This window comes from Candidatus Caccoplasma merdavium (assembly GCA_018715595.1).
GTDB classification, from domain to species: domain Bacteria; phylum Bacteroidota; class Bacteroidia; order Bacteroidales; family UBA11471; genus Caccoplasma; species Caccoplasma merdavium.
Genome location: DVLI01000025.1, coordinates 1 through 57,671, shown reverse-complemented (window position 1 = coordinate 57,671; position 57,671 = coordinate 1). Strand labels below are relative to the sequence as shown.

The following is a 57,671-nucleotide window of genomic DNA, read 5'->3' as shown; positions in this document are numbered from 1 at the left end:
CGACCAAAAAGAATACAATATCAACTTCTATATCGATGAATACAGACTCGGGGAAAAAACCAACCGTATCGCCAATTTCAAAATAGGACGAAACCGGCAAGACCTGCCTGAAAAGGCCGATGAACGTGCTGCATTCATAAAGTCTCTTAACCTCGACATCTCAAAAAAGGCGAAATATTGGACACTAAATCAGATGAGCATATACGTTACACCGGAAAGCGATTCTACCGTGACCATCACCATGAGCTGTCCTCTTGGGTCGATTAACAAACAAGTAAAAATTGAGGCCCTCCCTCAAAACAAAAAACCCATATACGATTTTCGCACATTCGAAATTGCCCCGATAACGGAAAATACGCAAGAAATTCCTCTCATTATCTACAACTCTTACTTCTTCGATGAGAAGCACAACATGTCCCGCTCATGCTACGGAAACATTACCGCAGAAATGACAGAAGAGATTTTCGATAGACTCCCACACTATTATGTCATGGGAATTACGCTCAAAGAAATAGAAAAACAGCATAAGCGATAAAACAACGGGCTGCATCTTATGCAGCCCGTTGTTTATATCATTTCTCATGTCTATGGCAGGGAGGCACAATCCGTACTTTTGCACCTAACCGCTCAATACACGAGCGAAACATTGTCTATCCAGAAGCAGGTACCCACAGCACCTATAAAAGCGCCCTTGTCGCCCGAAGAGATGCGCAGCATCAGATGCGTGGGCTGTGCATCGGCGTCGGCCCAACCCACCACCTGTATGGGCACATTCTCGCCCCGGCTGTTGGTCGTGTAGCGGGGGCCGTCGGGCAAGACAAGTGCCATCTCGGGGGTGTAACAAGATTCCTGGCTGATGTCGCCGTAATAGATGGGTATGCGATAGCCGTTCTGCCACTCGGCAACAGACTCGGCAAACTTGTGGTAGGCCGTTCCCACCCGACGGGCATAGACATTGCCCTCCTCGTCTTCCCAGCGTTGTATGAGATAGAGGCTTATCTCGGCATTGTCCTTGCCTTCAATCTCCGACGAGCGGAGGCCGGTGGCCTTCACCAACTGGTCGGCCAACTGCAATTTATAGTCGAGTTGCAACGCTTTGGGTCGTTGAGTAAAAGGAATTCCCTGGTCGAGTTTCCCTTGCGGATTCTTGGCATTCTTCACGGGCTCTTTTACCGCACCCAGAAACACCGAACCGGTGGCGACCACCGTAATGTTCACCATACCGAGAGCCTTGCAGGTCTCCTTGCGCACTTCGAGCCGCGCACACCGGTTTCCCGGCTCTCGCTCCTCGGGAAAGACGGTAACGCTCACCTTGTCGATACCCACGGGGCTGGCCCACACGCTCGACCCGCCCCACGGGGAGTCGCTCGACTCCCGCACCCACGGCTCGGCGCCGGTGATGGTCTGCTCAGGGCCTAAGTGATATACCTCCTTGGTGGCACCGCCCAGCAGGGCCGACTCCTTGATGACGCGCGTCGTCCAGCGCTCCATATCACCGTAAGGAATCAACTCGACCCGCTCGGTCATCTCAGCGGGTGCCTGTGCCCACAAAACGAGGGGAAAACAAAATGCACCTATCAACAAACTCTTTTTTATCATATATTCCGATTGAATTTGCCGCAAAGATAACGAAAATACCCCAATAGAAACGCGCAGATATTCCCAAAGTTTTCTCAGAAACTTTTCCATTGTTCTTCTCTTGCCCCTGCAAGAAGTCCCGACACGCCCCGAAAGCGCCCTTTTGGTGTCGGGAAGCAGGTCACAAAAAAGATTCCGGGCGCGATTCTCGGCCAAAAATGTACTTTTCGATAAAAAATAACTACCTTTGTGCAGTTTTTAACAAAAACATTTTAACCTGACAATTATGAAAGCATTTGTATTTCCGGGACAAGGCGCCCAATTCGTAGGTATGGGCAAAGAGCTGTATGACAACAACAGCGAAGCCAAAGCCATGTTTGAGAAAGCCAACGAGATATTAGGCTTCCGCATCACCGACCTGATGTTTGCCGGTACCGACGAGGATCTGCGCCAAACCAAAGTGACGCAACCCGCCATCTTCCTGCACTCGGTGATTCTTGCCAAAACCATGGGCGACGCCTTCTGCCCCGAAATGGTAGCCGGCCACTCGCTCGGTGAATTTTCGGCACTTGTAGCTGCCGGTGCCCTCTCGTTCGAAGACGGTGTGCGCCTGGTTGCCGCCCGTGCCCGCGCCATGCAGAAAGCCTGCGAAGCCACGCCCTCGACGATGGCCGCCGTCTTGGCTCTCCCCGATGAGAAAATCGAAGAGATTTGCGCTTCGGTCACCGAAGGCGTTGTCGTTCCCGCCAACTATAACTGCCCGGGACAAGTCGTTATCTCGGGCGACGAAAAAGGCATCGACGCTGCTTGCGAAAAGATGCTCGCCGCCGGTGCCAAACGTGCTCTGAAACTGAAAGTGGGCGGGGCCTTCCACTCGCCCATCATGGAGCCGGCCCGTGCCGAACTGGCCGAAGCCATCGCCCACACCCAATTCTTCGAGCCGAAATGCCCCGTTTACCAAAACGTGAGCGCACAGGCTGTCACCGATCCCGCCGCCATCAAAGCCAACCTGATAGCCCAACTTACGGCTCCCGTTCGCTGGACACAATCGGTACTCAACATGATTGCCGACGGCGCCACCTCGTTTACCGAAGTAGGTCCCGGCAGCGTACTGCAAGGCCTCATCAAGAAAATCAACAAAGAGGTCGAAACGGCAGGTGTTCAGTAACTGGCACGCCCCACGGGCGATTCGGAAAAAACGACCCGTTATCTTTGTAAACCTTTATTCGACAAGCGACGTTCTTCATCGAACGTCGCTTTTTTTGTACCAGCCGACTCCCAATACCCCACGGCCTCGGCTGCGGAGCGGCACAAAGCCCCCGACACCGAAAGTGGAAATTCATCATACTGGTCACACTTCCAATCCGCCACGCATTGCCGGCGGGAGAAAAAAACGGCAGGCGGCAAAACCTACGTTCTGCCGCCTGCACCTGTCGTCGTTATAATCAATTACAAAATTACATTCCGAACGATAAGGGGGTAATCGACGAATAGATACCGCTGATCAATCCCACCAACAGCACGCCAAGCACGCAGAGCGAAATGCTGAGTTTCGAGGCGCCGTCGCTCTGGATAGTGGGTATCACGCAATCGTCCTGACGGATAAACATCGCCTTCACCACCAGCAGATAGTAGTAGAGAGAGATGATGGTATTGAGCAAGGCGATGAACACCAATACATAGAATCCCTCCTCGACGGCGGCATAGAAGATGAAGAACTTGCTGAAAAATCCGGCGAAGGGAGGAATACCGGCCAGCGAGAAAAGAGCCAGCATCATGGCCACGCTCAACTTGGGGTTGGTGCGGTAGAGACCGTTGTAATCGTCCATGCCGACCTTACCCGTCGCATTCTCGATAACAGAAATCACACCGAAGACGGCCAAGTTGGAGAAGACATACACCAGCACATAATAGATGAGCGAGGTCATGCCCACAGCCGAACCGGCAATGACACCCAACAGAATGTATCCGGCTTGCGAAATCGACGAGAAGGCCATGAAGCGTTTGAGGTTTTTCTGACGCACGGCAAAGAGGTTACCGATGGTAATCGTAATCACGATAAGTCCCCACAGAACCGGTTGCCACACGACAGCCACCGAAGAGAATACCTTGAAGAGAACCACCATCAAGGCAAAGGCCGCAGCCCCTTTTGAGATAACCGAGAGATAGGCGGTGATAGAGGTCGGAGCGCCCTGGTAAACATCGGCCGTCCAGAGGTGGAAGGGCACGATGGAAATTTTGAAGCCCATGCCGGCCAGGAAAAGCACGAGGCCCACATAGAGCAGCGGGGTACCCAGGAGTTGAGCCGCCATGTCGGTAAAATAGAGCGTACCCACGGCGCCGTAGATGAAGGAGATGCCCAACAGCATGAGCGACGAGGAAAAGAGCGCCACAAAGACATATTTGGCAGCCGCCTCGTAGGAGAGCTGGTGGTACTTCTCAATGGCCACCAAGGCCGTGAGGGGCAGCGATGCCATTTCGAGCCCGATGAAGAAGAGCAGGAAGTTGCCCGAGGAAATCATCAGGTACATACCCAGCAGGGTCATGAGCGTGAGGACGTAGAACTCACCCCGGCGCACCGCCATGTCGGGCGACTTGGCCCAGGCATTGGCCTGAATGAGTACCAGCAAGGTTCCTATATTGAGTACGATTTTCACGACGTTGATGACGGGCGATGTCTGGTACATACCGCCGAAGGCTTCCCCCGTCACGGGATTGAAAAAGAGGAAAGCCGTCTGGGCTGCCAGCAACAGGCAGGCCACCCACGAGAAAGCGCGGCGGCTCTTCTCCGTGCCGAATGTGTCGTAAAGGAAGAGGACAAGAATAATTGTCAAGAGCGACAACTCATCGCGCATCCACAGAAAGTTTGAAAAATCCATATACTTAGTTTCTGATTAGATATATTGCAAAATACGTTCACTGATCACACTCATGCTGTCGCTGATAAGATTGGCAATCCAACCCGGAGCCATACCGATGGCGGCTACACCCACGATGAGGGTGATAGCCGAAAGGCGTTCAAACCAAGCGGCATCGGTCAACTCACGATGGTGCTCGTTCTGCACTTTACCATAGAGCAACTTGCCGACCACCCGCAAAATATAGACGGCGGTAATCACAATAGAGGTGCAGGCTACGATGGTAAAGACGCGACGGAAAGTATCGTCCCACTGGAACGAACCGACAAAGACAGTCATCTCGGCCACGAAGCCGCTCAGTCCGGGAAGACCCAGTGAAGCAAGACCGGCAATCACATAGCAGGCCGAGAGGAAAGGCATGATTTTCATAAGCCCACCCATCTCGCGAATGTCACGGGTGTGGGTACGACCGTAAATCATACCGATGAGGGCAAAGAAGAGAGCCGTCATCAATCCGTGCGAGAGCATCTGCAACACGGCACCGGTCATGGCGGTGGTGTTCCACATGAGCAAGGCGAAGAGCACAAGACCGCAGTGGCTCACCGAAGAGTAGGCGTTGATGTATTTGAGGTCGGTCTGCACGCAAGCGCTGAATGCCCCATAGACAACACTGATACCGGTAAGAATCAAGAAAATCCACGACAGTTCGGTAGTAGCCCAAGGCATGAGGTACATGGCCACGCGGAAGCAGCCGTAACCTCCCAGTTTCATGAGCACACCGGCGTGCAACATCGACACGGCCGTAGGCGCCGAGGCGTGACCGTCGGGCGACCATGTGTGGAAGGGGAACATGGCTCCCAGCACGCCGAATCCCACAAATGTGAGCGGGAAGAGATAATATTGCATCTCGTGGGGTATGGCATTGTTACGGGCTATTTCGAGGATATTCATGGTCAGATTCCCATCGGCCGAAGAGTTGAAGTAGATGCCCAGGATACCCACCAGCAGAAGAGCCGAACCGCCCATGAGCATCAAGGTCAGCTTCATGGCCGAGTAGGTCTTGTTGCCGCTCCCCCACACACCGATGAGCAGGTACATGGGGATAAGGGCTATCTCATAGAACATGAACATCGTGAAGAGGTTGATGGAGATGAAGAACCCGAACACGCCAATCGAGAGGAGTATCAGCCACAAGAAAAATTCCTTGGGCAGCGGTTCGATTTTCCACGAAGCGAAAACCCCGGCAAAAACGATGATGGCCGAGAGCACCAGCATGGCAACCGACACCCCGTCGACACCCACCGTATAATGAATGCCCAGCGGCGCATACCACACGGTATCGGCGACAAAAAGCATCTCGGCCGTGTTACCGGCAGCACGTTCGCCCAAGAACATAAACAACAAGACGAAGGACAGAACCAGCTGCAACGACGAGCCGATGACGGCAACGGCGCGTATTTGTTTCATCTCTTTCGAGAGGGCCAGACCGGCCATCATCAAAAGAGGGATAAGCACGAATAAAGATAAAAAGTTCATAATATATTCAACTCGTTTTTTCTGTTTCCGATAGAGTTCATTAGAAGCAACACAATACAACGAATGCGATAATCATGGCGCCAAGCAGGAAGACAACGGCGTAAGACTGCAAGCGTCCCGACTGCAAGCCTCTGATGTGGTAAGAGGCCGACTGGGTGAGGGTCGCCATGAGATTCATCGTCCCGTCGACGACATGGCGGTCAAACCAGGCAATGGGCGTCGAGATATGGCGGAAGATGATTTTGTGGGTAATATACATATATACCTCATCGATGTAGAAGCGGTGATAAGCCCAGCGATGGAGAGCACTCATCGACTGAGCCATGCGAGCCGGCTTGTCATTGGGCTTCATATAGAGCCAGGTGGCCAAGGCGATTCCCACGATGGCAATACCGATGCTGGTACCGGCCACAGCCCAGTTGAGGTGAATGGTATAGGAAAGACCGCTGGCCGTCACAAAGTGGCCGAAGGGTATGAACCCGGCAAAGCAGGTAACCAAGGCCAAGAAAATGAGAGGTATCGACATCGTCTTGGGTGCCTCATGCGGCGTGTGCTCGTGGTGAGCCTCCTTGCCCCAGAAAATGTTGTAGTAAAGACGGAACATGTAGAAAGCCGTGAGACCGGCAACAAGCGACATCCACACGCCCCAGAACGTGCTCTTTTCAAAAGCGGCAGCCAAAATCTCGTCTTTGCTGAAAAAGCCCGAGAAGGGAGGAATACCGGCAATGGCCAAGCAGGCGATGAGGAAGGTAATGTGGGTTATCGGCATATATTTGCGCAAGCCGCCCATCTCCGACATCTCGTTGGAGTGCACAGCATGAATGATGGCACCGGCACCGAGGAAGAGAAGGGCCTTGAACATGGCGTGGGTAAAGAGGTGGAACATGGAAGCCATATAACCGAGGGCTCCGTGTCCGTTCATCTCGGTGGTCACGCCGAGAGCGACAATCATAAAGGCAATCTGCGAAATGGTAGAGAATGCCAGCACACGCTTAATGTCGGTCTGCACACAAGCCACGACGGCCGCATAGAGAGCGGTAACGGCGCCGATGACCGTAATGACGGTGAGTACCTCGGGGGTGGTGACATAGATAGGGAAGAGACGTGCCACCAGGAACACACCGGCCACCACCATCGTTGCGGCATGGATAAGGGCCGAGACAGGGGTAGGACCTTCCATGGCATCGGGCAACCAAATGTGCAACGGGAACATGGCCGACTTACCGGCACCTCCCATAAATACCAACATCATGGCCCAAGAAGCAACCGACACACCGAGGAATGTCTTTCCGGCCGTTGTGCCCACGAGCGAAACTTCACCGCTGGTGAGGGTGGCAAAGTCGAACGTCTTGGTATAATAGGAGAGCAACAAGATACCGAGCAGGAAACCCAGGTCGGCAAAACGGGTGACGATGAACGCCTTTTTCGAGGCGGCAACGGCCGACTGGCGGGTGTAATAGAAGCCGATGAGCAGGTATGACGACACACCCACAAGCTCCCAGAAGATATACATTTGGAAAATGTTGGTGGCGACCACCAGTCCGAGCATGGAGAAGGTGAAGAGCGAAAGGAAAGCATAGTAACGCTGGAACCCTACTTCACCGTGCATATAGCCAAGGCTGTAAAGGTGCACCATCGACGATACGGTGGTAATGACCACCAGCATCATGACCGAAATGGGGTCGAGCATGATACCCAAGTCGATGTGCAGCCACTCGGTGAAACGCAACCACTCGAAGTGATAGGGCGTGAGAGTGGGATAAATGCCATCGACACGCGGCTGCATGAAATATTGAGCAGCGACGATGTATGACAGAATGGTAATGACAAAAAGAGCCGACGTGCCTAACAACCCGGCCGTGCGGTGCGACATTTTATGGCCGCAAAGACCGAGCGTGATAAACATCAGCATCGGCAACAACAGTATGATATAAGCGTATTCCATAATCGTTGTTCAGTAGCGATAGTTTCTCAATATTTCATTTTGTCGACGTTATCGACATTGATGTTACGGATATTCCGATAGATGTTGATGATGATGGCAATGGCAATCGCGGTCTCGGCAGCGGCTATGGCCACGGCAAAGAGGGTGAAGAAGAAACCTTCGAGCTGACCGGGGAAGAGATAGCGGTTGAAGACGACAAAGTTGATGTCGACCGCGTTGAGCATCAGTTCGAGCGATATGAGAATAGCCAGCAGGTTATGACGGGTCACAAAGCCGTAGACTCCGGCAAAGAACATGATGGTACTCACCACAACATAGTAAATCATGGGTATTTCCATAGTCTTTCTTATCTTTTACGGGCAATCATGATGCCTCCGATTATACAAGCGAGTAACAGCACACTGATGGCTTCAAAGGGCAAAAGATATTGATATTTATCCATACCCATGAGCGCATGTCCCACCGTCTTCATATCGAGCTCACCACCGGCGGCGAACTGAGAGGGGAAGAAATCGTGAGTGAGGAGGGTATATCCGCAGATGCAGGCACCGAGAATGGCGGCAAAGAGCCCCCAGCCGCGCTTGCGGGAAGAGATGCGGTCGCTTTTCTCCCCCAACTTGCTGGTGAGCAAGATGGCAAAGACGAAGAGCACCAAGATACCTCCGGCGTAGATGGTCACCTGCACGGCTCCCAAGAAATGGTAATCGAGTTGAAAATAATACCCGGCCGTTGCAAAGAGCACAAAGAGCAGATAGGTGGCTGCACGCAAGATGCGACGGCTGGTCACGGCCATAATCGAGCACACGACAATGACTGCCGAGAGCAGGAAGAATATGACTTGATTGGCTACTTGTTCCATATCGAAATGTTATTTTGAATTTTCAGGTTTACGGTTGAGATGCTTTACCAGTTTGGTGCGGTCGAAGACGGCTTGTTCGAACTCGTTGGTAAATTCGAGCGCGTCATGCGGACAGGTATTTACGCACAGCTGGCAGAAGACGCAACTGCCCAGGTCATAGATATAGTCGTCGAGCACCCGTTTGGATTTCCCGTCTTCGGTCTCGACTTTCTTGGAGATGACCTGTATGGTGTGGTTGGGGCAGTTCATCTGACAAATACCGCACGCGATACATTTGTGTTGACCTTCGGCGTCGAATTTGAGCGTAAGAGTGGCTCTGAAACGGTCGGCAATATGCAACGTCTCACGATTCTCGGGATATTGCTCGGTCACTTTCGGCGTAACAAACTCGGTGCCTGTTACTTTCATTCCCACGAGAAGACTCCACAGTCCTTTCCAGAAATTGACAAAGTAATTTTTTAAACTTTCCATAAATGGTAATGTAGCTCTTTCTTTTTTTCGTTTTTACATATAAAAGTACCAGGCCGGAACCCGGTACTTTTTGTTTGGTTGTCTGGTTTTATCTGACCGAACCGCCGACGATGTCGAGCAGTTCGTTTGTAATGCCTTGCTGGCGCAACTTGTTGTATTCGATGCGTAACTCATCGAGCAACTTGCCGGCATTGTCACTGGCGGTCTGCATGGCAATGATGCGGGCGCCCTGCTCCGACGTGCGGCTTTGCAGGCAGGCTTCGATAAACGAAGCATTGACAAAGAGGGGCAACACCGTCTCGAAAATGGCGGCACTGCCCGGCTCATAGATATAGGGGGTAACCCGGGCGGGAGCTTTGGCAACAGACGTGGCCTCGATACTGACAGGCAACAGGGTACGCGTCTTGACGATTTGAGAGGCCATGCTCTTATAGTGGGTATAGATGCACTCTACGCGGTCATAGGTCCCATCGAGAAACGCTCGGGTCATCTCGCCGATGAACTGTTTCAACTCATCGGGCGTGCTTTTGGCGTGGAAGCCATCTCGCCGGCAAGAGGTTATCCCGACCGTGCGGTTCACGGCCGAAACGACTTTTTTCCCGGCGGGATAGACGTCGATGGCAAGTTGTCTGGAAAACTCGGCATGCAACTCGGTGATGCGGGCAAGCAGGGCTTTGTAGAGATTGGAGTTGTAAGCGCCGCACAATCCCTCGTCGGAAGCCAGCAGGACGATGGCCACCCGGTGCACAGGACGTTGTTGTGTCAGGGGCGACTCGTAGTCGCGGTCGGCTTCGAGAAGATTGTTGATGGTCAACTGCAACTGTTCCCGGTAGGGTGCCATGCCACGCAAAGCCTGCTCGGCTTTACGCAACTTTGCCGATGAAATCATCTTCATGGCACCGGTGATTTTCTGGGAAGACTCTACCGAGCCGATTCTTCCCTTCAACTCGCGCATTGTCGACATAGCAGATTATTTCTTAAAGCGTTTCACTACTTCTTGGGCTGTTTCTTTCAAGATGGTCTCGACCTCGGGGGTAAGTTTTCCTTCACGCAACGGGGTAAGAACGTCTTGCTCGTGACGACCGCGTAATATTTCGAGGAAATATTTCTCAAACTCAGCCACATTTTCTACGGGCACATCGGCCAACAGGCCGCGGGTACCGCAATAGACAACGGCGATTTCTTCCTCGACAGGCATGGGCGTGTACTGGGGTTGCACCAGCAACATGCTGTTCTTGCGGCCTTTGTCGATAACCATGGCGGTTACGGGGTCGAGGTCACCGCCGAACTTGGTGAAGGCTTCGAGCTCACGATATTGGGCCTGGTCGATTTTCAAGGTACCGGCCACCTTCTTCATGGCTTTGACTTGGGCGTTGCCACCGACACGCGATACCGAGATACCGACGTTGATGGCGGGACGCATACCTTGGTTGAAGAGGCCCGTTTCGAGGAATATCTGACCGTCGGTAATGGAGATGACGTTGGTCGGGATATAGGCCGAAACGTCACCGGCCTGGGTTTCGATGATGGGAAGTGCCGTGAGCGAACCGCCACCTTTGACAATAGGTTTCAGCGCTTCGGGCAGGTCGTTCATCGTAGCGGCAACCGCATCATTGGCAATAATCTTGGCGGCTCTCTCCAATAGACGCGAGTGGAGGTAGAAAATATCTCCGGGGTAAGCCTCACGTCCTGAGGGTCGGCGCAAGATAAGCGAAATTTCACGGTAGGCCACGGCCTGTTTCGAGAGGTCGTCATACACGACAAGGGCATGACGGCCGCTGTCGCGGAAATACTCACCGATGGTGGCTCCGGCAAAGGGAGCATAATAGCGCATCGACGCCGAGTCGGAGGCATTGGCAGCCAGCACGATGGTATAGTCCATGGCACCGTGTTCACGCAGGGTGTTGACCAAGGTGGCTACCGAAGAGGCTTTCTGTCCGATGGCGACATAGATGCAGTATACAGGGTCTCCGGCGAGAAAATTTTTACGTTGGTTGATAATGGTATCGATGGCAATCGATGTCTTGCCGATCTGGCGGTCACCGATAATCAACTCGCGCTGTCCGCGTCCGATGGGCACCATGGCGTCGACAGCCTTGATACCGGTCTGCAACGGCTGGTTCACGGGCTGACGGAAAATCACACCGGGAGCTTTCCGGTCGAGGGGCAACGTGAGGGTTTCACCGGTAATGGGGCCGGCACCGTCGATAGGGTCACCCAGGGTATTGATAACACGACCTATCAAGCCATCGCCTACGGGAATAGAGGCTATCTTGCCGGTGCGACGCACGGTCATGTTCTCTTTTACGGTATTGCTGTCGGCACCCATCAAGATGACACCGACGTTGCTCTCTTCGAGGTTCATGGCCACACCGCGCACACCGTTTTCAAACTCGACGAGCTCACTCGAACTGACGTTGTCGAGACCGAAAACGTGGGCAACACCGTCGCCGACGTCAAGCACGGTACCGACTTCTTCGAAAGAGACCTTCGAGTCGACCTCTTCGAGTTGCTGTTTCAATATATCTGAAATCTCACTTGGTTTAATCATAATCGTGTTTTGCTGTTTATTAATTTTAACCGCAATTGTTTCAGTTCTTTTTCGAGGGAAGCGTCGAGCTGCTCACCGCCGACGTTCAACACAAAACCGCCGATGATTCCGGGGTCGACCATGTGTTCAAACTCCAAGCGGGCACTGGGGCAGTGTTGCTCGATGATGGCTTCGATGCGAGAAAGAATCTTCTTGTCGAGAGGGGCAGCCGTTATGATTTGGGCTCTGACAATATGGTTCACGTCGCGATAAATCTTTTGGTACATGAGCATGATTTGGCGCAGATGGTCTTCGCGACGCTCATGCAGAAGCAGACGTGCAAAACGAAGGTATTCTTCCGAAGAAGCGGCATCGACACCGGCAGCAGAGAGCATTAACGCCTCTTTCTCGCCTGCACTGAGCACCGGGTTGAGCAGCGCTTCCTGCAAATCGGGACGGGCGATGAAACTCGCTTCTACTTGCCGAGCGGCTTCATATACGGGAAGGGTCTTGTCCTTCTCTTGCGCATATTTGAGCAAAGCCTTGGCATATCGGCGGGCAATAAGTCCTTCGTTCATATTGTATTAGTTTTTATTCTCGATATCACTTAATAGTTTGTCGACCAACTCAGCTTGTTGTTTGTCTCCGGCCAGTTCTTTCCGCATCAGCTTCTCGGCTATCTGCAAAGCGAAGTCACTGACTTGCTGACGGAATTGCCGTTCCGACTCCTTGCGGGCCAATTCTATCGACACATTGGCGGCATCGATGATTTTCTTGGCTTCGACGGTCGCTGCCTGGCGGGCTTCCTCGATGATTTGGCTCTTCATTTGGGCAGCTTCCCGCAAGATTTCGAGTTGTTTCTGCTGGGCTTCCCCGATAAGAACCTGGGCATTTTCGGTCGCATGTTCGAGCTGGCTTTTGGCTTCCTGCGCATAGGCTACGCCTTTATCGATGAGGTCGGCTCGAGCGTCGACGCTGTTCATGATGGCAGGCCATGCATATTTTGCCAATATCACAAAGAGAATGACAAACACAAGGAACATCCAGAATACCAATCCGAATTCGGGAGTAAACAGTTCCATGGTGTCTATTTTTTTGTATTATAAGAAGATTGCCAGCAAACAAACAATGATAGCGAAGAGGGCAACACCTTCGACGAGGGCTGCAATCACAATCATGTTGGCACGGATATCATTCGATGACTCAGGTTGGCGAGCGATAGATTCCATGGCCGACGCACCGATTTTTCCAATACCAAGACCGGCGCCAATAGCGGCGAGACCGGCGCCAAGGCAGGCACCTACTTTTGCAAATGCTGCGGCTGAGGCAGCGGCTTGTAACAAAATCATTGCTAACATAACTTTACATTTTAAGGGGTTATACTATTTTTTTCTTTATTCTTTCACGGGTGATTCGTGTGACGACTCTCCCTTCACGCGGGCCAAGCTGATGAATATGGTGGAGAGGATGGTGAACACATAGGCTTGAATGAAACTGATAAGCACATCGAGCAGCATCATGAACAGCGAGAAGAAGACCGAGATAACTGTCGTTCCCGTGAGCACAGCCGCGCCCATGGAGCCGAAGATGAATATCAGCGAGATGAGTACCAACACGATGAGGTGACCGCCCAGCATATTGGCAAAGAGACGTATCATGAGAGCCACCGGTTTGGTGAAGGCTCCGAAGATTTCGATGATGGGCATCAACGGCACGGGACACTTCATCCACATGGGTACCTCGGGCCAGAAAAGGTCTTTCCAATAATGCTTGGTCCCGGTCAGGTTCACAACCAAGAATGTGCACAAGGCCAAAACCATCGTGATGGAAATATTGCCCGTGAGGTTGGCTCCGGCCGGGAAAATCACCATCAGGCCGAGAATATTCATGAAGAAGATGAAGAAGAATACCGTCAGCAGATAGGGAGCATACCGACGAGAATCGGCTCCAAGCACCGGCTTTATGAGGTCGTTGTAGAGCATGTCAAAAACCAGTTCCATAAACCCGAACCACTTGCGGGGTGCCCCGTTGGGGTGACGACGGTACCAGCGCGCCATGGGTATGAAGCAGACACACAACAGCAAGGCCGTGATAAAAAGTGCCGCCACGTTCTTGGTAATCGAGATGTCGAACGGGCGATATTCGTTTCCCGCCTCATCGCGAGTCACGACCTTTCCCTTGAAATCGCCGTCGGAGGCAACGTAATAGCCCTCATAAGTCTCCCCGTGCATGACGCGGTGAGAGCCGAACACGCTCCAATTTCCGTCCTTGTCGCGCACGATGACGGGCAACGGTATGCGAGTGCTGTGAGAGAATGGCACTTCCCAACCGTAATTATCGAGCACATGCTCGAATATGATCTCTTTGGCGTCGAAAGCCTGCTCTTCCCCTTCCTCGGCCGCGTTGGCCACGGGGGCGATGGCAAAAGCCAAGGCAAGGAGCAAGGCGATACGATGGAACATATATTTTTTCATCTCTGGTTGGTTTTTTATCGTAAGCTTCGGCTTATTTGAGGCACACAACAACACGGTTGTTGTTTACGTCTACAAATCCGCCTTCAACCGTCAAGGTTTTTACTTCACCGTCGCTTTCATACTCCAACTCTCCGGCTTTGAGGGTCGAGAGCAGAGAAGCATGGTCTTGCAACACGGTGAAAGAACCGACAGTCCCCGGCAAGGTAACGCGAGTTGCTTCGCCTTGGAAAAGGATTCCGGTGGGGGAAATAATCTCGAGTGTCATGGTGCAGACGTTTTAACAAATTAATTACCTTGTACTTGTTGCAGCATTTTTTCGCCTTTGGCGATGGCTTCGTCGATGGTACCCACGTTGAGGAAAGCCTGCTCGGGATACTTGTCCATCTCGCCATTGAGAATCATCTTGAAACCGCGAATGGTCTCTTCAAGAGGAACCATCACGCCGGGCAGGCCGGTAAACTGCTCGGCAACGTGGAACGGCTGCGAGAGGAAGCGTTGCGCGCGACGGGCGCGTGCCACAACCAACTTGTCTTCGTCGGAGAGCTCATCGACACCCATGATGGCGATGATGTCCTGCAACTCGTTGTAGTGTTGCAACAGCTGTTTCACGGCTTGTGCGGTATTGTAGTGGTCCTCTCCGATGATGAGCGGGTCGAGGATACGCGAAGTCGATTCGAGGGGGTCGACGGCAGGGTAGATACCCAGCTCGGCAATCTTACGGCTGAGCACCGTGGTGGCATCGAGGAAGCTGAACGTGGTGGCGGGAGCCGGGTCGGTCAAGTCGTCGGCCGGCACATAAATGGCTTGTACCGAGGTAATCGAACCGTACTTGGTCGAGGTGATACGTTCCTGCAAGGCGCCCATCTCCGAAGCCAAGGTCGGCTGGTAACCCACGGCCGAAGGCATACGTCCCAACAAGGCCGACACTTCCGAACCGGCCTGGGTGAAACGGAAAATGTTGTCGATGAAGAAAAGAATCTCTTTTCCGCCATCGCCCGAGTCACGGAAGTTTTCTGCGACGGTAAGACCCGAAAGGGCTACACGCAGACGGGCTCCCGGCGGCTCGTTCATTTGGCCGAAGACCAGCGTGGCATGAGAATTCGAGAGTTTCTCCATATCGACTTTGGAGAGGTTCCAATGCCCCTCTTCCATATCCTTTTTAAATTCGTCGCCATAGTTGATGACACCCGATTCGATCATTTCACGCAACAGGTCGTTGCCTTCACGGGTACGCTCACCCACACCGGCAAAGACGGTAAATCCGTTGTGCCCTTTGGCTATGTTGTGAATCATCTCCATGATGAGCACCGTCTTGCCCACACCGGCACCACCGAAAAGACCGATTTTACCACCTTTGGAATAGGGTTCGAGCAAGTCGATGACCTTGATACCGGTATAGAGCATCTCGGTATTGATGGAGAGGTCTTCGAAACGCGGAGCCGCACGGTGAATGGGTGCCACATCTTTGTAATCGAGGGGTGAGAGGTGGTCGATGGCATTGCCCATGACATTCATGAGTCGGCCTTTGACCTGATTGCCGGTAGGCATAGCCAAGGGACGCTGCAAGTCGACCACTTTCATGCCCCGGGTGAGGCCGTCGGTAGTGTCCATGGCAACGCAGCGGACAGAGTGTTCACCGATGTGCTGCTCGACCTCAACAATCAGGTCAGACCCATCGGGACGTTGTATTTTCAGCGCATTGTAAATGGGGGGTAATTGTGCGCCTTCGCCGTCGAAAGTAGCATCGACAACAGGGCCGATGACTTGTGAAATGTATCCGATATTGTCTTTCATATGGCTATTTTATTGCATTATGTATTTTTTCTTAGAAGTGTATGCCAAAGATGGTTATCAGCACCACGAGCAGGAGGTTGACAAATCCTATGGGTACCAGATATTTCCATTCGAGGCTCAACAACTGGTCGATACGCAGACGGGGGAACGTCCACTTGAACCACATGATGATAAACATCACCACGGCGGTCTTGCCAAAGAACCAGATAATCGAGGGGATATAATCCATGACCTGGTTGAATGCGTCCCAGCCTCCGATGTGCAAGGGCATCCAACCGCCCAGGAAGAGCAGGCTGGCAATACCCGAGACGATAAACATATTGAGGTACTCGGCCAAATAGTAGAATCCGAAGTGGATTCCCGAATACTCGGTGTGATAACCGGCGGTGAGCTCCGACTCTGCCTCGGGAAGGTCAAACGGGCCGCGATTGGTCTCGGCCGTTCCGGCGATGAGGTAGATGATGAAGGCTATGAGCATGGGTATGTGACCGGTGAAGATAAACCAGCCACGGCTTTGCAACTCGATGAGTTGCGAGGTCTGCATCGTACCGGCAAACACCACGACCGAAAGCATCGAGAGGCCGATGGAAAGCTCATAACTTACCATCTGGGCGCCGCTTCGCATGGCACCGATGAGGGTGAACTTGTTGTTACTCGACCAGCCGGCCAACAGGATTCCCAACACACCTATCGAAGAGACGGCCATGATGAAGAATACGCCGATATTGAAGTCGAGCACTTGCAATCCACGACCGAAAGGCATGCACCCGAAGGTGAGCATCGAAGCAAGTATCACCAAATAGGGGGCCAGATTGAAAAGGAACCGGTCACTACGCTTGATGGTAATAAGCTCCTTGATGAGGATTTTGACCATATCGGCGACACTTTGGAATATTCCATAAGGGCCTACACGGTTGGGGCCGAGACGGCATTGGAAGAAGGCACAGATTTTACGTTCGCCGTAAATCAATGCCAAAGCGATAAGTGCATATAGCAACAGGAGGGCGACTCCAATCAAGACAAATTCAATCAAGAGGGCGCCCCACTCGGGCATATACTCTCTCAGGAAAGAGTCAATCCATTGTGTTACTATCGAGAAATCGAACATATTGTTGCAGGTTATTTTGTTCTACTTAATAAGGTTTCTGTGTGTATGTTTCAACGGTCGATGTCGGGCACCACATAGTCGAGCGAGCCACCGATGGTGATGAGGTCGGCGATTTTCGCACCCCGCACGAGGTGGTCGACAACCCCCACGAGGGCAAAGCCCGGCGATACCACTTTGAGGCGATAGGGTGTCTTGTCGCCCCGGCTTTCGAGATAGATGCCGAATGCACCGCGGGAGGCTTCGACTTGCTTGAAGTAGCGGCCTTCGGGTACTTTGATGATGGGTTTGGTCTTCACGGCATAATCGCCTTCGGGGATATTATCGACGAGTTGTTCGAGAATGTGCAGCGACTGCTCGATTTCGGCAAGTCGCACATTGTAACGGGCATAGGAATCGCCCTCGTGCGACAGCACTTCGTCGAATTGCACCTTGTCGTATGCGGCATAAGGGGTGCGTTTGCGCACGTCGCAAGCCCAGCCCGAGGCACGGCCGGTGGGTCCGGTGGCGTTGTAACGTATGGCATCTTCGAGCGAGAGATGTCCTACGCCGATCATACGGTTGCGGGCTATGACGTTGCCGGTAAATACCTGATTATACTCTTTCAGACGGGCCGGCATGATTTTGATGAACTCCTTGACCTTGCGTTGGAAGTCGGGGTGAATGTCGGCCATGACACCGCCTATGGTATTGTAGTTCATCGACATGCGGGCACCGCAGGTCTCCTCGAAGATGTCGAGTACAAGCTCTCGTTCACGGAAGCCATAGAAGAAGGCCGTAAGGGCACCGAGGTCCATGCAGAGGGTCGAGAAGAAGAGCAAGTGCGACGAGATACGCATCAACTCGTCCATCATCGTGCGGATATATTGTGCGCGCTGGGGAACTTCGAGTTGCAGGGCGTCTTCGATGCACATGCACAGGGCATGGCGGTTTTGATGTGCCGAGAGGTAATCGAGACGGTCGGTCATGTGGAGCGTTTGCGGGTAGGTCATTCCTTCCCACAATTTCTCGATACCGCGGTGTATGTAGCCGCAATGCACGTCGATTTTCTTGATGATCTCTCCTTCGAGCGAAGTGCGGAAACGCAATACGCCGTGCGTGGCGGGGTGCTGCGGGCCGATATTGACGATGTAGTCGTTTTTGTCAAAAATGTCCACGACTTTCTTTTCGACCTTCCCGTCGGCACCAAGAGCCAGTGCCACGGTCGTATCGGAGCACTCTTCGTTGGTTTCGGGTATGGGGTTGTTTTCGCGGCTGGTGTCATAGTCCTTGCGCATGGGAAAACCATTCCAGTCTTCACGCAGGAAGATACGGCGCATGTCGGGGTGACCGATAAAACGTATGCCATAGAAATCGTAGACTTCGCGTTCTTCGAAATTGGCGTTTGCCCACACATCGCTCACCGTGTAGAGCAGGGGGTCTTTGCGGTCGGCCGCCACGGCTTTGAGAATCACCCAGTGGTTATACTTCACCGAGTTGAGATAATAGACCACGCCGAGGGTCTCGCCCCAATCCATGCCGACAAGAGCGGCGAGATTGTCGAATTGCAGCTCCTCGTCATCATGCAGGTAACGAGCCAAAGCCGGCATTTTTCCGGTCGGGACGGTAAAGGTCGGATATTGGCCTTCTTCAAAAACAACTTCCGGAAGGAAGGCGGTTATCTTTTCTTGTATATTTGCCATCAAAGGTAATCTTATCAGGAGGTTAATCTTCGGATTCTTCTATCGGTTTTTGTTCCTGACGGTTCACGCCGCCGAAGAACTTTTCGAGTTTTACTTTGCGCTGCAACTGCATCATACCATAGAGCATGGCCTCGGGACGGGGCGGGCAACCGGGTATGTACACATCGACGGGGAGTATCTCTCCCACCCCGTTGAGCACATGGTAAGAGTTTTTGAAAGGACCGCCCGATACGGCGCAACCGCCGACGGCAATCACATATTTGGGTTCGGCCATCTGGTCGTAGAGACGTTTGAGTACGGGGGCCATTTTATGTACTATCGTGCCGGCGACCATGATAAAGTCGGCCTGACGCGGACTGGCACGGGCCACCTCGAACCCGAATCGCGCCATGTCATAGCGCGCAGCTCCCACTGACATGAATTCGATACCGCAGCAGCTGGTAGCGAACGTAAGCGGCCAGAGGGAATTGGACCGGCCCCAATTGATGACATCGTCGAGGACTCCCACTACCACGTTGGTACCGTTGGCACGGAGCTCCTCCACCATTTTTTCGAGAGACTCGTTGTCTTTGAAGTCCTCGTATTGCATCGATTTTATTTTCGGTTTTTTCATTTCCATTCCAACGCTCCTTTCTTCCAAGCATAGGCAAGACCCAAGACAAGGATTATCAAGAAAAACAAAATGTTCACCAAGCCGGCGACTCCCAAGTCACGGACAATGACTGCCCACGGAAACAGAAGTACCGTCTCGACGTCGAACATCAAAAACAGAATGGCAAACAGATAATATCCCACCTTAAATTGCATCCACGACGTTCCGTGTGTGGGAATACCGCACTCATAGGCTTCTCCTTTCTGCCTGTTATACGAGCGGGGTGAGATGAGCCATGCGATGAGCAGGGCTGCGGTCACCAGCACAATGCCGGTAAGGAAAACGACTACTAACAAGGATAAATTCATTTCACCTATAATATCAAGCTAATTCTTTGTTATTCAATGTTTCGCAATCAAAAATAAGAACATCGAAACCTCTTTGTCAAGGCTTCGAAAAAAGGGAGGCAAAAACCTCTTTCCTCAAAAGTGCTTCAAAGTAACAGAATAAAATGCAGCCACACAAATTATTTCTCCAAAAACCGACTGGAAAGACTGATTTTTTTGTACTTTCAAAAGATTTATTCACACTTCGGGCCCGACTTTTTCTTCTTATATGAATATCCCTCGCAACAGGTTGGCATTTTGACAAAAATGTTCTATCTTTGCTAAGAGTTACGGGCACAAAAGCGTGCCATTGCGTGTTGTATTTCTAAAAGCAGAACGGCATGAACAATCGACAGGAATCTTCCGGCATAAAATATTATCCGCTACTCGCCCCCCTGGCATGGCTCTACGGGGTAATCGTATGGTTCCGCAACCGGCTCTTCGACTGGAACATTCTCTCCTCGGAGAGTTTCGATGTTCCCGTCATCAGCGTGGGCAACATCACGGTAGGCGGTACCGGGAAAACCCCTCACATCGAACATCTCATACGCACCTTCTCCGATGCCTCCTACCGAGTAGCCGTCCTCAGCCGTGGATACAAACGGCACACGCGCGGTTTCAAGTTGGTCACCATGACGTCGACGGCCGCCGAAGTAGGTGACGAACCGCTCCAAATCAAACATAAATTTCCCACCGTCACCGTGGCGGTCGACGCCAATCGCCGACGGGGCATTCGCAAACTCACCGAGCAAACCCACGGCATCGACATCGTGCTGCTCGACGACGCCTACCAACACCGGTTTGTGACCCCTTCGACGTCGATACTCCTCACCAGCTACGAGCGTATGATATATGAAGACAAGCTCCTCCCCGTGGGTCGACTCAGAGAGCCGGTCGTGGAAAAATCGCGCGCCAACATCGTCATCGTCACCAAATGCCCCGAGGCCCTCAAACCCATCGACTACCGGCTGCTGGCCAAGCACCTCAACCTCTACCCTTACCAAAGCCTCTATTTCACGGGATTGCATTATGACGAGCTCAAAGCCGTGTTCCCGACCGAAAATCCCACCCGCGTCACCGTCGAACAATTACGCGACACACCGGGCGAAACACTTCTTGTCGCCGGCATCGCCTCGCCCGGTCTCTTTGCCGAATACATCAGCCGGTTCACGCCGCATACCCGGTTGTGGAGCTTTGGCGACCACCACGAGTTCACCTCCCGAGAATTACGCAAAATCGAGAAATGGATTGCCACCTCGGTCGAAAGCGGGGGGCGCGGGCATGTCATCGTCACCGAGAAAGATGCCGCCCGGCTGCTCGACTGTCCGCGCGTACCCTCTCTGCTCAAAAGCCACCTCTATTACCTGCCCCTGCGCATACACTTCATGCTCGAACAGGAAACGGCATTCAACAATCAAATCAAAGAGTCTGTCGTCCGTTTCCGTCGCCATGTAATTCAAAAGAAAAAATAACCTATAACCGCACAACCATGCTCGACCCCATCAAAGAAACGGCGGCCTACATTGCCGCCAAATTCGGAGAAATTCCCTCCACCGCCATCATTTTGGGTACCGGACTGGGCGAACTGGCCGGACACATCGACTGTAAACAAGAACTCCCCTACGCCGAAATTCCCAACTTCCCCCTCTCGACCGTCGAAGGTCACAGCGGCAAACTCATCGTCGGCAACCTCGGGCACCGCAGGATTCTTGCCATGCAGGGACGCTTTCACTACTACGAAGGGTACACCATGCAACAGGTCACTTTTCCGGTGCGGGTCATGCAGGAATTAGGCGTAAAAACGCTCTTTGTGTCAAACGCCGCCGGAGGCATGAATCCCCGCTTCAAAGTGGGCGACCTCATGATTATCACCGACCACATCAACACGTTTCCCGACAACCCCCTGCGCGGGAAGAACGATGAACAGAGAGGTCCGCGCTTCCCCGACATGAGCGAAGCCTACACCCCCCGCCTCATCGCAAAAGCCAAGGAAATAGCCCGCCGCAACGGCATCGAAGTGCAGGAGGGCGTGTATGTGGGCACACAAGGGCCCTCGTTCGAGACTCCGGCCGAATACCGCTACTACCGCGTCATCGGCGGCGACGCCGTGGGCATGTCGACCGTGCCCGAAGTCATCGTCGCCCATCACGGCGGCATGGAGGTCTTCGCCATATCGGTCATCACCGACCTCGGCGGCTTCGGCGACATCGTAAAATGCTCTCACGAAGAGGTGCAAAAAGCCGCCGCCGAAGCCCAACCCCGCATGACCCTCATCATGCGCCAACTCATCGAAGAAATCGCATAAACAATCCTACTACCTAACCCGAATCCTCATGGAACATAAGCCACAGACCGACATCGCCACACTCGGTGAGTTCGGTCTCATACACCACCTGACAAAAGAGGCCCCCTTGCGCAACAGCTCCTCGCTCAAAGGCGTGGGCGACGACGCCGCCGTGCTCGACTACGACAAGAAACGCGTATTGGTCACCACCGACCTCCTGCTCGAAGGCATACACTTCGACCTCACCTACGTCCCCCTCAAACACCTCGGATACAAATCGGCCGTGGTCAACTTCTCCGACATCTACGCCATGAACGGCCAGCCCCGACAGATTACCGTGTCGCTGGGCATCTCCAAGCGATTCTCGGTCGAAGACCTGGAAGAGTTGTATGCCGGAATCCGCCTGGCCTGCGACATCTACGGCGTCGACCTCGTCGGCGGCGACACCTCGGCCTCGATGACCGGCCTCACCATCAGCATCACCTGCATCGGAGAAGGAGATGAGGGCAAAATCGTGTACCGCAACGGAGCCAGGGAAAACGACCTCATCTGCGTGAGCGGAGACCTCGGCGCCGCCTACATGGGGCTGCAACTGCTCGAACGCGAAAAAAAAATCTTTGCGGGAGAACAAGACTTCACCCCCGCATTCGAAGGCAAAGAGTACATTCTCGAACGCCAACTCAAACCCGAAGCCCGGAAAGACATCATCGCCGAACTGGCCAAACGCAACATCGTGCCCACGGCCATGATGGACATCTCCGACGGGCTCTCCTCGGAGCTGCTCCACATCTGCCGGCAGAGCCACACCGGTTGCCGCATCTACGAAGAGCGCATACCCATCGACTACCAGACAGCCGTCATGGCCGAAGAGTTCAACATGAGCCTCGTCACCGCCGCCCTCAACGGAGGGGAAGACTATGAGCTCCTCTTCACCGTCCCGCTCGGCTGCCACGACGACGTAGCCGCCATTCCCGGCGTGCACATCATCGGACACATCACCGCTCCGTCGCTGGGGCTCTACATGATTACCCGCGACGGCAACGAAATAGAGCTCCGCGCACAAGGCTGGAACTCCCTCTCCGACGAAAACACCGACTCAAACAAGAACATCGAAACCGAAAACTAATTCCCATACCCGTGAAGACCATTCTTTCCCTACGGACACAAGCGGCCAAAGGTTTCATCGGGGGACTCGCCCTGCTGCTCTTCTCGGCCTGCACCCCGCAGTACACCGTCACCGTCAAATGCGATGCCACCAGCAACGGCAAACAGGCATTTATCATCGACCTTACGACCGAAAAGCCCATGGACAGCGTCGTCGTAAGCAATGACAAAGCCATCTTCAAAGGGAGATGCAACGACGCCAAGCTCTGCCAGCTCTTTGTCGACTCCCCATATGGCGAAAGCGCCGTCTTCATTCTCGAAGGGGGAAATATCACCATCGACCCTCCAAACTGGACCGTTGCGGGAACCCCGCAAAATGACTCCCTGCAAAGTTTCTACTCCGACGTCAAGGAAATACAAGAAAAATTCTTTGCCCGCCATCAGGCCCTGGCCGAAAGCGGCACCGGCACAGAAGAACAAGACATTGCCCTGCAAAAAGAGATGATGGAGGCTTTCGGCACCATCTCGGCCCATTACGTCGAAGCCATGCCGGGCAGTCGCGTAGCCACCTACGCATTGGCCAACTGGCTCAACATGCTGGTCGGCGGCGACGAATTTGACAAAACCGCGGCTCTCGTCACCAGCGACGACCTCAAATACCCGATGATAGCACGCTGCATCGATGAGAACAAAAAATTGAATGCGACCAAAGTCGGCTCGATGTTTACAGACTTCACCATCATCAACGGCAACATCGACGGGACGTCGGTCTCCCTCTCCGACTATGTGGGCAAAGGCAAATATGTGCTGGTCGATTTCTGGGCATCGTGGTGCGGCCCGTGCCGTGCCGAGACACCCAACCTGAAAGCGATTTACAAGCAATTTGCCGGTGAAAACTTCGAAATCGTGAGTGTCGCCGTATGGGATAAACGCGACGATACGCTCAAAGCCATCGAAGAGGAACAGTTGCCGTGGCCGCAAATCATCGACGCGGGACAGATACCGACCAACCTCTACGGCATCAGCGGCATACCCCAAATCATGCTCTTCGGGCCCGACGGCACCATTCTTGCCCGCGACCTGCGCGGCGATAGCATGAAACAATTCATCGCCTCCACCCTGGAAAAGTAACCCAATGAATAACACCGAGAGGGTATGGATCCCTAAACAGAGCCGCCCTCTCCTCAAAAAAAACATCATCACATCATGAAAAAAGCTCTATTTATCTTTGCCTCGGCACTACTGCTCACAGCATGCAGCAAACCTTATCGGGTCGCTGTCGACTACGAAAACGTCGCGGACAACACCCCCATCGTCCTGCTCAACTACTTCACCAATGAAGTCGTCGACAGCACTGTCTTTACCGACGGGAAAGCCCTGTTCGAGGGTGAAATCAGTAAAAGCTACGTCGCCCAGGCCAACTATGGCGACGGCAAATCGGCCATTCTCATCATTGAACCGGGAGAGATAAGACTCTCGATCAACCCGGTATTCAACATCATTTATGAGACCAGCGGCACCGAGCAAAACGATTCCCTCATCAACATAAAGGCCCGCGACATCTCGTTGCAATTTTCGACCACATTCCAAATCCTTGCCCTCGACGCCAAAAAACCCGACTTCGAAAAAACACGCGACGGCATCAGCGCAGCTTGCAACGACACCTTGCGCATGATTTACAAAGAAGCCGCCCTGGAATATGCCGGGACCTCCGTGGGAGATTATTGCGCCTCTGAATGGCTGAGTTACGCCATAGGCACCGACGAATTTGACGAGGCTCTGAGCCATGTTCCCGCCAGCATCAAGGAAAGTGCCGTCATACAAAAATCGGTAAACGTAAATAACGGCATGAAAGCCAACCGTCCCGGCAGCCGCTTCATCGACTTCACCATCGAGAACGGCAATATCGACGGTACCCCCGTTTCGCTCTCCGACTATGTGGGCAAAGGCAAATATGTCCTGGTCGATTTCTGGGCATCGTGGTGCGCTCCCTGCCGTGGCGGCATACCCGGCATCAAAGAGCTCTACAAAGAATATGGAGGAGAGAACTTCGAGGTTGTGAGTGTTGCCGTATGGGATAAACGGGAAGCCACCCTCAAAGCACTGGAAGAAGAACAGATGCCTTGGCCGCAAATCATCGACGCACAAGACATTCCGGCCAACATCTATGGCTTCACCGGCATTCCGCAAGTAATCCTTTTCTCACCCGAAGGCAACATCATCGCCCGCGACCTGCACGGGAAAGCCATCGACGAAGCCGTAGAAAAAGCCTTGGGCAAATAATCACCCCCTACAATTCCGACAACACACTCATTATTAACAATGCGAATCGCCCGGTTTCAATCTCGGGCGATTCTTTCGACCCATATTATGAACGCACTTTTAGGATTAGCCATTGTAAGCATGACATTGGCCCTTGTCTTTTATTCCATCGGCACATGGGGTGAACGCATCGAAAAACGTTTACGCCTGTGGCACATCGTTTTCTTCTTGCTGGGACTATGTGCCGACTCCTTCGGCACAGCCCTGATGACCGAGATGAACGACCCGGTAAACAAAGATGTATTACACGGCATTACCGGAGCCGCCGCACTCTTTCTCATGGCGGTACACGCCTTGTGGGCCATTCTCACCTATTGGAAAGGTAGCATGAAGGCAAAACGCAATTTCAGCAAATTCAGCGTTTTCGTGTGGGCCTTTTGGCTCATACCCTATGTCCTCGGCATCATTTTGGGCATGAGATAGCCGCATGAAACGACAAGGAACAAAGTTCCCGTTAGAAACCAAGAGAGGCGACCTTTCACAAGGCCGCCTCTCCCTTTGGAAAGGGGATTCCTTTCCGCTTATCACGACAGTATGGTAATTATTTCTTTATCGAGAAACTATATATAATCTTTCCTTCGGCGTTTATCATATACAACGTCAAAGTATCATCGTCGGCCGAGACAACCGAAAATCCGGCATCGGAACTGCAAAAGAGCGTCCCCTCGGTGGGCTTGACATCACGCGCCAGCGAACCCGACGAATTGACCACATACTGCACCTCACTGCCGGCAGGACGTATGTGCTGGAAATTGTGTATATGGCCACACAGGTAGAGGTCTACGCCGTAGGCATCGAGCAGCGGTTTGATGCGCTCCTGCATATCGCGGCGCTCCGACTCGTCTTTGTAGGTATCGGCAAAGACCGGGTGATGACCCATCACGATTTTCCATTTGGCCGTGCTGTTTTTCAGCGTTTTCTCTATCCAGTCGAGTTGCTTTTTCATGTTTTGCTTCCCGGCATCGGCATACTTCTCACTGTCTTCGCGATACTTGTCGATGAGGGGGGTGGTATCGATAAAGACAAGGAGCATCTTTTCGTTGTCGCCGGCTTCCTGCTCAATGGCGTAGTAACGACCCTCGGTCGACCAGCGACGGCTCACCTTGGTGTAATCGAGAACAGCCTGGGTATTACCACGATATTCGTGGTTGCCGAGTATGGCATACCAGTCAATCATCAATTCGGGGTGTGCATAGATGAGTTCGTAGTTGGTGAGCCACAACGGGTCGTCGACCGAAGCCACGCCCTCAAAGTGATGCACGTCACCCAAAGCGGCGACAAACTCAATGTCGACATTTTCGGCCAACTGCCCCATGAGCTCGGCAATGGGTTTCTGTTCGTAATAGCCGTTGCGGCCGAGGTCATTGGCGACGATGAACGAGTGGGCCTCTTCGCTTATGGCAGGTACTTCGACCGAGGTCTGAGCCACAGCGGCGCCGGCAAAGCAGGCCGACAGCAAAAGGGCATAAAACAGATGTTTGATTTTCATAAGACGGTTTTTCAAGTGAATGATGGTTATTTACTTCCGAAAGCGCCGAAGAAGGCCGAGGGGGCGGGCGAAACAAAGGTCGTCTGCGAATAGATACCTTCGAGACCCTCGAAGGTCAGGCCATTGGCATAATGGCGGGTAAACGAGGTGTTACCGCCGGTGAGAGCCGGTGAACCTGCTGCGAGGTGGAAATCCCAGGCATCGTTCCACTCTTGGGGTGCGCCGGCCTCATTGGCACCGACATTGATGTTAATGTCGCTTTGGCGGGTAAAGTTCACAAAGAGCGGGTCTTTGTCGCCGGCCGTGGCGCTCATGATGTCATTGGCACCATTGAGAATACCTTCACTCTCATCGGCTTGCATCTGTTCCACGCCTTCGGCGGTCGAGGCAAAATAGTAGTTGGGCGTAATCACGCACTTCTCGTCTTCAAAAGCCTCGGTATCGTGTTTCAGACCCCAGCGGCAGTCGTAAATCATGTTGTTGTACATCTCGGCATAGATACCCTCTTCGAGCCATATTGAACCACCTTTTTTCTTGGGACGACGCCAGCCGCTGTTCACAATCGTATTGTTGTAGCAATAGAGATGCGACTGTACGTTGGTAAATCCCGAGTTGGAGAGTTTGAATCCGTTGGTATTGGCATCGTAGATGAGGTTATAGGCAATATCGGCCTTGCACTCCGACTTGTAGTTGATGGCTTCGCCACCCTCTTCACCGTTGCAGATGAAATAGTTGTTGGAAACAATCGACTCACCGCCGGTGATGTAAATCTGGTCTTCGGCGTTGTTGCGGAACACACAGTTCTGAATCAACATCTTACCATCGGGGTTGCAGAAGTGTACAGCCGGTACACCCTCGCCGGTCTCTGTCTTGAAGAGCTGATTGCGGAACGAGAGCGAGTTTTCGGTCGTCAATGCCCCTCCATACTCGACAACGGTATGGAGCAATACCAGTTCGGGACAATCATATCCGCAGATGATGCCGCCCCAGTTGCGGGAGAAGCGGTTCCCCTTCGACGAGGCTTCAACGGTGAAGGTAACGGGATTCTCTTCGGTACCCAGGCAGTACATGCTGCCGAGGACGACGATTTCGGGTTTCACCTCGGTATTGGCCGCTATCACGGTCGCACCTTCTTCGACAACAAGCACCTGGCCTTCGTCTACGAGGAAGTGGTCGGTAAGGGTTACCGTGGTGTCTTTGGGCCAGACGATAACATTGCCGGGCAGGCTGTTGGATCCGGAATCGATGCCGTCGTTGTTCTTGTCCTCCTCGGAGCACGCGGTTGCAAAGATAGTGGTTGCGGCAAAAAACATTGCCATGATTTTTGTCAGTTTCATGTCTTTAAAAAAATTGGTTTTGGAAAAATTTCTATTTTGAAAATGGATTTGTCATCACAGTTTATAGCGCACGCCCACCATGAATCCTATGCCGGAGTAGTTATCCCGAATAAGGGTTCGGTCCTGGCCCTGCGACGGGAAGTCGTAGTTATAGGCATTGGTGGTCTTGATGTAGCGTTTGTAATGGGTGTTGAGCAGATTGGTCGCCTTGGCGTAAAGCGAGAACTTACCCAGCTTTTTCTCGACCGAAGCATCGAGTGAGAAGACGGGACTGTCCCAGTAGTCGGCCTCGTAATAGTGCGACACGACGGCCATCTTCTCACCGGTGTAGGAGAAGGAGAGTTGGGCGTCCCACCCTTTCTCGGCATTCTTATAAAGGAGCGAGAGGTTGGCCACATGCGGAGCCTGGCCTACGAGCGGGCGGGTCTGGTCGACCGAGAGGCGTTGGAGCGAACCGCTCTCACGCGAATAGAGTGTCTTGGGGGTGGTAATCTGCGAATGGGTGTAGGTGTAGTTGGCCTTGATGCCGATGTAGCGGAAATATTTGATGACATCGACCTCGACACCCACGTTGCGGGCGTTACCCAGGTTGGCCGGGCCGTAACCGAACTGCCGGTTGTTGACCGAGTAATAGGCATACTCGATAGGGTCCTGTATGTTCTTGTAGAAAACGCCCACCATCACCTGGTCGGTAACCGAGGGGAACCACTCCCAACGCAGGTCGACATTGTCGATGCGGGCCCGTTTCAGGTCTTTGTTTCCGAACTCAGTGTAGTCTTCGTTGATAATCGAATAGGGAACGACTTCGAAGAAACCGGGACGGTTTACCGACCGGAAGTAGGAGAGGCGCAGGTTCATCGCCTCGACGGGCGAATATTTGAGGTGGAGCGACGGCAGGAAATCCCAATACACCTGACCGCCGTCGGGGTCGTCCTTGTAGTTGGGGTAATACATGTGGTAGCCTTGGTCGGTGTGCTCGGCGCGGAGGCCGGCAATGACGTTCCACACATCGTCGCCGAGACGATACATGAGATAGGCCGCGCCGATGCGCTCATGGGCATCGTAATCGAGCGGACCCACACTACCTTGCGAAGCCTGCAACTTCCACACAATGTCGGTGACGGCAGAGAAGTCACTCCCCTGATATTGCTGGCCGTCGGGGGTAAAAAGGTACGACACATAATCGTTGGTGCGGCGTTTGTCGCGGTAGAGCCCGCCCCACTTCAACGACATCGGAGCGAAAGCCTCATCGTGTTTCCATTCGAAGTTGGCAGCTGCCGAGAGGTCACGGTCGCTGTTGCTCTCCCAGCGGCGCTCCATGTGGTCGGCACGCACCTTGTCGACGTAGTTGTTGCGGTCGTTTTCGAGCACGACATAGGTGCGGTCGGGGGCATCGTTGGTGGCGTTGGCCCACACGAGCGACCAGTCGGCCTCGACACCACGACCCAGCCGGTGGTCGCCTTGCAGGGTGAACGAGACGATGTTCTGCCGTTCAAAAACCGAACGGGTCTCCCACTCTTCGAGCGAATTGCCCTTCTCGGGAGCATAGTTGAGCGAGAGGTCGGTAATCTTGCTGTCGCGCACCCCCATTGAGTTGTTGCCCACATACACGCCATAGAGCGAGAAAGTATTGTACTTGTTGAGGCGGAAATCGCTTTTCAGGTGCAAGGCATACTGCATCTTCATCTCGGAGTAGAAGCGCTCCCGCATTGACGAGAGACGCACCGTCGACTCGCTCTGCGGCATGTTGTCTTCGAAGAAGAGCGACTCGGTGCCGCGGTTGAAATTCTGGAAACTGCCCGAGAGCACGATACCCAGCCGGTCGTCGAAGTAACGGTCGCCCCACGAGAGGCCAAACGTCACATCGGGCAGCGCGGCACGCTGCTTGTAACTCATCGTGCCCTGCTCAAAGTCGGCGGGTGTGGCGTGATACTCCTTGCCGAAGGTCTCGCGCGGCGAAGCCATCATCACCCCGCCGCGGTCGAAGGTCATAAACCGATTGTTGAAAAACAGCGAGTTGTAACCCACCGAGGCATTGATGTTGAAGAGTCGCGACGAGGGAGCCTCTTTCATGATGAGGTTTACCACACCACCGGTGGCATCGCCTTCCATGTCGGGCGTGAGCGACTTGGTCACTTCGAGACGGTCGAGCATCTCGCTGGGGAAAATATCAAGAGCGATGTAACGGTCCTTGTTCTCGGGGCTGGGTATCTTCACGCCATTGACCAGCGTGTAGTTGTAGCGTTTGTCCATACCGCGTAACACGGCATACTGGCCTTCGCCCGAGCTCTCGCGCTCCATCGTCACACCCGAGATGCGTTGCAACACATTGGCCACCGTCACATCGGGTGAAATCTCGATGCTGCGGGCGCTCATCACATTCATCACCGTAGGAGCGTTCCGCTCGATGTAACGGGCGCCCATGTCGGTCGCCCGGTCATACTTGGCCTCGACCACCACCTCGTTGAGGCTGTGGCTTTGGGGTTCGAGTTCGATTCTTATATTCTCTGTCTCGGGAGAAACCACATACTCGCCCTCGTTATATCCCAAATAACGAGCCACAAGGGTCATTTTCATGTCTTGGGGAAGGTCTTTCAACTGGAAAGTCCCGTCGAGACCGGCAGCCGTACCCATCGACGGCCTCTCTTTCACGACAACCGTCGCGCCGATAAGCACATCGCCCGTGTGTTTGTCTATCACGACTCCGCTCAACGTATAGGCCGAAGCCATGCGTGAGAAAGCCACAAAAACAAGGAGAATTGATAAAATAACTTTTGCCTTGATCATACTGTCGTTTTGGATAATTATTTTGACAGCGCAAAAGTACCGGGCCCTTATTACAAGGGAATAACAAGCCTGTTATAGAACAGTAACAATTATGTTAAGAAACAATTACAAAAGGGGAATAAAGAAAGCAGCAAACAATCGACAACCATTTATAAACAAGAACAATACAACGACTGCGCCATAATGCGGCCGGTTCAGAACAAGCACATCTGCCTGTAACACGGCTCTTTTCCAAGCGGAAAGAGATAGAGTTCACTCGCCGTGTTGCGCGGCAGAGGCGCCAACTGCACGTCACGGCCCACGGCGATGTTGCTTTGCAGGAGGCGCGCCTCGATGGTGCGGCAGGCCAGTTCGGGCGTATTGTTCTCGCGGCTAAGGTGGCACAAGAAAACATATTCGAGCCCGGGGTGGTAATGGGTGGCGAGAAACTCGGCCGTATCGTTGTTGCACAAGTGTCCCGAGCGGGAAACGATGCGCTTCTTCAAATAATAGGGATAAGGCCCCTGCTGCAACATCTCCCTGTCGTAATTGGCTTCGAGCACAAGGCAGTGAGCCTGTTGCAAATAGGCCGCCACACTGTCGGGAATGTACCCCAGGTCGGTGGCAAAGACAAAACAACGGCCGCAGACCTCGACGCGATAGCCGACATTGTCGGTACCGTCGTGAGGCACCTCGAAGGCGGTAACGGTGAAGTCGCGTATCGTGAACGGGTTCTCTTTGAGAATGGGACGACCCACGGAATAGATTTTCTGCGTCATGGCATAGCAGCGGTTCATGCCGTTGAGAATCGTCTGCGTCGTGTAGACGGGAATGCCGCACTTCTCGCCCACATAACCCGCCCCCCTGATGTGGTCGGCATGGTCGTGGGTGATGCACACCGCGACAATCGACTCGAAGGCGATGCCGTTGGCCGCCAGCGACTTCTTTATCTGCCGCGCCGAAATGCCCGCATCGATGAGAATACCGTAAGTGTCGGTACCCAGATAATAACAGTTTCCGCTGCTACCGCTCGACAGGCTCAAAAATCGTATCGTCATGTTTCTTCTCCAAAAGCAAATCTTGTACGCCTTGAAAATGGCACCCTTCTTTTTCCGACAGGCAATTCTTACCTGAGGTGTTTACTTCATACCTCCGGAGCGAACCGCACTCGGGAATCTTTCAAGCAAGAGCGTCACTTATACAATAAAAATATACAAGGCGTTTTAGGTAATACGGGTTTGTGACGGGCCCACTCGGCGAGTGTGAGTGTGCGTATCGACTCCTCGGCCGTGGTGATGCCCAAGGCTATGCACAGGCGCGTCTGCGGACGGCAATAGCGCAGGCAGTCGTCGACCATCTTGTCGTTGCGATAGGGGGTCTCGATGAAAATCTGTGTCTCGTTCTCGTTGTAGATGCGCTGTTCGAGACGCTTCATGGCCTTGGCCCGCTCTCCACCGTCGATGGGCAGATAACCGTGGAAGGCAAAACTCTGCCCGTTGAATCCCGACGCCATGAGCGACAAGAGTATCGACGAGGGTCCCACCAGCGGCACCACCTTATAGCCTTTGCGTTGTGCAACGGCCACCACGTCGGCACCGGGGTCGGCCACCGCAGGACAGCCGGCCTCGGAAATCACCCCCACGGGCAACCCTTGGGCCAAAGGGGCGAGAAAACCGGCCACCGCCTCGGGCGGCGTGTGGCGGTCGAGGGTGTAAAAGGTTATGGCGTCGATGTCGGTCGCCGGGTCGCAACGTTTCAAGAAACGCCGCGCCGAACGCACGTTCTCCACCACAAAATGGCGTATTCCCGACGTCACTTCGCGATTATAGGCCGGCAAGACGCGGTCATGCGGGGTGTCTCCCAAAGTGACGGGTATGAGATATAGAGCTGCTTCGAGCATAGCTTACGGTTGTGTTTTTGCAGAAATCGGACTTGAAAGAGACGGAGATGCAGAACCGATTCTGCCGAATAGAGCACCTCTTTTCAAAATTTCTCGGCAAAAATAGTTAATTTTGCCCAAACATAGAATCATTCCCACAAGAAATGGATTTACCTGCCGAGTTTTCTACCCGTATGCGCCGCCTGTTGGGTGACGAATATATCGATTTTGAAGCCGCCCTCTCCACCGAACCGCAGACCAGCTTGCGCCTCAACCCGGCCAAATGCGACCGGCAGCCCGACTATCGCCCGGTGCCGTGGTGCCGCAACGCCTATTACCTCGATACCCGACCGGCCTTTACCTTCGACCCCCGGTTGCATGGCGGCCTCTACTATGTGCAGGAGGCCTCCTCGATGTTCCTCGACCATGTGCTGCGCCGCTTTGTCGACCGTCCCGTGCGCTATCTCGACCTGTGCGCGGCTCCCGGAGGGAAAAGCACGCTCGCCCTTGCAGCCCTGCCGGCCGGCAGTCTGGCGGTATGCAACGAAGTGGTGCGCCCCCGCACCCATATATTGGCCGAGAACCTTATCAAGTGGGGATATGACAATACCATCGTAACCCGCAACTCGGCGGCCGACTTCGGAAAACTGACCCACTATTTCGACGTCATACTGGTCGACGCGCCCTGTTCGGGCGAAGGCATGTTCCGCAAAGACCCGCAGGCCATAGCCGAATGGTCGCCCGCGCAAGTGGGACTCTGCGCCGACCGCCAGCGCGAAATCCTCACCGATGTGTGGGACGCCCTGCGCCCCGGCGGACTGCTCATATACAGCACCTGCACCTACAACCGCGAGGAAAACGAAGACATCGTACACTTCTTGTGCGAGCGGTTCGGAGCCACCCCGCTCGACGCGTCGCCCTCCGAGGCATGGCACATTCGCCCCTCGCTCGACACCGACCTGCCCGCCTACCGGTTCATGCCCCACTACACCCGCGGCGAAGGGCTTTTCATGGCCGTGCTGCGCAAACCGGGGTACGAAGAGGAGTGCCAACGCGACGAATGGTTGCCGCGCACCTCCCGCAAAGGGGGCAAAAGCAAGAATCCGCGCCAGCCCGGCAAAGGCAACCCGGCTTCTTGGCGCACATGGCTCGCCGCACCCGACGACTACACCTTCGACATCGGCGACACCACGGTCACCGCACTGCCTTCGGCCTATGCCACCGACCACGCCTTCTTCGCCACCCACTTCGAAGTCGTGCATCGCGGCATACCGGTAGCCTCCCTCAAAGGACGTGATTGGCAGCCCCACCACGCCCTCGCCCTCTCGACCGGACTCGCACCCGACGCCTTCGAGCCGCTCCCGCTCTCCCTCGTCGATGCCATCACCTATCTGCGTCGCGAAGCACCGGCCGTCGTGCCCGACTCCCATCACCGCGGTACCCGGCTTGTCGTCTACGAAGGCTCTCCGCTGGGGTGGTGCAACCATCTCGGCAACCGCATCAACAACCTCTACCCCACGGAGTGGCGCATACGCAGCGGCTATCTTCCCGACGACCTCTACCTACCCACCTGGTAAAAACCGCCTGCCGAGACAACCGGGCGGCCCTCTCCTCCTCACCCGACCGCCCGAAGCCCGACCCAGGGCATAAAAATTTAAGGAGATAAACGACAATTATCTTAATTATTTGATTATATTTGCAAGAAGTCGGGGAACGGTTTTTCCCGACCGAGAAACAAACACGCTTTTTCAAACCCATAAAAAACCAGCATCATGATTTTAAATTCATTGAAAGACTCCGCCTCGATAGAGTCGCTGCACCCGCTTTTCAAAAAAGCTTTTGACTATATCAAAGCCACCGATTTCAGCACCGTACCCGCCGGCAAAATCGTCCTCGACGGCGACAAACTCTACATCTCGGTAGCCGAGCCCACCGGCAAGACCAAAGAAACGGCCCGCATGGAAACCCATGACAAATACATCGACATACAGATGCCGCTGACCGCCGTCGAGACCATGGGCTGGAAAGCCACCAACGAACTGAAAGAGCCCACCGCACCCTACAACCCCGAGAAAGACATCACCTTCTTTGCCGACAAACCCACAACCTACGTCGACGTGCAACCGGGCGAATTTGCCATCTTCTTCCCCGAAGACGGCCATGCCCCCGGCATTGCCGAAGGCAACTTCCGCAAGGTCATCGTCAAAGTAAAAATCTAACATTATTCACCCTCGGACGGCACCACCCCCGTGTGCCGTCCGAAACTTTTCTCACCCCCTAACCCCTTAAATCTACCGGTATGCTCAACCTGATAAAAAACGATCCGTGGCTCGAACCGTTCTCACCGACCATCGAATATCGTCATCACCTCGCACTCGAAAAAGAAAAAGAGCTTTGCGGCAAAAAGGGAACCCTCTCCGATTTTGCCGACGGATACCTCTACTTCGGCCTGCACCGCAACGACAAGAAAGAGTGGATCATACGGGAATGGGCTCCCAACGCCACCGAGATATACCTCATCGGCGATTTCTCTGACTGGAAAGAGTCTCAGGCCTACCGCTTCAAATCACTTCCCAACGGCGTGTGGGAAATCAAGCTCGCCCCCAACCAGTTACACCACCTCGACCTCTATAAACTCTCGATGCACTGGAAGGGCGGACAGGGCGAACGCGTACCGGCATGGGCCACCCGCGTCGTGCAAGACGACACCACCTACATCTTCTCGGCACAAGTGTGGGCCCCCGAGAAACCCTACAAATTCAAGAAGAAAAACTTCACACCCAATACCGCCCCCCTGCTCATCTACGAGTGCCACATAGGCATGGCACAGGAAGACGAACGCATTGGCAGCTACGACGAGTTCAGAGAAAAAGTACTGCCCCGCATCGTCGCCGACGGCTACAACGCCATTCAAATCATGGCCATTCAGGAACACCCCTACTACGGGTCGTTCGGCTACCATGTATCGAGTTTCTTCGCCCCCTCATCGCGCTTCGGCACCCCCGACGAACTGAAACACCTCATCGACGAAGCCCACCGCAACGGCATCGCCGTCATCATGGACATCGTGCACTCCCATGCCGTAAAGAATGAAAACGAAGGTCTCGGCCGTTTCGACGGTACCCCCGACCAGTTCTTCTACGGTGACCATCGCCGCGAACACCCGGCCTGGGACTCGCTCTGCTTCGATTACGGCAAAAACTCGGTCATACACTTCCTGCTCTCCAACTGCAAATACTGGCTCGAAGAGTTTCGTTTCGACGGATTCCGCTTCGACGGCGTAACCTCGATGCTCTACTACGACCACGGACTGGGCAAGGCATTTGGCGGCTATGGCGACTACTACGATGGCGGACAAGACGAGAACGCCATCACCTACCTCACCCTGGCCAACCGGCTGATACACGAAGTCAACCCGCACGCCATCACCATCGCCGAAGAGATGAGCGGCATGCCCGGCCTCGCCGCCAAAATCGAAGACGGCGGCATCGGATTTGACTACCGCATGGCCATGGGTATCCCCGACTTCTGGATAAAAACCATCAAGGAGAAAAAAGACGAAGACTGGCACCCGACCGGCATCTTCTGGGAACTCACCAACCGCCGTGCCGACGAAAAAACCATCAACTACGCCGAGAGCCACGACCAAGCCCTGGTAGGCGACAAGACCATCATCTTCCGCCTCATCGACGCCGAGATGTACTGGCACATGATGAAAGACGACACCAACAGCATGGCCGTAGACCGCGGCATGGCCCTGCATAAGATGATAAGACTGGTTACTCTCGCCACCATCAACGGCGGCTACCTCAACTTCATGGGGAACGAGTTTGGCCACCCCGAGTGGATCGACTTCCCGCGAGAAGGCAACAACTGGTCCTACAAATATGCCCGCCGGCAATGGAGCCTCGTCGACCGCAAAGACCTGAAATATTGCTATCTCGGCGCCTTCGACAAAGCCATGATCCATCTCGTCAACAGCATACGGCATTTTGAGCAACGCCCCATCGTAAAACTGTGGGACAGCGGCGAAGACCAAATACTGGCCTTCATGCGCAAAGACCTGGTATTCGTTTTCAATTTCAGCCCCACCCGCTCCTACGAAGGATATGGCATACTGACTCCCAAAGGCAGCTACAAATGCATTCTCGACAGCGACCAGCCCCAATTTGGCGGCTATGCCCGCATCAACCAGAATATCGAGCACTTCACGCAGCCCGACCCGTTGTATAAAAAAGAGAAAAAAGAGTGGCTCATGCTCTACCTGCCGGCCCGCACGGCCATGGTACTGCAACTCCAAAAGAAAAAATAACCCATATCTGCCACCCGACCCATCGTGTGCGGACACGAACCGCATGAAACCGCATCGTGTCCGCACACGGAATTAAAAAATATATCTATTTACAAAAACAGATTAACCGATTGGTTTACAGCAACAAAACTCTTTATGATTGTATTTTCAACACTTAAAAAGTGCTATAAAACATATAATAAAGTTTTGGGATTCTAAAAAAAAGTCTCACCTTTGTTGCTGTAACCTATAACAATCTTTTTTACCTTAAAAAATTAATACCTATTGAAAACCTAATAAAAAAGGAGCTTTTGCGAAAAAGTTCCTTTTTGTTTTATATTATCACCTTGATACACAGCCAATAGCAGCCAAACCATCGGAACGTCACCCAAACGCCGTGCGCGCACACAACCCAAGGATTCGAAAAACGAATTGCAAAAAAGTCGATATTTCGGCACCCGTTTCGCAAAAAAATATATACCTTAGCACATATTGCACACTAGTATAAGAGAAAACCATGTTCGGAGCATACACCTACCCTTGGAGCGACTGGTTGTATTTTGGGATTTACACGGGTTTTATCCTCACGATTATCTTCACGGTCATCGTTGTCGTCCTCGAAAACCGCAATCCCGTAAAAAGCCTCGCCTGGATTGTCGTCCTGATTTTTATCCCCATAGGCGGATTTATCCTCTACCTGTTCTTCGGGCAGCAGTACCGCCACACCCGCATGATTTCAAAACGCAAGCGACGCATCTTGCAACGCATGTCGAGCAGCACGACACAAAGCGACGAAACGGAGACGGGCAACAAACTGTCGCCCGAAAGCCAGCAACAGATCTCCCTGGGATACCAGTTGGGCGGTACCCGCCTCACCGTCCATAACCGGGTGGAGATATTCACCGACGGAGAAAGCAAATTCAACGCGCTCATCGAAGACCTCGAAAAAGCAACCGACTTCATACACCTGCAATACTATATCTTCAACAACGACACACTGGGGCGCACCATCAAGACCATCCTCGCCGAAAAAGCCCGACAGGGCGTGAAAGTGCGTGTGCTCTACGACGATGTGGGGTCCTGGCGGGTCAAAGCCAAATTTTTCAGAGAGATGCGCAAAGCCGGCATCGAGATAAAACCCTTCTTCAAAGTCTCCTTCCCGCAACTGGCCAACAAACTCAATTACCGCAACCACCGCAAAGTCGCCGTCATCGACGGGAAAATCGGATACATCGGCGGCATGAACATTGCCGACCGCTACTGCGACGGTCTCTCATGGGGCATCTGGCGCGACACGCACGCCCGCATACAAGGCCCCGCCGTGTACGGACTGCAAACGGCCTTCTCCATCGATTGGAGTTTTACCACCCGGGAATTCCTCTCCGAGGCACGCTACTACCCGCCCACCGAAGAGTCAGGCGACACCGACATACAGATACTCACCAGCGGCCCGTTGGGCGAATGGAAAGAAATTGCGATGTCTTTCCTGAAAGCCATCGCCAATGCCCGGGAGTGCATCTACATACAGACCCCCTACTTCCTCCCCACCGACAGTTTGCTCAAAGCCCTGCAAGCCGCCGCACTCGCCAAGGTCGACGTGCGCCTCATGGTTCCCCGGCACAGCGACTCCCGGCTCTTGCAATATGCCTCGCAGTCTTACCTCAAAGACGTCTTGCGCGCCGGCATCAAGGTCTATTTCTACGAAGGAGGATTCCTTCATGCCAAGAGCCTGGTCATCGACAACGAATTTTCGACCATCGGCTCGACCAACTTCGATTTTCGCAGTTTCGACCACAACTTCGAAATCAACGCATTCATGTATAGCCCCGAGACCAATGCCCGCATGAAGAAAATCTTCCTCAACGACATGAAACAATGCAAGCGTATAACCCTCAGCCGATGGAAACGCCGCCCGATTTACACCAAAGTCGTCGAGTCGTTTGTGCGCCTCATGAGCCCCATATTATAGACGCGCGCGTGTGACACTGCGGCGGCTAATTTCAATGTCAGACCCCATAATATATACACACATGTTCAACAAACTCGTAGCCATAGAGCCCATAAGCCTTATTCCCTCGGCCGAAGAGGCCCTGCACAATTACGCCAGAGAAGTGACGCTCCACTCCGACATTCCCCAAAGCGACGAAGAAATCGTGCGCCGCATCGGAGATGCCGACGCGGTACTGCTCAGCTACACCTCGACTCTCGGTCGAAGCGTCATGCAACAATGCCCCAACATCAAATACATCGGCATGTGCTGCTCGCTCTATTCACCCGAAAGCGCCAACGTCGACATACGCTATGCCGAGGAACGGGGCATCACGGTGAAAGGCATTCGTGATTACGGCGACGAAGGGGTCGTGGAATATGTCATAAGCGAACTGGTGCGCTGCCTGCATGGCTTCGGCCAACCTGCGTGGAACGGAGAGCCGCAGGAAATCACGGGACTCAAAGTGGGCATCATCGGCCTGGGCAAATCGGGCGGCATGATAGCCGACGCCCTGAAATTCTTCGGCGCCGACATCACCTACTTCGCCCGCAGCGAAAAAAACGAGGCCAGGGAAAAAGGTTACACGTTCGCCCCCCTGCACAAGCTGCTGGCCGGGAGTGAAGTGGTCTTCTGCTGCCTGAACAAAAACACCGTACTGCTGCACGAGGCCGAATTTGAACAGCTCGGCCACCACAAGATTCTATTCAACACCGGGCTATCGCCCGCCTGGGATGAAAAGCCGTTCATGGAGTGGATTGCAGGCGACAACCTTTGTTTCTGCGACACCGTAGGAGCCCTCGGCGGAGCGCATCTGCTGGCCCACCCGCACATTCACTGCATGCAGGTGTCGACCGGCCGCACCCGCCAGGCATTTGTGCGCCTGAGCGAGAAAGTCCTGTCCAACCTCTCAGAATACCACGGGTGAAACGATATTGAGCAACGTGTTCACAACCGACCAGCCGGCAATCTCGGCCGTCGCGCTATACACGTCGACGACAGCCCGCACCTGCTCATTTTCAATCTCCACCCGCTGTGTATCGCCTTTGAATCCGGGAGTAGAGCGGTATGGTCACCTGCATCGCCTCGGGACCGACCGACGCGCGAGATGCCGCCACGGTGACATTCACCTTGGTCGGGAACAGGGAGATGGCCTCGGCGGCATTCCCCGAGAAAACGACCCGCTGCTCGGCTTGTAAAGAGTCGTCATACACCGGCGTACCCTTCAAGGCGTCGGGACCCTTTTCATTGAAAAAGCGAGCCGACGCACCACCCATCAACGAGACCGTGCGCAAGACATCAAATCCGCCGGTAGCCCCCGATGCCAAATAGATGCGTGCGCCGCTTTCACGGGCAGCAGCCGAAACAGCCCGGTAAAACCCCTCGTCGGCCAGCGCCCCGATAGAAAGAGTCACCACCGAAATGCCGGCTTCCAGTGCCGGAAGAGCCACTTCCCGAAGGGCAGCCGGCGAAGCCGTCTCGACCAAAACGTCGGGCTTCAAGGCCAGCAATTCCTCGGTCGAGAGGCACACCTCGCAAGCCTTGCCGGCACGTTGCATTTGAGCCGCTATCCGCTCCGACTTGGCGGTCGTGCGGGAATAGACTCCCACCAATTCATACTCGGGCAGCAAGCCCTTGACAACAGCATCGGACACAATGCCGGCCAAACGGCCGCAGCCCATGATTACAAATGTTTTCATATATTCTGGATTTTCAATTCTCACTTTTTCGGCATCATTATCCCCCCACAAAAACCATCGGCCGATGCGCCAAGCGGTCTCCCTCTCGTTGCAAATGAGGGAAAGGGTGCGGGGCGTTTTCAGTCGGACGGCTTCTCCTCGATGTAATCGGGCGACACATTGATGAGCCAAAGCCGACCCGTCGTGCGCGTGAAGGCCGTATAGAGCCACCGGTAGAAATCGAGGCCGAGCATGTCGGGACGGATATATCCCATATCAATAAAGACATTGGCCCACTGTCCGCCCTGCGCCTTGTGGCAGGTCACGGCATAGGCATACTTCACCTGCAAGGCATTGAACCAGGGGTCGTTTTTGAGCCGTTTGAGACGCTCGCGCTTGGAGGGCACGTCGGCATAATCTTCCATCACGGCATTGAACAGGCGGGTGTTCTCCTCGGCCGTGAGTGAAGGTGACTCCGAATGCAACGTGTCGAGAATGACCTTGGCCTCCATCTCCTCTTCATAGTCGGGGAAATAGAGCACCACATCGGCAAACCTGAAACCGTACATCTCACACACGCGACGCACCCGCACGACACGAGCCACATCGCCGTTGGCGATGAAGTCGAGTTTCTCATACTTCTCGCTCCAAAAATAGTTGTTGCGGGCCACCAGCAACAGGTCGCCCGAGGCAAGTTCTTCCTCCCGATAGAGAATGCGGTTGCGAATGCCCTGGTTGAAGATGTTGGCCCGCTTGTTCGAGCGGGTGACAATAATGGTCTCGTCCATGCCATCACGGCGATAGGCCGACGAGAGTACCTCTATGAGTTCGTCTCCTCCCACGAGGCTCACATCGGGGAAACGCCGCCAGGCAATCGATGGCACAGGAAGCGGATTTTCCTGCATGGCGTTGCGCAACCGCGTGGCATTGAACAACACACCCGACTCCTCGACCTGCCGCACGACATGGGTCAATTCGCACGAAAAGACCGGGTAACCGTAGCGTCGCAAATATTCCTCATCGAGAGCCGGACTGCGCACCTGCCCCACAGGCGGCAGCTGCGCCGTGTCGCCCAGCAAAATGAGACGGCAGCCGGCACCGGAATAGACAAAATCGAAGAGGTCATCGAGCAACAGTCCCGAGCCGTAGTGTGCTCCCTCGGCAGCTTCATTGGCAATCATCGACGCCTCATCGACAATAAAAAAGGTATTCTTGTGGGCATTATGGGCCAACTGGAAGCCCGTGAAATCGCCCGTAAAGGCTCGTTGCCGATAGATTTTCTTGTGTATCGTGTAGGCCGGGTGGGCCGCATACGAAGCAAAGACTTTGGCCGCACGTCCGGTGGGAGCCAGCAATACACACGCGCGTTCGAACGTTTCCAGCGTCTTGACCAGCGCCCCGACGAGCGAAGTCTTTCCCGTACCGGCGTAACCTTTGATGACAAACACCGAGGGGACATTGTCGTCCCACAGGAACTCCGCCAAGCGGGCCACCAGCCCGGCCTGCTCTTCGGTAGGGACATAGGGCAGGTTTTCGGAAAGGCGCTGTATGAAATAATCACTGAGCATGGATTGAATAAGAAATAACGGTCGATAACAAGATACAAAAATAAGAAAATCGAAGGCAATATAAAAAAACCGTCCCCCTTTTATATCTCCCTGGGAGGCTCAGTTTACAGGGCGATGCGTGTTTTGATTTTGGCGGCACGCAAAATCAAAGCAAAAAAAGATAGACGCATACAACAATTTATTACAAAAAAATTGCATACGCTTGCAAATAGAGATATAATTCGAGGCTAAAAATAAAAAAAACATGTTTTTAAGCAGATTTCATAAAACAAATGTCTATATTTGCGGCATAGTTATATACTCACCGAGAAAAAGTCATTAAATACCACTTACGCCAAGAGAAACAAATAACAAACGCTTAAAAACTCAACCGCTATGAAATTTCGTATTGTCGCCATGCTGGCTGCCATGCTGATTATTTTTGACGCATCGGCCAAAGTAAAAAAGACGAAGAAAGAAAACAAAGAAACCACCGAGCAACAAGCTGCCCCTTCCCAAATCACCATCAAGGGAAAAGTGCAATTCACCTACAAAGGGTATTGGAATTACGACCAGCCGGCTCCCGAGTTCAAAATGACGGTGTACCAACAACAAGGCACCAGCCGCAAAATTTTCGCCGAGGCCGAAATCGATGACAACAACGAATACACACTGACGTTGCCCATCGAGACTCCGGGCGTCTACACGGTCGATTGCGGAAAATGGCAATCGGTACGCATCTGGGGCGAAGATGAAGACCTCACCATCAACTTCCGCGGCTTCGACACGGCCCGGGTAAAAATCAAGAATCCCCCCTATGTATATATCCAAGGCGGTCCCAAGAATGAGGTGATGAACCAAGTCAACTTCTGCAACTACCGCAGCTATCAGAGCATGATTGCCATCTCCAAGGCCATCTACAACGCCAATCCCGATGCCGAGAAGCGCAAAATGCTCAGCGACGCCCTCTATTCCCACAACAGCGAAGACATGACCGCCCGCATGCGTTATATCGCCGAGCACAATGCAACGGTCACCAGCGTACTCGCCGTGCTTCCCTCATTGAGAGAAGATGCCGACAAGGAACTCATCGACAATATCCTGTCGCAACTCGAAGCCGCCCACCCCGGTTATGCCCCCATACAGAACTACAAAGACGGCGTGGCCAAAGCCAAGGCTCAACGCGAACGTCTGAACAACGGCAAGCCGGCTCCCGACTTTACTTACCCCCAAATCGACGGTAAAGAGCTCTCGCTCTCCGACCTCAAAGGCAAAATCGTCCTGGTCGACTTTTGGGCATCGTGGTGCGGTCCCTGCCGCCAAGAGATTGTCAATCTCAAAAAATATTATGAAGAGTTCAAAGACAAAGGCGTAGAATTCCTCAGCGTATCCATCGACGCCGACAAAGACGCTTGGCTCAAAGCCGCAGGCGAAGAAAACATGCCTTGGTTGCAGATACACGCCACCGACGGCGGCAAGAAACTGATGAGTGACTACCAGTTCGGCGGAATACCTTTCATCGTTCTCGTCGATGCCGACGGTAACCTCTATGCCAAAGGTCTCCGTGGTGAAGCCATTCGCAAAGCCATACAGAATGCCCTCAACGGCGTAGCTCCCGAGAAACCGGCTCCGCGCAAATCGATTTCGATGGGTGCCATGTCGATGTAAAATGACAACATCTATTTTTAATCACAAACCATAACCCAAAATTTAATCTTTCGTATGAAAAAACTGAATGCTCTGCTGCTTATGGCCCTCTGCGCCGTATTCAGCTTCACATCGTGTAACGACGACAGCAATGATTCGGGATTCGGTATTACCGGTGTAACGGTTACCACCGCCGAAGGTGCTTCTTACAACGGTGTCATCAACTACTCGGGTCTGACGATTCAATGCACCGTCCCCATGACAACCCAAGCCTCTGAGCTCGAAGCCTGCACACTCACCGTGACGGCTACGATGAACACGACGGTTACCGTAAACGGTGCCGCTGTTGCCGGTGCAACGTTTGACCTCAACAACCCCATCGTCCTCACCGCCACCCACGAAGGTAGCAGCAAGGACTACACCCTCACCGTAGTCATCTCCGATACCGAAGACGACCTCGCTGCCGGTAAACAAATCAGCGCCGACATTCGTGGCGGAGGTATCCCCGGCAACGTTTACGACTACTCCGTAGCCCTCTTCGACGGTAAATTCTATGCCTTCACCTCGGGTTACGATGCAGCCGATACGCTCGGATTCTACAAGGTATTCACCTCGACCAACGGTATCCGCTGGACCGAAGTATCGACCGAGGACATCATCGGCGGTATGGGTGCACGCCCCATCGTTATCAATGACAAGCTCTATGTCATCGGTGGTATCCGCGTTTTAGGAACCGATCAAGGCGGAAATGCCCCCGAGCTTGAATCAAACGGCTGGTCTACGAGCCTCACGCTGAAAAGCTTCCGCATCGCATCGACCGGCAACGGCAGCACTTGGAACGATGAATCGATCGAAGGTAACTCGACCTTGGCCGACGATATGTTCAAGATGCTGATAGGTAGGGGCTCCTTCGGATTTGTATGTCCCACTCCGTTTACCTACAACAACAACCTCTATATGGAAAGCGGTTCAATGATGGTATTCGGTCAGTTCCAAGGAGCCAACTCTCAAATGTGGGTGAAAGCTGATACTACTTATACCATGGTATCGGGTGCATCAAGTTTCCTGAGAGCCTTCTGCTCGACATTTGTTCTCAACGACGAAATCTTCCTGCTGGGTGGAGCAAGAGGCTTTGTCGGTACATCGACCCTGCAATCGGCCGTAGCCAAATCGACCGACGGTGAGAACTTCGCCACTGTTGCCGATTCGACCGCCGTTGGTCCCATCTGCGGTGCCACTGTCGTTACCAACAACGCCGGCAACACGGCTTACCTCTTCGGTGGTCTCTATTACGATGAGGCCGGTGCCCGCGTAATGAACAACACCATCTATAAATCGACCGACGGTGTTACCTGGACGGCTGTCGAAGGTATCAATGAAGCCTACACCGGAACCTTCAATCCTTGTGTCGTTGTCGATGAAAACGACATCGCTTGGGTATTCGGCGGCTTCAACAGCTTCTCGGGTAGCTACACTCCCTACTCGACCACGGTCGACGACATGGATCCCTCGTTTGCCGCTTGGGCATTCGCTCTGAATTGATAATTCCATTTTTTAAATCATCAAAGTACTCTGTGCATAATCCCTGCACAGAGTACTTTTTCCAACTAAACACCGGGACTTTAATATTATGAAAAAATTTTGGACAATATATACGGTACTGTGTTGTATATTCTGTTGCGAAATAGCCTCGGCGCAAAATCTCACCAAGATATCCGGTACCGTTCTCGATGAAAACAACGCCCCCCTAGCGGGCGTAACCGTTTCGGTCAACGGAAAAGGCGCCACCCTGTCCACATCGGACGGCTCTTTCACCCTCACCAATGTACCGACAGGTGCGACCATCTCGTTTTCGTTCATTGGCTATGAGACCGAAACCGTAACCGTAAATCATCCCAAAACCGTCGAAGCCATAAGACTCATTCCGGCCGAAAATGCCATGCGCGAAATTACCGTCGTAGGCTATGGCAAACAAGAACGGCGTGATATTACCGGCTCGGTATCATCGGTAAAACTCGATGAACAAAAATCATTCCTGTCGGTAGACCAGTTGCTGCAAGGCCGTGCCCCGGGCGTGTTCGTATCCAACTCCTCAGGAGCACTCGGCGGAGCCAACCTCCTCACCATTCGCGGCGTGAGCTCCATCATAGGCGAAAACAACCCCCTCTACGTCGTCGACGGCGTACCCATCTACGGCACCGACCGCTCGGCCAACTCGGTCGGCACCAGCGGCGGCTCGGTGAGCGCCATCAGCATGGGTGGAACTTCAACGGGAGGCGGAACGCTGACCAACAACATGGACCTCAACTACTCTTTCGAGCAAAACCCGCTACTCTCCATCAACCCCGAAGACATTGAGTCGATCGAAATTCTCAAAGATGCCTTCGCCACCTCCATCTACGGTTCACGCGGCTCGGCCGGTGTAATCCTCATCACCACCAAAAGCGGCTCCCGCGACCGCACAGCCATCAACGTCTCCTACACCATGAGCATCGACCAGCCCATCGGCAAACTCGACCTGCTCACCGGCGATGAATACGCACAAATCTACTCGCAATACTATCCCTCCGACGTTTACCGTGCCGGCTACAATACCGACTGGCAAGACGCCGTGACCCGCAACGCCCTCAGCCACAACCTGAGCGCATCGATTTCGGGCGGAAACACTCGCACCCGCTACTTTTTCAGCCTCTCCTACGCCAACAACGAATCATATATCATCAACAACGACCTGCAACGTTACTCGGCCCGTCTGAATCTCGATACCCAACTCAACGACAAATTCACCCTCGGTGCCAACGTGACCCTCTCATTCATCGACAACAACGCCCTCACGGCCCCCACCGTATATAAAGACGCCATACTGCGCGCCCCCAACCTGCCGATATACAACGAAGACAGCTCCTACTACTACGGCCACGACCTCAACACCAAAGGCAACAACGACAACTACAACCCCGTAGCCTACGCCAATGACGTCACCTCGCAAAGCAAAAACATCACCACGATAGGCAACACCTACCTGCAATATGACGTCACAAATTGGCTGCAACTCAAAACCGAACTCGGTATCAACATCTCCAACGGCCGTTCCTACGTCTACAAGCCCGAATTGCCCGAAGAAGTGGCCGACCTCACCCCCAACAACCAGGCATCGGAAAACGACGCCTTGAAATACCGCATCGTCACCAACAACACCATCACGGTGAACAAAGTATTCAACGAACGCCACTACCTGCAAGCCGTGCTGGGCGAAAGCTATGAAATCGGGCACGAATACAACTCACAGATTTACGGCTCGAACTTTTTCAGCTCGGCCATCAAAGGCATCGGTTCGGCACAGACCTCCCGCGTAGGCGCTGCCAGCGAAGACACCTGGGCCCTGCTCTCGGCCTTCGCCCGCGTCAACTACCAGCTCATGCGCCGGTACCTCTTCGGTGTATCCTACCGCATCGACGGTTCGTCGCGCTACAACCGCCTGCACCGCTTCATCAACATTCCCGCCGTGTCGGCCGCCTGGCGACTCTCCGAAGAAGACTTCATCGCCTACAACGCCCCGTGGATCGACGAAATGAAAATCCGCGGTTCGATAGGCTGGACCAGCCAGGACGCCAACAACAGCTACTACGGTGCACAAGCCATCTATGTGCTCAACACGGCCTCTTCCTACGGCAACGAACAATTCCTCTCGATGTCGCAGCCCAGCAACGTGAACCTCGACTGGGAACGCACCATCACCTATGACCTGGGTCTCGACTTCTCGGCCTTCAAAGAGCGGCTGAAACTCACCGTCGACTACTACTACAAACGCACGACCGACATGCTCTTCTCGTCGGACCTGCCGGCTTATACCGGATATTCGACCCAATACCAGAACATTGCCGACATGCAAAACCAAGGTATCGAGATACAAGTCATCTCGGACAATATCGTGCGCAAGAACTTCTTGTGGCAAACCATCCTGAACCTCTCCCGCAACAGCAACAAGATATTGAAACTCAACTTCGAAGGCAACCAGCTCGACCAAGCCAACAGCTCGTTTAAATACTACGCCGTGGGCTATCCCATGGCACAGTGGTACCTGCACGAATGGGTGGGCGTCGACCCCAACACCGGCGACCCGATATGGCGCCTCGCCGACGGCTCGACAACGACCGTTCCCCCGGCCTCGAACTACGAAACCTCGATGGACAACAAGAAAGTGTGCGGAACAGCCGAGCCCAAATTCTACGGCAGTTTCACCAACATACTCACATTCAAAGGGTTTGAACTGAATACCATGTTTACCTTCTCGGTAGGGGGCCACATGATCAACTCCACACGGGCCCAACTGCTCACCTACGCCACCGAGACGGCCAACAACCTGTCGCGCGACATACTCGACTTCTGGCAGATTCCGGGACAAACGACCGACATTCCCAAGCTGAAAAACAGCTCCATTGTCAACAACTACGACTATACCTCGTCGATTACCACCACCCGGTTCCTCGAAAAGAGTTCCTACCTGCGATTGAAGACATTGGAATTCTCCTATTCGTTACCCAAACAAGTGTTGAGAAGGACGCGCACATTCAACCAAATCAAGCTCTTTGTCGTTCTCACCAACGTATTCACCATCAGCCCATACTCCGGACTCGACCCCGAGGTGAGCGCATTCGGTTCGTCGGCCACGGCCGCCGGATATGACAACCTGACCATGCCCTCATCGCGCAGCTACCAATTCGGCATAAGATTCGGACTTTAACCAAGGAGGACAACAACATGAAGAAAACAATTCTGCTATCCATATCACTACTCACCTCGCTGGCCCTCTTCACCGCCTGCGAGCTCGACTATGCCCCCCAAAACACGATGGTCGACGAGACGGTCTATAAAGACGAAAAAACCGCACAAGCCGCCCTTGTCGGCGCCTACACCCGCTTGTGCGTCCTGCTCTCAGGCGCCCCCAACGACCAAAACAACTACACCAACAGCTCCTTTGCCTTCCAGCTGGCCGACATCGGTACCGAAAACATCACGGTACAAAACGGCGCGTCGTCGTACCTCGCCATGGAAAAATGCGAATACACCACCGACGAGCAGGACGGATTCATCAAAGACATATACCAATATGGCTACAACGCCATCGACTATGCCAACAACATCATTTCAGGCATCAACGAATTTGGCCAATACGACCCCACAATGATGAGACAACACATCGCCGAAGCCAAATTCCTGCGCGCCTACGAGTACTTCACCCTTCTCTGCATCTACGGTGACGGCGCCCTTGTGGGCGAAGGCAACGGATTGGGATTGGTGATGCGGCTCACCCCCTACGACGGCTACAAACCCGAAGACATTCAGCCTCGCGAGACGGTAGATTCGGTCTACACCCAGATCATAAAAGACCTCACCGAAGCGATTCCCGACCTGCCACAGACCGACTATGAGCCCTCTCTCCGCTACCGGGCCACGGCCACCGTCGCCAAGGCACTCCTCTCCCGGGTCTACCTTTACAAGGGCACATACACGAAAAACCAAGCCGAACTCAATGAAGCCGCCTACTATGCCGGAGAGGTGCTCAAATCACCGAACATCACCTTCAACGACAGCTACAACGACCACCGCACCAACATCTTCCCGAACAATGTCTACGAGAACTCTACCTACCCCGACCCCACCAACTATGCCACGGAGTTGATATTCTTCCAACCCAGCCGCATCAGCACCAACGTATTCCCGTGCGGGTGGACGTCGGTCTACGCCAAAACCAGCTTCTCCACCTCCGACTCGCTCATCAACAGCTATCTGCCGGGCGACCTGCGCGGATATGGCGAAACCAACGAATACCTCATTCAACAAGGCTCCGCCACCAGCAACTCCAACCTCAAAGCCTCGATGAAGTATGACAACGGCGGCTGCTACTGCGACGTGCAATACATTCGCCTCTCCGAAATCAAACTCACAAGAGCCGAAGCCCTGGCCTACACGACCAACAGCATCGACGACGAAGCCTTGCAACACCTCAACGACATTCGCCGCAAGCCCTTCCCCGACGGACAGAAACCGGCAGCACTCACGGCCGCCGACTTCCCCTCGGTCGAAGCCTTTGTCGACTCGATACTCGTAGAGCGCAACCGCGAGCTGGCCATGGAAGGCCACTACCGCTGGGACCTCATTCGCACCGGCCGCGACCTGAAAACCAAAGGTCTGCCCAACAACAAAAAGATACTGCCGATACCCGAATATGAAGTTCAGATTTCGGACGGCGTCATCAAGCAAAACACCGGATTCTAACCTATAAAACCACTTTATATGAAAAGATTAATGCTATTCATCGCCGCATTTCTTCCCCTGTGCGGAGCGATGGCCCAAGAGCAACAGACTCCGGCTCAGCCCGAGACCGGCATCACATTCCTCGAATGCACCTATGCCGAAGCCCTGCAAAAAGCCAAAGATGCCGGGCGCATCTTGTTTATCGACTGCTACACCCAATGGTGCGGTCCCTGCAAACAATTATCAAGAACCACATTCAAAGACGCCCAGGTTGCCGAGTTCTTCAACGGCTCGTTTGTCAACCTGAAACTCGACATGGAAACCCCCGACGGTGTCGCCCAAAAAGACAAACTCGGTGTGAATGCCTACCCGACCATGGTCTTCATCGACCCCACAACCGAAGAAATCATTCACAAAATCGTCGGATACAACAACGCCCAGTCGCTGCTCAAAAGCACCACTTCGGGCTTGTCGGGAAACAACATCAAAAACATGAATGCCCGCTATGACGCCGGAGAACGCAGCGACGAGTTTATCGAAGAATACATCGGCATACTCTCCGAAGCCAACGAGAAAGGACGCCTCTCCGAAGTCGTAACCCCGTACCTCGAAAAGAAGTACGAAGAGATGCTCACCAACAGGACCTTGTTCAACCTCTTCATGAGTTACATCGAATCGCCCTACTCCAAGCCCTATGTCTTCTTCCTTGAAAACAAAGACAAGTTTATCGCTCAATACGGCAACATGCAGGTCAATATGAAAGAGCGCTACACTTGGAGTCTTTATGGCCGCAAATATGTGGTAAAAGGCAATGACGGCACCTACACGTTCGACAAGGAAGGATTTGCCGACTACATGAAATACATGAAAAAGAACAAGGTGAAAGATGCCAAGAAAATCGAAATCTCCACCCTCATGTATTATGCCGAGTGCACGCAAGACTGGAAAAAATACATCTCCTACGGCGACAAGCTCATCTCGAAATACAATGCCGACATGCTTGAAGTCTACAACTGGGCACTTCGCATCAACAAGCTGTGTGCCGACCAGAAACTGCGTAATCACGCCGCGATTTGGTGCGACAAATACGCCTCCATTCTCGAACAAGAAGAGGCAAGAAGAGAGCAACAAGCCAAAACCGGCATGACCATGGCCATGCGCATGGGTCCCCAAAGCAACAACTTCATACAGATGGCTACGGAACTCCGTGCTCCCATGAAATAATTTTTCCCTCATACACACATTTCCCTATCGGGCGCGTCACAACGGCGCGCCCGATTTTTTCGCCTCCAACCCGCCACCGCACCGGCCTTCCCTTTTTTCCGATACTTCGGAGACCTACCACACAAGCGCAGACGCTCCCTGTCAAGCACATTGCCGGGACACACCCGATTTTTCGCCTCCAATCCGCCGCAGCACAGGTTTTCCTTTATTCCGATACTTCGGAGTCCTACCACACAACCGCAGACGCCCCCTGTCAAGCACATCGCCGGGACACACCCGATTTTTCGCCTCCAACCCGCCACCGCACCGGCCTTCCTTTTTTTCCGATACTTCGGAGTCCTACCACACAACCGCAGACGCCTCCTGTCAAGCACATCGCCGGGACACAACCCGATTTTTCTCCTCCAATCCGCCGCCGCACCGGCCTTCCATTTTTCCGATACTTCGGAGTTCTCCCACACAACCGCATACACGCCACACAGCCGGCAGCCTTGTGGAGGAGGAATAAAAAAACGGAACAGGCGCGCAAAAGCGCCTGCTCCGTTTTTATCTCAACGCTTGCCCGGCAAGCCTAAGGCACCAGTGGATAGTAAGCGTCCTTCATGTCAAATTTCACAAAATCCTCATAAGAATAGGTAAATTCACTTCCCAACGCGCGAGTCATCACCTCCTTGTAGATAATGGCGCGACAGGGCGCGTTGAACTGCTGGTCACGGTCGTAGGTGTTCATGATACTGTTGTCGGTAGGACGCCACACGCCTTTGCCCCAGTAGTTGGCCCCTTCGTAAAGGCCAATCTCCTCATCGGCATAACGTTCGTCGCCAATGAAATCGGCCCACCACACAGCAGCCGTGTCGTTCGAGAATGCCACGTTGCGGCAATAGTCATACCGGTTATAGTCCCACACCATGTAATCTTTCGTCTCCTGAGGTATTTCGAGCAGAGCATTCTCGGAGCTGACATATTCGTCGGCCAGCCAGCCTATCGAGTGACCCACGCACTCATGCCATACCGTCTTGGCAAACTTCGGCTCAATCGTCGATACGCTGAACGAGGTGCGATCGGCAACATACTCCATACCGGCCGAACCGCCATGTATCATGTTGTGGGCGATGAGCAGCACAATGCCACTGCGAGCCGATGTGCCGGTGCTCTGCCCCACGAAATCGATGATGCCCGGCGTGTCACAGAGATAGTAACGGCCGCTCACGCTCGGCTGACGCGTATTGAACTTGGTCTCGACATACCAGTCCCAATCATTTTCGTTGCCGCTTGTAGAGTAGGTCATGCCCTTCTCGGGCGACTCGGCATAGACCAGGTAGATGTCGAAATATTCACGCAACGACGTCATAGGCTCGATGTCAAACATCTGCTCGACGCAGAATTTCATCACCTTCTCGGCAATACCGCCGACCGCATTGCAAGAGTGATCAAACCCGTCACAGACGATATACATGTTGATACCGTTCCCCTTGCTGTGGGGCTGATAAATTTGAAAATCACCATCGGCGTGATATTGCGTGTGCAGCGCACTGTCGGGGTCGTAAAGCGACAGGAAATAGCCATCGGCCTGGGGAGCCAGCGACGGGGTCATCTCAAACTCCTCAGCATCGGCACAGAGTTTAATCCAGGTATCGACGGGAAGTCCCGAGAAACGGCTGCGGCTGATATGCAACATGATGCGCTCGGCCGAGAGATCCATCAAATGAGGCGGAATCTTTCCCTCCATGAAACTCTCTCCGACGGAAAAATAGGTAAATCCCGACAACGAATCGGGCAATGTACCCCGGAAAACACCCGAAGCATCGAGGTAGGTCAGATGCTTCATCGAGACAATCTCCGACGGAAATTCGATAAGCGCCTTTCCGGTGTTGTTGTCGATGGTAAGCGAATCGAGATTGACCAGGGCCGAAATGCCTTCGAGGGTCGAATAGTTCTTGGCGCGCAACGAAAGGTTGTGCACCGTGGCCAGGTTTTCGGGCGTCAGTTCGTCGGTTTTCAAAAGCGTAAGCAAGGCCGCCCGCAGATTTTCATCGGCGATGAGCACATCTCCCTCGGGAATCGAATCGGCAGGGGGAGGCACAACGATGTTGTCGTCGGTAAAAGGCTCTTCATCGGAGCAGGAAGCCAGTGAGAAAAGGCACAAGGCCAAGGCAAAAGCCGGTCGGGCAAGACGGCTTAAAAATTTATATTCCATAAAAAATACGATATAAAATGTTTTGATTTGCAAAAATACAAGAATCTGTGATTTTAGACTTCTTTCCGCGGAGGCTTTCTTGCCTTGTCGCTGCATTTTTAACAGAGGCATGCGGCAAAACGCGATATTTTTCGGCCGAACGATATTTTTCATTACATTTGTAGACAGAATCGCGAGTCCGGCTCCCGCCTCCAAAGGAACCGGGCTCCTAACATCGGCTCTTGGCCAGAAGAATTTTTATCATGCCCACAACCGGAAGCTCAACGACACACCCATCGGGAAACCACCTGCTGGTAAACCTGCGCAACGACGGCATCTATTTTGCCACGTTCGACCCGCTCGAAGACGACACTTACCAGTATCATACCGCCACCTTCGCCTCCAAAAGCCAGTCCCTGTGTGAAAACGTGAAGAACTGCGTCTACGAAAATCCGCAGCTGCTGCAAGAGTATGCCCGCACCTACCTGCTCATCGACACGCCCCACTTCACCTTCGTTCCCGAAGAGCTCGAATCGTGCGAAGAAAACCGCCGGCCCTACTACGACTACTGTTTTGCCGGGCACACCGATGAGGTCATCGAGAATCATCTGACCCTCAACCACGCCTATCTCCTGTTTGGCGTCGAGCACGAGCTCTACACCTTTCTCTGCCGCACGTTTGCCAACCCGACGATACTTCACCCGTTGACCCCGCTGTGCGAATATTTTTTCCTGCACAGCCGCAACGGCAACGAGGCAAAAGCCTATCTGCACCTGCGGGAGGAGCGCTGCGACCTCATCGTCTACAAGCAGGGACGGCTCCTGCTGGGCAACACCTTCGACTTCAACACGGCCGACGATGTGGCCTACTTCACGCTGCTGGCCTGGAAGCAACTGAGCCTCGACCAGACCCGCGACCGCCTCTACCTCGCCGGGGAGAAAAGCCTGCGGCAACCCCTCACCGCGCTCTTGCAGACCTATATAAAAAACGTGCTGCCCTATCCTTTCCCGTCGCAACTGTTCCGCCTCGGGAAAGAGACCATCGATGCTCCCTTTGAACTGATAACCATACCTCTATGCGGATTATAAGTGGCAAATACGGCCGGCGCCGCTTTGAAGTGCCGACCAACATCAAGGCAAGACCTACGACCGACTTTGCGCGGGAAAATCTCTTCAACGTGCTCCAAAACCTCATCGACTTCGAAGGGCTCAAAGCGCTCGACCTTTTTGCAGGGACCGGAGCCATCAGTTTCGAACTGGCATCGAGAGGGTGCTCCCGCGTCGTGACCGTCGAGAACTATCCGGTGCAATACCGGTTTATCTGCAAGGTCGCCGAGCAGCTCAACGCGCAAGAGATACGTCCCATCAAGGGCGATGTGTTCCACTTTGTTCCGGCTTGCCGCGAGAAATTCGATTTCATCTTCGCCGACCCGCCCTACGACCTGCCCCGCTTTGCCGAGGTGGCGCCCATGGTGCTGCAAGCCGACTTGCTCAACCCGGGCGGGATTTTCGTACTCGAACACTCCAAACACTACGATTTCTCATCGCTGCCGGGGTTTGACCAGCAACGGGTTTACGGGAGTGTCCATTTCAGTTTCTTCTTGAAGCCCGCCGAGGAGTAATTCGCGCCACTCCTTGCCCGAGGAGATGTCCGCGCCTACCGGCCGAACAACGGGAGAGAGCCGATGTCATGGCGATTGAGCCATTCGAAATAGAGCCCGGTAAGACGGGCAAAAGCGAATGTCTCCAAATCGCCCCATGCCACGCGACGAAAAGCGGTCAGTGCAGCCGGTACCGTCGGCACTTCGAGCGTATGGAAGGTGGCATAAATGACCCGATGCGACAGCACATGACGATGCACAAACGGAGGGCATACCACCACGGCAGAGACATCACCGAGCAAATTCCGATAAGAGGGCGTCTGCTGCAACGCCTCAAACGGCAATTCGCTGTCGCTCTCTATCAAAACAAATTCATAAAGGTTGCGCCAAATGTCATTGCCATCACGACGGGCGATAAACGTGTCGCCGCCGCAACGTATCGCCAAATAATTGAAATAACGAGGGCGCACCTCGGTTTTTCCCGACTTCACCGGATAGTCTTCGACCCGCCCCAGGGCTGCGGCTTCGCACCACTCCGCCAACGGACAGACAGGACACTGCGGCGAACGGGGCAGGCACTGCAATGCCCCCAGCTCCATAATCGCCTGGTTATAAAGAGCCGGCCGATGCCGGTCGAGCCACTCATCGGCCAAAGCCGCAAAGAGTTTACGCCCGGCCGTCGTGTCGATAGGGGTATCGACGGCAAAAAGGCGGGAAAGCACCCGATAGACGTTGCCGTCGACCACCGCATGGGACAACCCATAGGCAAACGAAGCAATCGCCGCAGCCGTGTAATCGCCCACCCCTTTGAGCGAACGTATCGCCTCGTAAGTATCGGGGAAACGCCCCCCGAAATCGCGCATCACCTGCCGGGCGGCAGCGTGCATGTTGCGGGCCCGACTGTAATATCCCAACCCCTCCCAGTATTTAAGCACCTCGTCTTCCGTGGCGGCGGCCAATGCCGCCACATCGGGAAAACGCGACACAAAGCGGTTGTAGTAATCGAGCCCCTGCGCCACGCGCGTCTGTTGCAAGATAATCTCCGACACCCAAATCAAGTAAGGGTCGGTTGTCTCCCGCCACGGCAACTGCCGCTTGTTGGACTCAAACCAGCGTTCAAGCGAACGGGCAAAATTTTTCTTATCGGACATCGCAAAACGATTTTGATGCAAATGTAACGAAAAGCGACCAGTATTGCAGCCGTCGGCTCCAAGAAAGCCCCAATTTATCCATCACCCATGGCCGAAGTCACGAAGCAACGATGCGCGGCGACGAGATTTTTCGTATGTTTGCATCAGGAAGTTACGAAAAGAGTGTAATTCATTGGAAATGAGCGTAGGTTAATTGCTCATGATAGTAATAGGTTACGATTTAGTTAGTTATCTACTGCATCATCTTTCTGCGCGTTGCGTAACCTTCAAAGAACTCTTCATATGCAAAAGTAACAATAAAACGGGAGATTTTGAAATGAATCTCCCTAATTTTTTTTCTATCTCATACAAGTTTTTCCGTAAAAGCTGTTTTATCCGTCGGCACACCATCGCCCAAAAGAATTTTGGATGAACGTATGCCGACTGCCGCATAAGCGGAGAAAAGGGCTTTGCCTCACGCCTAAACAACAGTTTAGACTGATGATGCAAGGCCCATTTCTTTTGTGCTTATGCCAGAGAGGTGCTTTTACGGGTTCGCAGACGATTTCTTTTTCGCTGTTCCTTTGAGCCGTAAGCGGAAAGCCGTGTCTGACCGCCCGATCCATAAATGGAACAAGCCGTTATGCACGGCAGGCAAACCGGGAAGAATGATTTTATATGTCCGACCGGACACGCTCGGCCAGACATATAAAATCATACTTCCTTGCCGGTGGTTTGCCCGGTTTCACGCTTCCGGCTATGTCCCTTTTTTTCCTTTTGGGGATTTCTTTTTTTCACAGATTTCTCTTTTGAAGTTTTCCTGTCTAATCTGCCTCCACTTCCGTTTACCTCCATTTTCGCGTCTTTCAGTGACGCCGCATCAGGCAGTCATTTCCGTTCTGGGCGCAAAGGTAATTCCGGGATTGGACGGGAATGCAAGGTCAAGCCTCCTGTTTTCGGCAAAAATCTCCAGCCCTGCGGGTAGTATTTTTCCCGAAAAACCTTGCATCCCCTAATCCCTACCTTTTCAAGCACCCGAAACGAAAACGACCGATGCGACAGAAAGACGCATAAAAAAAATGTCGGATAAACGAGAGGCAGATAAGATAGTTTGAAACTCAACTCCCTCAGCTCTTGAATC

Annotated in this window: 47 protein-coding genes and 1 pseudogene (1 of these 48 running past the window's edge); 20 read left to right on the top strand and 28 right to left on the bottom strand. The window is 53.5% G+C overall.

Annotated elements, in window-relative coordinates; genetic code table 11:
- Positions 1-535, top strand: partial view of a DUF5041 domain-containing protein gene (locus IAD09_08455; protein HIT82250.1) — the 3' portion only. It extends 164 nt beyond the left edge of the window; 535 of the gene's 699 nt are visible here — the last part of the coding sequence; its start codon lies off the left edge, out of view; it ends in the stop codon at positions 533-535.
- A 92-nt stretch (positions 536-627) separates the two neighbouring features.
- Here the strand turns inward: IAD09_08455 and IAD09_08450 are convergent, their stop codons facing one another.
- Positions 628-1,599: a PCMD domain-containing protein gene (locus tag IAD09_08450; protein ID HIT82249.1), complete on the bottom strand. Its 972-nt coding sequence runs from the start codon at positions 1,597-1,599 to the stop codon at positions 628-630.
- 265 nt (positions 1,600-1,864) lie between these two features.
- Between IAD09_08450 and fabD the strand changes: the two genes are divergently transcribed.
- Entirely contained in the window at positions 1,865-2,746 is an 882-nt protein-coding gene (fabD, locus tag IAD09_08445; protein ID HIT82248.1) for an ACP S-malonyltransferase, read from the top strand.
- A gap of 289 nt (positions 2,747-3,035) precedes the next feature.
- On the opposite strand, the gene IAD09_08440 is transcribed toward fabD, so the two are convergent.
- The 18 genes from IAD09_08440 to IAD09_08355 all read right to left on the bottom strand — a co-directional run bounded on the left by IAD09_08440 (position 3,036) and on the right by IAD09_08355 (position 19,792).
- Positions 3,036-4,457, bottom strand: a complete 1,422-nt coding sequence (locus IAD09_08440) for an NADH-quinone oxidoreductase subunit N (GenBank protein HIT82247.1) — start codon at positions 4,455-4,457, stop codon at positions 3,036-3,038.
- 15 nt (positions 4,458-4,472) lie between these two features.
- Entirely contained in the window at positions 4,473-5,972 is a 1,500-nt protein-coding gene (locus tag IAD09_08435) for an NADH-quinone oxidoreductase subunit M (GenBank protein HIT82246.1), read from the bottom strand.
- Between the two features lie 40 nt (positions 5,973-6,012).
- Positions 6,013-7,917 (bottom strand): NADH-quinone oxidoreductase subunit L, encoded by a 1,905-nt coding sequence (nuoL, locus tag IAD09_08430; GenBank protein ID HIT82245.1) that lies wholly within the window; start codon positions 7,915-7,917, stop codon positions 6,013-6,015.
- A gap of 26 nt (positions 7,918-7,943) precedes the next feature.
- Complete coding sequence (nuoK, locus tag IAD09_08425; GenBank protein HIT82244.1) at positions 7,944-8,255, bottom strand: NADH-quinone oxidoreductase subunit NuoK; 312 nt, start codon at positions 8,253-8,255, stop codon at positions 7,944-7,946.
- A gap of 8 nt (positions 8,256-8,263) precedes the next feature.
- On the bottom strand, positions 8,264-8,776 hold the full coding sequence (locus IAD09_08420) for an NADH-quinone oxidoreductase subunit J (GenBank protein ID HIT82243.1): 513 nt from the start codon (positions 8,774-8,776) through the stop codon (positions 8,264-8,266).
- 9 nt (positions 8,777-8,785) lie between these two features.
- A complete protein-coding gene (locus IAD09_08415; protein ID HIT82242.1) occupies positions 8,786-9,247 on the bottom strand; it encodes a 4Fe-4S dicluster domain-containing protein in 462 nt (153 codons plus the stop codon).
- Between the two features lie 88 nt (positions 9,248-9,335).
- Positions 9,336-10,211 carry an ATP synthase F1 subunit gamma gene (gene atpG / locus IAD09_08410; GenBank protein HIT82241.1) on the bottom strand — a complete coding sequence of 292 codons (876 nt, stop codon included), beginning with the start codon at positions 10,209-10,211 and terminating at the stop codon, positions 9,336-9,338.
- A gap of 6 nt (positions 10,212-10,217) precedes the next feature.
- The gene (locus IAD09_08405; protein HIT82240.1) at positions 10,218-11,798 is read right to left on the bottom strand and encodes a F0F1 ATP synthase subunit alpha; all 1,581 of its coding nucleotides are present in this window, start codon (positions 11,796-11,798) and stop codon (positions 10,218-10,220) included.
- Positions 11,795-12,355, bottom strand: coding sequence for a F0F1 ATP synthase subunit delta (locus IAD09_08400; protein HIT82239.1), 561 nt, complete (start codon positions 12,353-12,355; stop codon positions 11,795-11,797). The genes IAD09_08405 and IAD09_08400 overlap by 4 nt, the downstream gene beginning before the upstream one ends.
- A gap of 6 nt (positions 12,356-12,361) precedes the next feature.
- Positions 12,362-12,859, bottom strand: coding sequence for a F0F1 ATP synthase subunit B (gene atpF / locus IAD09_08395; protein ID HIT82238.1), 498 nt, complete (start codon positions 12,857-12,859; stop codon positions 12,362-12,364).
- Between the two features lie 18 nt (positions 12,860-12,877).
- Positions 12,878-13,135, bottom strand: a complete 258-nt coding sequence (gene atpE, locus IAD09_08390) for an ATP synthase F0 subunit C (GenBank protein HIT82237.1) — start codon at positions 13,133-13,135, stop codon at positions 12,878-12,880.
- 36 nt (positions 13,136-13,171) lie between these two features.
- Positions 13,172-14,251, bottom strand: a complete 1,080-nt coding sequence (gene atpB, locus IAD09_08385; GenBank protein ID HIT82236.1) for a F0F1 ATP synthase subunit A — start codon at positions 14,249-14,251, stop codon at positions 13,172-13,174.
- 31 nt (positions 14,252-14,282) lie between these two features.
- Entirely contained in the window at positions 14,283-14,516 is a 234-nt protein-coding gene (locus tag IAD09_08380) for a F0F1 ATP synthase subunit epsilon (protein ID HIT82235.1), read from the bottom strand.
- A 20-nt stretch (positions 14,517-14,536) separates the two neighbouring features.
- Entirely contained in the window at positions 14,537-16,045 is a 1,509-nt protein-coding gene (locus IAD09_08375) for a F0F1 ATP synthase subunit beta (GenBank protein HIT82234.1), read from the bottom strand.
- Positions 16,046-16,076: 31 nt separating this feature from the next.
- Entirely contained in the window at positions 16,077-17,153 is a 1,077-nt protein-coding gene (gene nuoH / locus IAD09_08370) for an NADH-quinone oxidoreductase subunit NuoH (protein HIT82233.1), read from the bottom strand.
- Positions 17,154-17,203: 50 nt separating this feature from the next.
- Positions 17,204-18,832, bottom strand: a complete 1,629-nt coding sequence (locus tag IAD09_08365) for an NADH-quinone oxidoreductase subunit D (GenBank protein HIT82232.1) — start codon at positions 18,830-18,832, stop codon at positions 17,204-17,206.
- A gap of 22 nt (positions 18,833-18,854) precedes the next feature.
- The gene (locus IAD09_08360; GenBank protein ID HIT82231.1) at positions 18,855-19,451 is read right to left on the bottom strand and encodes an NADH-quinone oxidoreductase subunit B; all 597 of its coding nucleotides are present in this window, start codon (positions 19,449-19,451) and stop codon (positions 18,855-18,857) included.
- The gene (locus tag IAD09_08355) at positions 19,442-19,792 is read right to left on the bottom strand and encodes an NADH-quinone oxidoreductase subunit A (protein ID HIT82230.1); all 351 of its coding nucleotides are present in this window, start codon (positions 19,790-19,792) and stop codon (positions 19,442-19,444) included. Before IAD09_08355 ends, IAD09_08360 begins: the two co-directional genes overlap by 10 nt.
- 359 nt (positions 19,793-20,151) lie before the next feature.
- Between IAD09_08355 and lpxK the strand changes: the two genes are divergently transcribed.
- The 6 genes from lpxK (at position 20,152) to IAD09_08325 (ending at position 25,943) form a co-directional block, all read left to right on the top strand.
- Positions 20,152-21,282 carry a tetraacyldisaccharide 4'-kinase gene (lpxK, locus tag IAD09_08350; GenBank protein ID HIT82229.1) on the top strand — a complete coding sequence of 377 codons (1,131 nt, stop codon included), beginning with the start codon at positions 20,152-20,154 and terminating at the stop codon, positions 21,280-21,282.
- A gap of 17 nt (positions 21,283-21,299) precedes the next feature.
- Entirely contained in the window at positions 21,300-22,115 is an 816-nt protein-coding gene (locus IAD09_08345) for a purine-nucleoside phosphorylase (GenBank protein HIT82228.1), read from the top strand.
- A 28-nt stretch (positions 22,116-22,143) separates the two neighbouring features.
- Positions 22,144-23,220, top strand: coding sequence for a thiamine-phosphate kinase (thiL, locus tag IAD09_08340; GenBank protein HIT82227.1), 1,077 nt, complete (start codon positions 22,144-22,146; stop codon positions 23,218-23,220).
- An 11-nt stretch (positions 23,221-23,231) separates the two neighbouring features.
- Positions 23,232-24,329 (top strand): AhpC/TSA family protein, encoded by a 1,098-nt coding sequence (locus tag IAD09_08335; protein HIT82226.1) that lies wholly within the window; start codon positions 23,232-23,234, stop codon positions 24,327-24,329.
- A 75-nt stretch (positions 24,330-24,404) separates the two neighbouring features.
- Positions 24,405-25,481 (top strand): AhpC/TSA family protein, encoded by a 1,077-nt coding sequence (locus IAD09_08330; protein HIT82225.1) that lies wholly within the window; start codon positions 24,405-24,407, stop codon positions 25,479-25,481.
- Between the two features lie 87 nt (positions 25,482-25,568).
- Positions 25,569-25,943 carry a TIGR03987 family protein gene (locus IAD09_08325; protein ID HIT82224.1) on the top strand — a complete coding sequence of 125 codons (375 nt, stop codon included), beginning with the start codon at positions 25,569-25,571 and terminating at the stop codon, positions 25,941-25,943.
- Between the two features lie 118 nt (positions 25,944-26,061).
- On the opposite strand, the gene IAD09_08320 is transcribed toward IAD09_08325, so the two are convergent.
- From IAD09_08320 to IAD09_08300, 5 genes are all read right to left on the bottom strand, one after another.
- Positions 26,062-27,009, bottom strand: a complete 948-nt coding sequence (locus tag IAD09_08320; protein ID HIT82223.1) for a metallophosphoesterase — start codon at positions 27,007-27,009, stop codon at positions 26,062-26,064.
- Between the two features lie 26 nt (positions 27,010-27,035).
- A complete protein-coding gene (locus IAD09_08315; protein ID HIT82222.1) occupies positions 27,036-28,346 on the bottom strand; it encodes a right-handed parallel beta-helix repeat-containing protein in 1,311 nt (436 codons plus the stop codon).
- A 54-nt stretch (positions 28,347-28,400) separates the two neighbouring features.
- Positions 28,401-31,133: a TonB-dependent receptor gene (locus tag IAD09_08310; GenBank protein ID HIT82221.1), complete on the bottom strand. Its 2,733-nt coding sequence runs from the start codon at positions 31,131-31,133 to the stop codon at positions 28,401-28,403.
- Between the two features lie 194 nt (positions 31,134-31,327).
- Positions 31,328-32,170, bottom strand: a complete 843-nt coding sequence (locus IAD09_08305) for an MBL fold metallo-hydrolase (GenBank protein ID HIT82220.1) — start codon at positions 32,168-32,170, stop codon at positions 31,328-31,330.
- 134 nt (positions 32,171-32,304) lie between these two features.
- Complete coding sequence (locus tag IAD09_08300) at positions 32,305-33,012, bottom strand: SAM-dependent methyltransferase (protein ID HIT82219.1); 708 nt, start codon at positions 33,010-33,012, stop codon at positions 32,305-32,307.
- Positions 33,013-33,155: 143 nt separating this feature from the next.
- Between IAD09_08300 and IAD09_08295 the strand changes: the two genes are divergently transcribed.
- The 5 genes from IAD09_08295 (at position 33,156) to IAD09_08275 (ending at position 40,197) form a co-directional block, all read left to right on the top strand.
- Entirely contained in the window at positions 33,156-34,568 is a 1,413-nt protein-coding gene (locus IAD09_08295) for an rRNA cytosine-C5-methyltransferase (GenBank protein ID HIT82218.1), read from the top strand.
- A gap of 195 nt (positions 34,569-34,763) precedes the next feature.
- A complete protein-coding gene (locus IAD09_08290; GenBank protein HIT82217.1) occupies positions 34,764-35,210 on the top strand; it encodes a YhcH/YjgK/YiaL family protein in 447 nt (148 codons plus the stop codon).
- Between the two features lie 80 nt (positions 35,211-35,290).
- Positions 35,291-37,303, top strand: coding sequence for an alpha amylase C-terminal domain-containing protein (locus tag IAD09_08285; GenBank protein HIT82216.1), 2,013 nt, complete (start codon positions 35,291-35,293; stop codon positions 37,301-37,303).
- 496 nt (positions 37,304-37,799) lie between these two features.
- Entirely contained in the window at positions 37,800-39,251 is a 1,452-nt protein-coding gene (cls, locus tag IAD09_08280; GenBank protein ID HIT82215.1) for a cardiolipin synthase, read from the top strand.
- A 61-nt stretch (positions 39,252-39,312) separates the two neighbouring features.
- Positions 39,313-40,197, top strand: a complete 885-nt coding sequence (locus IAD09_08275) for a dihydrofolate reductase (GenBank protein ID HIT82214.1) — start codon at positions 39,313-39,315, stop codon at positions 40,195-40,197.
- Here IAD09_08275 and IAD09_08270 read toward each other — a convergent pair.
- Together IAD09_08270 and IAD09_08265 are read right to left on the bottom strand one after the other, a co-directional pair.
- Positions 40,180-40,969: pseudogene (locus tag IAD09_08270) on the bottom strand (DUF108 domain-containing protein). The gene IAD09_08275 and the pseudogene IAD09_08270 sit on opposite strands and share 18 nt — an antisense overlap.
- A gap of 119 nt (positions 40,970-41,088) precedes the next feature.
- A complete protein-coding gene (locus IAD09_08265; GenBank protein HIT82213.1) occupies positions 41,089-42,516 on the bottom strand; it encodes an AAA family ATPase in 1,428 nt (475 codons plus the stop codon).
- Between the two features lie 375 nt (positions 42,517-42,891).
- Between IAD09_08265 and IAD09_08260 the strand changes: the two genes are divergently transcribed.
- The 5 genes from IAD09_08260 to IAD09_08240 all read left to right on the top strand — a co-directional run bounded on the left by IAD09_08260 (position 42,892) and on the right by IAD09_08240 (position 51,624).
- Entirely contained in the window at positions 42,892-44,163 is a 1,272-nt protein-coding gene (locus tag IAD09_08260; GenBank protein ID HIT82212.1) for a redoxin family protein, read from the top strand.
- A 54-nt stretch (positions 44,164-44,217) separates the two neighbouring features.
- Positions 44,218-45,684 carry a hypothetical protein gene (locus IAD09_08255; protein HIT82211.1) on the top strand — a complete coding sequence of 489 codons (1,467 nt, stop codon included), beginning with the start codon at positions 44,218-44,220 and terminating at the stop codon, positions 45,682-45,684.
- Positions 45,685-45,772: 88 nt separating this feature from the next.
- Positions 45,773-48,886, top strand: a complete 3,114-nt coding sequence (locus tag IAD09_08250) for a SusC/RagA family TonB-linked outer membrane protein (GenBank protein HIT82210.1) — start codon at positions 45,773-45,775, stop codon at positions 48,884-48,886.
- 17 nt (positions 48,887-48,903) lie between these two features.
- A complete protein-coding gene (locus IAD09_08245) occupies positions 48,904-50,421 on the top strand; it encodes a RagB/SusD family nutrient uptake outer membrane protein (GenBank protein ID HIT82209.1) in 1,518 nt (505 codons plus the stop codon).
- An 18-nt stretch (positions 50,422-50,439) separates the two neighbouring features.
- A complete protein-coding gene (locus IAD09_08240) occupies positions 50,440-51,624 on the top strand; it encodes a thioredoxin family protein (protein HIT82208.1) in 1,185 nt (394 codons plus the stop codon).
- Between the two features lie 571 nt (positions 51,625-52,195).
- Here IAD09_08240 and IAD09_08235 read toward each other — a convergent pair.
- A complete protein-coding gene (locus IAD09_08235; protein ID HIT82207.1) occupies positions 52,196-53,821 on the bottom strand; it encodes a hypothetical protein in 1,626 nt (541 codons plus the stop codon).
- Positions 53,822-54,063: 242 nt separating this feature from the next.
- Here IAD09_08235 and IAD09_08230 point away from each other — a divergent pair, with 242 nt between their 5' ends.
- Together IAD09_08230 and IAD09_08225 are read left to right on the top strand one after the other, a co-directional pair.
- The gene (locus IAD09_08230; GenBank protein HIT82206.1) at positions 54,064-54,888 is read left to right on the top strand and encodes a DUF3822 family protein; all 825 of its coding nucleotides are present in this window, start codon (positions 54,064-54,066) and stop codon (positions 54,886-54,888) included.
- On the top strand, positions 54,876-55,421 hold the full coding sequence (locus IAD09_08225; GenBank protein ID HIT82205.1) for an RsmD family RNA methyltransferase: 546 nt from the start codon (positions 54,876-54,878) through the stop codon (positions 55,419-55,421). Before IAD09_08230 ends, IAD09_08225 begins: the two co-directional genes overlap by 13 nt.
- Before the next feature lie 35 nt (positions 55,422-55,456).
- On the opposite strand, the gene mutY is transcribed toward IAD09_08225, so the two are convergent.
- Complete coding sequence (mutY, locus tag IAD09_08220; GenBank protein ID HIT82204.1) at positions 55,457-56,551, bottom strand: A/G-specific adenine glycosylase; 1,095 nt, start codon at positions 56,549-56,551, stop codon at positions 55,457-55,459.
- Between the last annotated feature and the right edge of the window lie 1,120 nt (positions 56,552-57,671).

What these genes read in the sequence shown, in the direction of transcription:
- IAD09_08450 (HIT82249.1), bottom strand. Translation starts at nt 1,599, where the DNA reads ATGATAAAAAAGAGTTTGTTGATAGGTGCATTTTGTTTTCCCCTCGTT.
- fabD (HIT82248.1), top strand. Translation starts at nt 1,865, where the DNA reads ATGAAAGCATTTGTATTTCCGGGACAAGGCGCCCAATTCGTAGGTATG.
- IAD09_08440 (HIT82247.1), bottom strand. Translation starts at nt 4,457, where the DNA reads ATGGATTTTTCAAACTTTCTGTGGATGCGCGATGAGTTGTCGCTCTTG.
- IAD09_08435 (HIT82246.1), bottom strand. Translation starts at nt 5,972, where the DNA reads ATGAACTTTTTATCTTTATTCGTGCTTATCCCTCTTTTGATGATGGCC.
- nuoL (HIT82245.1), bottom strand. Translation starts at nt 7,917, where the DNA reads ATGGAATACGCTTATATCATACTGTTGTTGCCGATGCTGATGTTTATC.
- nuoK (HIT82244.1), bottom strand. Translation starts at nt 8,255, where the DNA reads ATGGAAATACCCATGATTTACTATGTTGTGGTGAGTACCATCATGTTC.
- IAD09_08420 (HIT82243.1), bottom strand. Translation starts at nt 8,776, where the DNA reads ATGGAACAAGTAGCCAATCAAGTCATATTCTTCCTGCTCTCGGCAGTC.
- IAD09_08415 (HIT82242.1), bottom strand. Translation starts at nt 9,247, where the DNA reads ATGGAAAGTTTAAAAAATTACTTTGTCAATTTCTGGAAAGGACTGTGG.
- atpG (HIT82241.1), bottom strand. Translation starts at nt 10,211, where the DNA reads ATGTCGACAATGCGCGAGTTGAAGGGAAGAATCGGCTCGGTAGAGTCT.
- IAD09_08405 (HIT82240.1), bottom strand. Translation starts at nt 11,798, where the DNA reads ATGATTAAACCAAGTGAGATTTCAGATATATTGAAACAGCAACTCGAA.
- IAD09_08400 (HIT82239.1), bottom strand. Translation starts at nt 12,355, where the DNA reads ATGAACGAAGGACTTATTGCCCGCCGATATGCCAAGGCTTTGCTCAAA.
- atpF (HIT82238.1), bottom strand. Translation starts at nt 12,859, where the DNA reads ATGGAACTGTTTACTCCCGAATTCGGATTGGTATTCTGGATGTTCCTT.
- atpE (HIT82237.1), bottom strand. Translation starts at nt 13,135, where the DNA reads ATGTTAGCAATGATTTTGTTACAAGCCGCTGCCTCAGCCGCAGCATTT.
- atpB (HIT82236.1), bottom strand. Translation starts at nt 14,251, where the DNA reads ATGAAAAAATATATGTTCCATCGTATCGCCTTGCTCCTTGCCTTGGCT.
- IAD09_08380 (HIT82235.1), bottom strand. Translation starts at nt 14,516, where the DNA reads ATGACACTCGAGATTATTTCCCCCACCGGAATCCTTTTCCAAGGCGAA.
- IAD09_08375 (HIT82234.1), bottom strand. Translation starts at nt 16,045, where the DNA reads ATGAAAGACAATATCGGATACATTTCACAAGTCATCGGCCCTGTTGTC.
- nuoH (HIT82233.1), bottom strand. Translation starts at nt 17,153, where the DNA reads ATGTTCGATTTCTCGATAGTAACACAATGGATTGACTCTTTCCTGAGA.
- IAD09_08365 (HIT82232.1), bottom strand. Translation starts at nt 18,832, where the DNA reads ATGGCAAATATACAAGAAAAGATAACCGCCTTCCTTCCGGAAGTTGTT.
- IAD09_08360 (HIT82231.1), bottom strand. Translation starts at nt 19,451, where the DNA reads ATGGAAATGAAAAAACCGAAAATAAAATCGATGCAATACGAGGACTTC.
- IAD09_08355 (HIT82230.1), bottom strand. Translation starts at nt 19,792, where the DNA reads ATGAATTTATCCTTGTTAGTAGTCGTTTTCCTTACCGGCATTGTGCTG.
- lpxK (HIT82229.1), top strand. Translation starts at nt 20,152, where the DNA reads ATGAACAATCGACAGGAATCTTCCGGCATAAAATATTATCCGCTACTC.
- IAD09_08345 (HIT82228.1), top strand. Translation starts at nt 21,300, where the DNA reads ATGCTCGACCCCATCAAAGAAACGGCGGCCTACATTGCCGCCAAATTC.
- thiL (HIT82227.1), top strand. Translation starts at nt 22,144, where the DNA reads ATGGAACATAAGCCACAGACCGACATCGCCACACTCGGTGAGTTCGGT.
- IAD09_08330 (HIT82225.1), top strand. Translation starts at nt 24,405, where the DNA reads ATGAAAAAAGCTCTATTTATCTTTGCCTCGGCACTACTGCTCACAGCA.
- IAD09_08325 (HIT82224.1), top strand. Translation starts at nt 25,569, where the DNA reads ATGAACGCACTTTTAGGATTAGCCATTGTAAGCATGACATTGGCCCTT.
- IAD09_08320 (HIT82223.1), bottom strand. Translation starts at nt 27,009, where the DNA reads ATGAAAATCAAACATCTGTTTTATGCCCTTTTGCTGTCGGCCTGCTTT.
- IAD09_08315 (HIT82222.1), bottom strand. Translation starts at nt 28,346, where the DNA reads ATGAAACTGACAAAAATCATGGCAATGTTTTTTGCCGCAACCACTATC.
- IAD09_08310 (HIT82221.1), bottom strand. Translation starts at nt 31,133, where the DNA reads ATGATCAAGGCAAAAGTTATTTTATCAATTCTCCTTGTTTTTGTGGCT.
- IAD09_08305 (HIT82220.1), bottom strand. Translation starts at nt 32,170, where the DNA reads ATGACGATACGATTTTTGAGCCTGTCGAGCGGTAGCAGCGGAAACTGT.
- IAD09_08300 (HIT82219.1), bottom strand. Translation starts at nt 33,012, where the DNA reads ATGCTCGAAGCAGCTCTATATCTCATACCCGTCACTTTGGGAGACACC.
- IAD09_08295 (HIT82218.1), top strand. Translation starts at nt 33,156, where the DNA reads ATGGATTTACCTGCCGAGTTTTCTACCCGTATGCGCCGCCTGTTGGGT.
- IAD09_08290 (HIT82217.1), top strand. Translation starts at nt 34,764, where the DNA reads ATGATTTTAAATTCATTGAAAGACTCCGCCTCGATAGAGTCGCTGCAC.
- IAD09_08285 (HIT82216.1), top strand. Translation starts at nt 35,291, where the DNA reads ATGCTCAACCTGATAAAAAACGATCCGTGGCTCGAACCGTTCTCACCG.
- cls (HIT82215.1), top strand. Translation starts at nt 37,800, where the DNA reads ATGTTCGGAGCATACACCTACCCTTGGAGCGACTGGTTGTATTTTGGG.
- IAD09_08275 (HIT82214.1), top strand. Translation starts at nt 39,313, where the DNA reads ATGTTCAACAAACTCGTAGCCATAGAGCCCATAAGCCTTATTCCCTCG.
- IAD09_08265 (HIT82213.1), bottom strand. Translation starts at nt 42,516, where the DNA reads ATGCTCAGTGATTATTTCATACAGCGCCTTTCCGAAAACCTGCCCTAT.
- IAD09_08260 (HIT82212.1), top strand. Translation starts at nt 42,892, where the DNA reads ATGAAATTTCGTATTGTCGCCATGCTGGCTGCCATGCTGATTATTTTT.
- IAD09_08255 (HIT82211.1), top strand. Translation starts at nt 44,218, where the DNA reads ATGAAAAAACTGAATGCTCTGCTGCTTATGGCCCTCTGCGCCGTATTC.
- IAD09_08250 (HIT82210.1), top strand. Translation starts at nt 45,773, where the DNA reads ATGAAAAAATTTTGGACAATATATACGGTACTGTGTTGTATATTCTGT.
- IAD09_08245 (HIT82209.1), top strand. Translation starts at nt 48,904, where the DNA reads ATGAAGAAAACAATTCTGCTATCCATATCACTACTCACCTCGCTGGCC.
- IAD09_08240 (HIT82208.1), top strand. Translation starts at nt 50,440, where the DNA reads ATGAAAAGATTAATGCTATTCATCGCCGCATTTCTTCCCCTGTGCGGA.
- IAD09_08235 (HIT82207.1), bottom strand. Translation starts at nt 53,821, where the DNA reads ATGGAATATAAATTTTTAAGCCGTCTTGCCCGACCGGCTTTTGCCTTG.
- IAD09_08230 (HIT82206.1), top strand. Translation starts at nt 54,064, where the DNA reads ATGCCCACAACCGGAAGCTCAACGACACACCCATCGGGAAACCACCTG.
- IAD09_08225 (HIT82205.1), top strand. Translation starts at nt 54,876, where the DNA reads ATGCGGATTATAAGTGGCAAATACGGCCGGCGCCGCTTTGAAGTGCCG.
- mutY (HIT82204.1), bottom strand. Translation starts at nt 56,551, where the DNA reads ATGTCCGATAAGAAAAATTTTGCCCGTTCGCTTGAACGCTGGTTTGAG.